We start from the raw sequence: 56,629 nt of genomic DNA, 5'->3' as shown, positions 1-56,629 counted from the left end.
CGCCGCCGACGTCATCGACGCCCTGCGCGCGGAGGCGGATCCGGATCAGGCGGAGAAGATCCGCCGGCGCGTGCGCGAGCCGGAGCCGGTCATCGGCGTGCGCATGGGCACGCTGTTCGGCATCGCGAAGCAGGCGACGGATCTGCCGCGGGCGGAGATCCTCGCGCTGATCGACGACGATGCCTACGAGCCGCGTTTGACCGCCTTCTGCATCCTCAACTTCCTCGCCCGCCGGCGGCTGTCGGACGAGGAGCGGACGGAGCTCGCGCAGCTCTACCTGGATCACCACGACGCGATCACGACGTGGGACATGGTCGATCGCGCGGCTCCGCGCGTGATCGGCTGGCCGCTGATGATCGGCGCGTTCGGCGGATGGGACGCGTCGCGCGGCGAGCTGGGGATCGTCGCCGAGCTCGCCGGATCCGCGGATCCGCTGCGCCGCCGCTCCGCGATCACGGCGCCGCTGTGGTTCATCCGGAAGGGCACCGACGCCGATGTGACGCAGGGGCTGCGCGTCGCGGAGATGCTGGGCGACGACGCGGATCCGTATGTGCGGTCGGCCGTGAAGACGTACCGGAAGCACGCCGCGCGGTGGGTGGGGTGAGGGCGGGGCGCCGGACGCTCGCTACGTCGTGCGCAGGTGCCGCGCGCATGCGTCGACGATCGCGGCAGCTGCTTCGATGGCCTCCGCGACGTCCTGTCTCGTCGCTGTCGGACGGTCGTCGTCGGGATATTCGGTGGCGTTGCGCACCTGGCGCATCCAGTCGAAATCCTGCAGCGATGCGTCCTCAACGAACGCCGCGGCGGCGATGCCCGTGTTGCGATGCGCTCCGCCGACCGGTCGGACACGCAGTCCTTCCCGGGCGAGGACGGCGGTGAGCGCCTTCCGTGCGCCGTCGTAGGCGGCGGTGAAGGCCATCGCGTGGTCGTCCGTCGTGGCGAGGACGCGCGCCGTGCGGACGTGCTGCTCGGCCAGTCTGATCACGCTCAACGCGTGTTCGCGGTTCGCGGCCACGCGCTCGAGCCTGCGGTTCTGGAGCATCTGGTCGATCGCGTCAGGCATCGACGTCGCCTGTCATCACGTCGACGAGGGGGCGCGATCGGATCGTCAGGACGAATGGCGAGGCATCCTCTGACTCCCAGTCTTCGACGGACAGCCGGGCGATGTTCACCGGCATGTCGAGCCGAGTGCCGGCTTCCGATGCGATTGTCGCCAGCTTTCGCCGTGGGGTGTCTCCGACGACGAGCACATCGATGTCATTCGGGAACGCTCCGCTTTCTCCCGCCCGTCGTGCGGCCCAGGAGCCGTAGATGAGCAGCCGGGCCACTCCTTCGACGCCCTCGAACAGCTCGCGCAGGACGGGAATCGGCCCATAGGTTGCGGCGATCAGATTCCTCATGAGCGCGAACAGCGGATGCTCGGTGTTGGCGCGGACGAGGCGATTGCGTCCCTCCGTGCGATCGCGAAGGATCTCGTTGTCGACGAGCCGACCGACCTCACGGTGCACGACTGGACCACTGATCCCGGTTCGTCGTCCGAGTTCGGCGAGCGCGACCTCCTGGTCAGGGTGGCCGAGCGTCTCCGCGAGGATCGCCCCGAGCGCATCGGAACGCACGAACGGCGTCAGCTGCGGTGGACGAGTCTTCACAGAACGAGAAGATATCTTCTCGATAAGGGAAGCGTCAAGGGGTGCCTGGCGGCGCATCGAAGCCGCGCGGCGGGCGGATGGGGCGCGGCGGTCGGTACGCCGGAGATACGCCCGATCGACGGATCCGATCGGCGGGGCCGGTCCGTCAGATCGGCTCATCTCCGTCGATGCGGCTCACGACTCGTCCCACACTCGCGCATACACGTCGCTGACCAGCGGCCACACGACCCGGATCCCCTCGGCGACGGTCGCGATGTCGCCGGGCGGGTCGAGGATGACGAACTCGTGGGGGATGACGCGCCCCGCATCGTCGCGGCGGCCCTCGGGATCGGGGAAGCGGAGGGCGATGGCGTCGCCCGCCCGGACGCATACCGCCTCGTCGTCCCCGGCGTCCGCGAACGCCCGCTCGTAGACCGGGAGGGGATCCGCGTGTCCGCCGTCGCGGAGGAATCGGAACCCCCAGCGCCTGCCGCGGGTGGCCCAGATGAGGTTCATCGCCGGCTCCGGAGCAGCACGCGCTCCTGCTCGCCGCGTTCGAGGTCGAGGCGGAATCCGGTGAGCATCGCCGCGAGGTAGTCGTGTTTGGCGCGGGCGGTCGCGTTCGCTTCGCGCAGCTTCGCGCCTGCGAGGTCGGCGGCCTGTTCGAGGGCGGGGCCGGCGAAGACGGCGCCGAGGATCCCCTGTGCGATGCGCAGCGGGCCGGGCAGCGGCACCTTGCCGAGGAGGGCGACGGCCGTGGCGGTCACGCCGAGGGCGCCGGCGCCGCTGTCGAGGAGCTGTTCGGCGACCTTCCCGGGGATCCGCTTGGCGCCGGCCCAGCGCACGTGGCGTTCGAGGGGGAGCGTCGCGGCGAGGGGGAGGACGAGGTCGACGCCGACGCGCTCTCTCACCTGGATCCGGTCGGGTTCGAAGCGCGCCGAGGAGAGGAGCACGAAGTCCTCGCCGACGGAGAGGGCGTCGCGCGCTTCGACGAATCCCTCGATCACCTTGCGGAGCTCGTCGATGTCCTCGCCCGCCTTGCCGATGAGGAGGTCGCGGAAGGCGAAGGCATCGAGGTCGGGCAGGAGGTCGGCTTTGGACAGCGCCATCACCCAGATGCGCGGGAAGCGCACGAGGGGCTTGCCGGCGTCGAGGAGGTCGTCGCGCAGGGAGAGGAGGCCGTTGCGGAAGTTGCCGAAGAGCGACTTGAGGTAACGCTCCTCCTCGCCGGCGTTGTCGAGCAGCCGCTGCCCGTCGACGAGGAACAGGGCGACGTCGGATCCGAGGAGCGCGCGGAACGTGTCGACGCGGCGGCGCTGTTCGACCTGCCCGCTGACGCCCTGCTCGAACCATTCGCCGGGATAGTCGTGCCACACGAGCCGCACGGCGTCGAACGGGCGGTTCTTCGCGCGGCGGGCGTTCGGCGGATCCTTCGGACGGATCGTGAAGGCATACGACGTGGAGTCGAATCGGGTGGCGTCGGGGAGCCGCGCCGAATCCTTCATCCCCAGGTAGTTGCGGTGCAGGCGCGAGCCCTGCCCCGTGTCGTCGGCGATGACATCGAAGAGGCTCGCGCGGAGGAACTCGGGCTCCTGCGTTGCGCCGAAGAACGACGACGCGAGCACGGTCTTCCCGCTGCCGCTCTCCCCGAAGACCGCGATGTGCTGTTCGACGGCTCGTCTGGTCGGCATCGCGGATCCTCTCGTCGTGGGGTGGCGGTTGAGGGTCACGGTAGCCGACGGGGCGGGGCGGATCCGCGGATCGCGTCAGCCTCGTCCGCGCTGTCCCGTGCGTTCCCCACCGAACATCGCTGATGTGACGCCCTCGAGCAGGTCCCCGGGTTCGACGTCGAGGGCCTCGGCGATCCGCACGAGCGAGTGCACGTTCATCATCGATCGCCCCGATTCGTAGCTGCGGATGTTCGACGAATCGATGTGGCTGGCGACCGCGAGCTGATCCTGCGTCATCGCCTGCCGGGTGCGGAACGACGCGATCCGCGCGCCGACATGAGCGGCGGCAGCAGAGGGAACGCGAGGCACCGGACAAGCGTCATCGACACCGGTCGAGCGCGCCAGGGCGCATATGCCCGGGTACTTGTACACTCGGCGGTATGCAGGTGGGGAATCGGAATCTCGGGCCGAGTCGGGGCGTCGCTCGATGAAGACGGAGGTCATGGGTCCGAGGGACGTGTTCTACCGTCCGACCCGCCTCGTGGTGCCGCTCTTTCAGCGCCCCTACGTCTGGTCGCAGGAGCTGCAATGGCAGCCGCTGTGGGAGGACATCGTCCGGCTCATCGAGGTGATCGAGAGCCATGACCCGCGCGCGACCCACTTTCTGGGCGCCATCGTCACGCAGCAGGGCCCGGCGTCGTTGGGTGGGCTCCCCACATGGAACGTCATCGACGGGCAGCAGCGCCTGACGACCCTGCAGCTGTTCCTCGACGCGATGCACTCGTCGTTCGACTATCGCGGGTTCACGAGTCTTGCTCAGCGGGTGTTGCCGCTGATTGAGAACGCGGAACACGAGCGGTCGAAGGACGAGGACCGCTACAAGGTCTGGCCGACGAACCGTGACCGCGAGGGGTTCGCGGCCGTGATGTCGCTGCCGGTCGGCGCGAACTACGGCGATATCCCCCGCACACGGATGCGCGACGCGCGCGAGTTCTTCTCAGCGGTCATCGGTGAGTGGCTCGGTCGCGGGGACGACGCCGAGGGGCGAGCTGCGACGCTGGCGAACACGGTCATGACCCGCCTGGAGATCGCGAGCATCACCCTCGACGCGAACGAAGACGCGCAGGCGATCTTCGAGACGCTCAACGCGCGTGGAACGCCGTTGTCGGCAGCCGACCTGACCAAGAACTTCGTGTTCCAGCAGCTTCCCGAGGAAGAGACGGAGGCGGCCTATCGACAGTACTGGGCTGACTTCGAGACCTCGTGGTGGGAGGAGTCGGTCACCTCCGGTCGAGTCAGGAACACCCGCTCATCGCTGTTTCTCTGGCAATGGCTCGTAGCGCGCACGCTCAACGACTTCCCGATTCGCGAGGTGTTCACGCAGTTCAAGCACTACGTGAGCACGACGGCGAAGGACATCGGATCCCTGCTGCCGCAGATCAAGCGGGCCGCGGACCGCTATCGCTCGGTGATCGAGGGATCCTCGAATCCCGTCGGCGAGCTGAGCAGAGTCGAGCTCTTCAGCTATCGCGTCGACGCGCTCGGCACTGACGTCGCGCGTCCACTGATCATCTGGCTCGACGAGCCGGAGCAGGCGGGTATCTCGGAAGTTGACCGCACCCGGATCCTTGAGACGCTCGAGAGCTGGTTCGTGCGGCGGGCGCTCGCGAAGGCGCCGTCGCAGGGATCCAACAGGACGATCGTCGACCTCACCCGGCACGCCAGCGCACAGGCACCGGAGCGCGTCGCGCAGGCGGTCATCGACTTTCTCGCGAGCAGTGGTGCGGCTACGGCGTACTGGCCGGATGACGCCGAGGTGCGTTCCGTCGTGAGTGAGGCACGCGCCTACCGGGTGTACCGCCAGTCGATCCAGCGGATGGTCTTCGAAGCGCTCGAGGACGTCAAGCGCGGATACCCCGACGGGCGACGCTTCGCGATGGGCCCGATCGTGCGCGGCAAGGCCACGATCGAGCACCTCATGCCGCAGAAGTGGCGCAAGAGCTGGTTCGCTGAATTGAGCGACGACGAGCAGGCCATGCGGGATCACCGGATCCAGCAACTCGGCAACCTCACGATCGTCACGCAATCGCTGAACACGCGCGTCTCGAACGGGCCGTGGGAGCAGAAGCGGGACCACTTCCTGCGCTCCGACGACGTGCTCATCACGAAAGACGCGATCGATCTCGCCGGGGAGACCGGCTGGGACGAGGGCGCCATCGAGCGGCGCACGGCGCAGCTGGTCGATCAGATCCTCGCGGTCTGGCCGGTGCCCGAAGGCCACATCGGGCGGACCGAGACGACGGCGCAGTCGTCTTCGTCGAACGCCGTCGGCTTGGCGCAGCTCGTCGACGCCGGATGGCTCGAGGCGGGAGCGCGCCTGGTGCCGGGCGGCAGTTACCTCACCGAAGGCGTCGAGGCGACGATCGTGCAGGACGGGCGGATCCACGTCGGCGGGATACCGCACGACACCCCCTCAGGAGCGGGCCGCGCGGTGCTCGGGCACGGCGTGAACGGCTGGTGGTACTGGGCGCTCGCCGGGACGGAACGACGGCTGTCGCACGTGCGCGATGAGTACCTCGCGAGCGTGGGGGATGCACCGGCCGATGCGGAGGACGAATTCGAAGGAGACGGCCGATGACCACTGTGAACGCGCCGGCGCTGAATATTGTCGGATCGAGCACGGTTGCGTGGGCGGATGCGCCCACGGGCACGTCCAGCGCTATCGTCGTCCTCGGCCGCGACGATGCCGGAGCAGGGGCAATCCAAGTCGGTGTCGCTCGACTTGCCTTGCGGCCGACGAAGGGGGTACTCGACGACCTCTGGAAGTCTCGAGGCAAGCGGGCTCCCATGGGATTCATCGTCGCAGCTGTCACCCCTGACGGCGTATGGATTCACTATCCATCCGCGGACGCGCCGCCCATCGGGCCGGTTACGGTCGGCCAGGCGGAGCGTCAGCTCCAGTCCGTGCTGGAGGAGGAGAACGGGCTCGCCGCGCACGGGCGAATCCGTGCCATCCAAGAGGCGATGTCCTCGGCAGGTACATACGGCTTCTCCAACCACTTCCTGTTCGCCACCTATCACTTGAACCGCGACGTACCTCGCCGCCCGGATTGGGAGTCGGCAGGTCAGAAGGCGACGCCGATCCTTCCTAAGCGCGGCATCGAGCTGGTCACCGCGCTCGGGTTCGACGCCCAGCCCGCCGGATCGGAGCGCCTGCTCGTCCTGCGCACCTCGAGCGGCCCGCGGCGTGGCATCGCGGTGCTGCTGCGTGACGACGAGCACTTCGATCAGAAGTCCGTGACGTACCAACTCACGCCCGTCGCGAAGGCGATGGAGATCGCTGGCCGTGAGGACGTGCCGTGGGTGATCGCGCTACGCAAGTCCACCCTGCGGCTCTACCCCGGACGTGACGGCGTGGGTGTCGGCCAGCGCGGCCAGTCCGAGACCTACTTCGAGCTGGCTCTCGACCTGCTCGCGCCCGAGCAGGCCGCGCTGCTCACGCTCATCTTCTCCGCCGATGCGCTCGACGCGGATGGATCCGCGCAGCAGATCCTCGACGGCTCGGGCAAGTACGCCGCGGACCTCGGCACGCGCCTGCGCGACCGTGTGTACGAAGGCGTCGTGCCTCGGGTCGCGCTCGCCATCGCCGATCAGCTTTCGCCGCTCGGGCTCGCGCTTGACGCTGCAGGCCTTCAGATCGCGTACCGGCTCACGATGCGCGTCCTGTTCCGGCTGCTATTCCAGGCATACGGGGAGGCGACCGAGCTGCTACCTGCGGGCCGCAACGTCAACTACGATGCGAACTCGCTCCAGGCGTTCATCATCCGCGAGATCGGCACCGGCCCCGACCAGTTCTCCACCGAGTCGGCCGCGATCTGGTCAGACCTCACGCAGGTGTGGGAGGTCATCTTCCACGGCAACTCCCGCTGGGAGGTGCCTGCCTACGGCGGTAGCCTGTTCGACCCGGCCACCGAGGAAGGCGCGCTGCTCGCCCGCGTCAAGCTCACCGACAGCGTGATCGGCCCGGCGCTCCAGGAACTACTCAGCGAGGAGACCGTCGACCAGACCTGGGGGCCGGTGGACTTCCGCAGCCTCCAGGTGCGCGAGTTCGGCACCATCTACGAGGGCCTGTTGGAATCCAGCCTCTCGCTCGCCGAGCAGGATCTCACCGTCGACAGGAACGGCGCATACGTCCCCGCAAAGGACGATGATGAGGTCGTCGCTCCGGCGGGACGCCCGTACTTCCACTCGGCATCGGGGGAGCGCAAGGCGACCGGCTCGTACTACACGCCGAAGATCGTCGTGGATCACCTCATCGAGCGGTCGGTCGAGCCCGCGCTGAAAGCGCATCTCGATCGGATCAAGGCCCTCATGGACGAGGGCAAGGAACGCCTGGCCGCCGACGCCTTCTTCGACTTCCGCGTCGCCGACCTGGCGATGGGCTCCGCGCACTTCCTCGTCGCGGCCGTGGACAAGATCGAGCGCGGCATGCGCGATTTCCTCACGGACACCGAGGTGCCCGGCGTTCGCGCTGAACTTGCCCGGCTCGCGGAGAAGGCACGCGAGGCGCTCGGGCAGGACACCGATGGCGCGAAGGCGATCACAGACGGCCAGCTCCTACGCCGTCAGGTGGCCCGGCGCTGCATCTACGGCCTCGACATCAACCCGCTCGCCGTCGAACTGTCGCAGCTCGCGCTCTGGATTCACACCTTCGTGCCCGGGTTGCCGATGTCGAGCCTCGACCACGGACTGGTCCTCGCCAACTCCCTCACCGGCATCGGCACGATCGACGAGGCGATGGACGCGCTGAAGGCCGACGGCCTATTCGAGCAGATCATCCGTGAACCGCTGGCAGCAGCACGGGAACTCCTCATCGACTACGCGAACGCTTCCGAAGCCGACAAATCCGAAGTCACCGCGGGTGCCGAAGTGCTGGCGAAAGCGCGAGCCGCCGCCGCCCCAGCCAAGGCGATCTTCGACGTGGCCGTCGCCAAGCGCCTCGGCGTGACGATTGACGAGGCATGGAATGCCGAGCAGTTCGCAGCACTCGCGGCGATGCGGGAGGTGCGCGAAGCCGTCGACCCGCTCCAGCCCGCGCACATGCCGTTCCTGTTTCCCGAGGTGTTCCTCCGAGAGCGGCCGGGTTTCGATGTGCTGGTCGGGAACCCGCCGTGGGAGGCGCCATACTTGAAGGAGGACCGCTGGTGGAACCTCAGATTCCCCGGCGTAATCCTGCTCGACGATTACGCTAAAGATCAGCGAATCAATGCGCTCCGCTCCGAACGCCCTGATCTTGCGGCAGCATTCGTCGCAGAAGCCGAGGTCCAGGATCGAATGCGAACTGCCCTCCTCAAGCGCCGGTGGCCGGGGCTTGGATCGGGGCATGTAGATCTGTACCAGGCGTTCGCTTGGAGTAACTGGGACACAGTTCGTGAGCGCGGACGCATTGGGCTTGTGCTCCCGCGCGGAGCGCAATCAGGGTCTGGCCTTGAGCAATGGCGTCGTCGCGTAGTCGAAGAAGGTACTTTCGCCTCCGTATGCCTCATCGAGAATGCTGGGCGATGGGCGTTCGACATGGAGCCTCGCTACACAATCGGGCTTACCGTCATTGAGCGATCGCCAGGAACCGAAGTGAGTTTCGGGGGCCCGTTCACGTCGGAGCTCTCCTTCCGTAGCGGTGTGTCTTCACTTGCGTCGGTTCCCGTTCCTGAGTTTCTTACCTGGACCGAAACCGCGGCTTTCCTGGCGATTCCCGATGGGCAGTCGGTTGACGTGTTTCGCGTGATGAAGCGACACCGCCCCTTTGGACAAGGAGGTGAGGGCTGGAGGCTCCGCCCGACCCGTGGCGACCTGTTGATGTGGAAGTCGATCGCCCGAGCGACAGAGGACCCCGTTCTGCTGAGAAGTGGGCGTTCCTTCAACATCTGGGATGCTGACGCCGACTCTCCGCGTGCTGGGCTGGACTCGCATGAGTTCCGGCGTGCCTACCTCGGATACCTCGCGTCCGCAGGGCGTAATCGGAGGTCAGCGCATTTCGGGCGCAGCTACGAGATGGATGACTTGCCCATCGACCGCCCCAGGATCGCTACGCGGTGGATCAGCCGTGCCACTGACAGTCGTACCTGTATCGTTGCGCTGCTTCCTCCGGGATGCGCGACGGATGACTCAGCGTCCGTGATGCACTTGCTTCAGGGCGGGCCAAGAGACGAGGCGTTCGCTCTCGGAGTGCTGGCGTCAATCCCGTTCGACTGGCAGGTACGCCTTCTCACGGAGATGAACTTCACGTTCGAGGTGCTCAACGCAATGGGCGTTCCAACCAGAGATGAATCCGGCGTCCTCGCAGATCGGATCATGAGGATTGCCGGTCGCCTCGCTGCGGTCGATGAGCGATATGCGACATGGGCTGCTGAGGTTGGCGTCGAAGTTGGCACTGCCAACTCCGAACCGACGAAGACGGAACTCATCGCTGAACTCGACGCGCTTGTGTCGCTCCTGTATGGGCTGACGCCGGAGCATACGGAGCACGTCTTTGCGACGTTCCATCGCGGATGGAATTACGTCGCACGGCTCGAGCGTGTCCTCGCGTACTACGAGCAGTGGAGGGGCGCGGAATGACCGACCAGCTTCCCGTGTTTGCGACGAACCGGATCGCACCGCCAATGACGGTGCGCGAGGAGGTGCGCCGCCTGTTCCGGGTGAATCGCGAGGCGCTTGCGGTGCCGCCGAGCGCCGCGATTGCGACGGCATACATCAATCCGGCGGGGTTCCTGCTACTGGCGGACGAGCTGGAGAAGCTGCCGCGCATCCGCGTTCTGCTCGGTGCCGATCCGGTGCCCGATCCGCTGTTGCCGGTGGATGCTGACGCGACCCTCCAGACGCAACTCATTGCGGCGCTGACCGATCATGTGCACTGGCTGAAGGCGGAGCGTGATGCGCTCGGCTTTGAGCTGAAGGCCACGCAGTCGGCGCAGCGGCTGGTGGCATGGCTGCGCGCAGCCGACGAGCGAGGTGAGCCGATAGTTGAGATCCGTCGCTTCACCGGCGGATTCCTGCATGGCAAGGCGTTCATCAGTCATCACCCGACGCATCCTGCGTATCTCGCGGGGTCGTCGAACTTGACCTATGCAGGGCTCACCCGCAACGCCGAGCTGAACGTGGGAGCGTCCGGGCAGCATGGGTCGACGCCGCAGGTCATCGACTGGTTCGAGGAATGCTGGGCGGACTCCGAAGCCTTCGACCTCGCTGGCCTGTACGAGCCGTTGTGGGCCGAGCACACCCCGTGGAGCGTCTTCCTCCGCATGCTGCTGGCCCGATACGGAGAGCACCTTGATGACGAGCATGCCGGTCCCACGCGCTTCGAGCTAACCCGGTTCCAGGCCGATGGTGTGAAGCGGATGCGGCGGCTACTGGATGAGATCGGCGGCGTGCTCGTCGCCGACGAGGTGGGTCTGGGCAAGACCTTCCTCGCTCTCGAAGTGATCGCCGCGGCCACCGAGAAGCAGCGGCAGCGCGTGCTCGTCGCGGCTCCCGCGGCGCTGAAGGCATCGGTGTGGGACCCGGTGCTGGAGCGGTACGACATCTCCCGACGGGTCTCGGTGCACTCCTACGAGGAGATCCGCAGCCGCATGGACCCGGAGCACCCGGAACATCTCGGGTTCTACGAGCGCGCCGAGGATGCCGCGCTGGTGATCGTGGACGAGGCGCACAACCTGCGGAACGCGGGTGCGGCGCGCTCGGAGGCGCTCGACCGAATTATCCTCGCCGGGCGGCACCCGAAGAAGGTCGTGCTGCTGACCGCAACGCCGGTGAACAACTCGCTCATCGACCTCGAGACGCTGGTCAAGTACTTCATCCGTGACGACGCGCGCTTCGCCTCCATCGGCATCCCGTCGATCCGGAAGTACATTCGCGATGCACAGGCGCTCGACCCGGAGGCGTTAACGCCCGCGCACCTGTTCGACCTGATGGATCAGGTCGCGGTGCGGCGCACCCGGAAGTTCGTCAAGGACAACTACCGCGGTGAGTCGATCGCCGGGCCCGGCGGCAAGAAGATCCCGGTGGAGTTCCCGGATGCGGACGTGCGGCGCGTCGACTACAAACTCGACGGCCCCGGCGAGGAGCTGGTCGACGCCGTGACGTATGCACTCGACATCCCGGAGAACGAGGCCCATGTCGCTTCGTTCGAGGTACGACGCAGCGATCCCGGGCGGCTTCTGCTCGCCCGGTACGTCCCCAGCAGGTACCTGAAGTCCGAGGATCTGGACAAAACCGAGGTCTCGAACATGGGGCTTCTGCGCTCCGCGCTACTCAAGCGTCTCGAATCCTCACCGACCGCACTGGCAGGAACGCTCGGCGTGCTCATCCAGACGCATGAGGCGTTCCTATCCGCACTCGGCAAGGGCACCGTCCTCGTCGGCGGGGCTCTGCGCGACTACGTCAACTCCGAGTCAGAAGACCTCGACGAGATCGTCGCCGGACTCGACGAGGACAGCGAGCACCAGGCCACACCGGCTCGACTGTACGACACTGAGCTACTGGCATCCGACGTCGAACTCGACCTCGTGCTGATCCGTCAACTTCAGTCGCTCGCCGAGGCCGCGGCGCATGACGCCGAGCCGAAGGTCGCGGCGCTGCTGGTCGAACTAGAGCGCGTCGCCGCCGAGGCCGAGAAGCCCGCCGTGACGAACGCGCCCAGCGGCGACCGACGGAAGGTCATCGTGTTCTCCACCTACGCCGACACGATCCGCGATCTGCACGAGCGCCTTGTCGCTGCGCTGGACGCCGTGCCCGACGGCTCGTCCCTCGCTGCCTACCGCAGTCGGGTCGCACCCGCGGTGATCGGCGAGTTCGCCTCGGGTAAGCGCGGCGGCATCGACCAGCCGACCCGCGCGAAAGCGGTCGCCAACTTCGCGCCCCGCACCGCCGGCCAGGTCCGCGACGATGGCAGTCCCATCGAAGCTGACCTCTATGATCTTCTGTTGACCACCGACGTGCTGGCTGAAGGCGTGAACCTCCAGCAGGCCGCACACATCGTCAACTATGACCTACCGTGGAATCCGATGCGCATCGTGCAGCGCCACGGCCGCGTCGACCGTATCGGAAGCCAGCACAAGTCGATCGAACTCGACGTGTTCTTCCCGGCTGAGCACCTCGACGAGTTCCTCGGGCTGGAGCAGACCCTGATCCGCAAGCTCCGACAGGCCGACGCCGCCATCGGCGCGGCCAAGGTGCTCCCAGGGGTCTCGCACTACCCGCCGCAAGAACACTACGACCCCGACGCCATCGTCGGAGAGATCGAAGACCTCATCGAGCAGAGCGGCGGGTCGGCTGCGGGCTCGGGCGAGGAGTACCGCCGTCGCCTCGCCAACGCGCTTGACGCCGACCCGAACCTCCGTGGACGTCTCGAGGATCTGCCCTTCGGCGTCGGCAGCGGGTTCGTGAACCCGACCGTCTCTGGTCGCGCCTTCGTGTTCTGCATGAAGATGGGAGAGACAGGCCACATCTGGTTCCGTAATGTCAACGCCGACGACGCCTGGCGGCCCGTCGCCGATGAAGGCGGCCGAGTCGTGGTCGACGACACCCTGATCTCGCTCGTCACCGCAGACCCTGGCAAGAGTGACAGGCCGCGCTCCCTACCCGACGAAGGGTTCCGCGCCGCCTACGAGGCGTGGGCGCTCGCGCGGGAGGACGCGCACGACGAGTGGATGCGCTCCACTGACCCGAACGCCCTCGCTGCCGAGATCCCGGCGTCTTTCCGAGATGCGCGAGAGGTTGTCCTGAACAAGGGCGGCCACCTCGGCGCGGCTCAGCTCCAGACAATCAAGCGTCTCAACACCGTCCCGACCGCCAAGGCAAGGAAGGCGATGCGAGCTGCGCTACGCACGCCGGGGAAGCCGGAGGTCGTCGTGACCGAGATTGTCCAGGTGCTCGACGAGTTCGGTATCCAGCCTGCAGAGAAGGTTGAACCGCTCCCGCCCATCGCGCTGGATGATGTGCGCCTCATCGCCTGGATGGCGGTCGAGGGAACGAAGGCGGAGCAGACCCTTGCTCCGGACGCTGCGGGGCAGTAGCCGGCGTCTCTAAAGCGATCACGATAATCAACGACTACGGCGACGAGGTCATGAAGGTGTGCGAGGTCTGATGATGAGGTTCGATGCGAACGAGTCGGTGTTCCGAGGATTCGAGTTGCTACGCAGGCGTCTCAACCCCTTGATCCAGGCGCGCATCGATGGCCTCGCATCAGGCAACGTCTGGACGAGCGTGCTGGAGCAGATGGATCGACTGAAGGGGCGCGCGCCTGGCATCTACGGGCGTGAAGATCCAAGTGCCCAGCTTCGGATGCTCACCGAACGGCTCGGGGGACTCGGGTTTCCCTTCGATGAGGGCGTGGTGCCGCCGCGCTACGTGAGCACGCTCGCAAGCGACCTTCGCATCGCCCGCAACAACGTGGCACACGGGAGCCCGATTGACATTCACGACGCGATCCGCGCGCACGACTCCGCGACCAAGCTGCTTGAGACCCTTGGCGACGCTGAGGGGGCCGAGCGTGCCGCGGCCTTGCGTGCCGAAGCGATCGTGGCCGCTGGCGTCACGTTGACGCGCGGTGATGACGTCGGTCCAACGGAGGCCACGGCAGATGTCGAGAGCGAATCGACGCCGACAGACGTCGCGCATCCGTCAGCGCATACATTCACAGATCGCACGGTCGGCGACGCGCGCCTTCCGTGGCAGTCGTGGAGGGTCACGGTCGTCGGCGGGAAGAACGAGCTTGAGAACTTCAGGCGTCGCGCCGTGAAAGAGAAGCTCGACTCGCTCGTCGAGGAGATCGTCGAGTTCGAAGGCCCACTTCACCTCGACCGTCTGATCGACCTCGTGCGCCGATCGTACGTCGTCGGCAAGTTGCATGCGAAGCGCCGCAACGCGGTGGAACGCCAGATTCGTGGATCCGGCCGCATCCACGTCGACGACGACGGGTTCGTCTGGCCAATCGACATCGACGTCGACTCGTGGGTGGTGTTTCGGCCCGCAGACGATCCCCAGAGCAGGCGGCTGCTCCACGAGGTGAGCCCGGTCGAGGTCGCAAACGCGATGCGAACGGTGGTGGAAGAGCACTCCAATCTCTCAGGCGATGCGCTGGACCGCGCAGTGATCGAGGTGTTCGGCGGGGGACGCAAGGTGAGTGCGGTGTCAAGCCGTCTCGCTGATGCACGTCGGCTCTGTGCACAGAAATCCGCGGCGGCGCGCACGTAGTGGCCCCGTCACCGTGACGAACCTTGTGCATCGTCGGAGAGGCCGGCCGTCGAGCGGTTGCACCTGTACGCGGGACTCGACTGAGACCCCGACTTGGCTCACGTTGAGTGGGTTTCCTGGGGTCGCGACCTCGTGACCTGGGATTTCTTCGCGTGGAGTGGTGATTTCAGGGCACTAGCCTGGCGATGTGGCCCCGTTCCTGCGCACTATGAAGACCTCATCGGGAGCGACCGCGGTGCAGATCGTGGAGAAGAAGCGAAGTGTTCGCCGAATCGTCGAGCACCTCGGTTCCGCGCACACGCCCGAGGACGTCGCAGCGCTGAAGGCCGCCGGGCGGCAGAAGATCGCGGGCTCCCAGGCAGAGCTCGACCTCGGCCTCGCGCCGGACCCCGTCAAGGGAGGTCCTCGACTACACCCACATCGGCGAAGAGCCGCTATTCGTACCGCCAAGACGAGCGGTGAAAGCGTGACGTCGATCGCGAAGAGGTTAGGGGTTCATCATGCGACCGCCTGGGAACACACTAGCTATTACGGCCGGTCCCGCCCAGATCAAAGTGCGAGTGCAGCGTCTGAAGGAAGCCGAACTCCTCTTCCGTGACAGCTTCGTTGTGTGCAACCTTGTTTCGAGTGCGATTGAGTTCGTTGAACCAGCCCGACCTGTTCCGCCAGGCTGCCTTCCTATCGCTTGGCAAAGTGTATGTCCGGTCGAAGAGCTCTAACCAGACAGCATTCCCTCCGTGTTGCATGACCTTCTGGTAGTCGATGAGGTAGAGGCAGTCCCACCAGTCAACGGTGACACCCGGACCTGCCTCGTACTGCTTCTCAGCTGCCCTCGTCGATCCGTCTCGAAAGATTGCCTGCGGAACGCCCGCGTGAATCCACTCCGACCCGTGCTTGTCCTGGAGTCGCCTCTTGATGTCCTGCCTCAAGAAGGTTTCTACCTCATTGAGCATCGTGTAGGAGTCAGCGTTGAACTGCTTCTCCTGGTTGAGCTTCCATTCTTCGTAACCTTCCGGTTCGAAGTTGGGAACTGTCTCGACGATGGCGCTTTGAAACTGTCGCAGGTACTTGGTCGGTCCCCCCGCCCCGAGCCATGTTCGGAAGGTGGCGATCTCATCAGGAGTCAGTCCATTTAGGTAGGTAACCAGGTGTGACAGGAGAGAGCGGACCTGAACGAATACATCATTCGGTGTCTGCTGGCGCGGGTCGGCCTTGCCCTCTTCTGAAAGGTGGTCGATGAAGTCACCCAGCAGACGCAGGATCGCTTCGACCCCAGCGTTGGTGAACACAAAACCGCCCTCGCCACGACCCTTGTTCCATTGACTTGGGAGCTCATCCCGCATGAAAGCGAAACACAACTCCAGGAACCCGATCAGGGGATCAATGGTGGTGTCGATGGAGCCACGGTAGAATGAACCCGGCTTCCTCATCTCGGTGCTGGTGAACTCGCCGATGAAGCGACCACGGTCCACTCCTCGACCAACTGCATCCAAACTGATGCAAAGGCGCTCGTTCGCCTTCTCTTCGCCAATGATAACGCGGCCACGCAGTGGAGAAGATTTTTGCTCGCCGAGCAGCTGGGCAACCTTGAGTTTGAGGGCTTGAGCCTGCCGCTTCTTGTCCGAGCTTTCCCATTCGAGATCAGCCTTCAAAGTCAGGCGCAGGTTCTTGGGTACTGCTTGTTGGTTCTCGTTTATGTCCATGAACATCTCAAGTTGCTTCGTGCCTGGCATGTCGACGAAAGCAACCACTGGAACTAGTTCGGAGTGCGCCCGGCTTGAGTGTGCATATCCGAAGAGTCGATGCTGCCCATCTACTATGTATACCGACCGGTACTTCGGCGGCAGATGCAGTAGGCCCAAAGTTGTCGAACCAGACTGCTTCTCCGACCTGTCGAAACGGAGAGGTCTACCGCCGTTGTCCACGTTGATGACCAGGGAGTTGGGAAAGAAGCCGCCGTCCTCAACGAACTCCGAGACCTTCTTGAGGCGCGACCGCTTGATGATCCGTTGGTAGGTCGGCATCCAGCGCATGTTGGCGTTGTTGCGATGGAGAACGTACGCGAGCTTGAGTAGTCGCTCCGGCTCAATGGCGAATGAGTAGTAAGTGTAGCCCCCCATCTTGCCTCGGATGGCGGGAACAGTTGCATCCATCGCCTCGATCTTCTGACCGTGGAATAGGTTCCCTAGCAGCTGGAACTTCGCTGCAGGCCCGAGATGGTCGGCAAGCTCGTGGTAGTAGTTCACGGCCTCTTCATCAAGGTACGCGATATCTGCCGCCCCCATTTTCGCCAGCGTGTCCTTGCTCACATAAATGTTGTTTGTGATGAACGCGAACTTGATCTTGTGTCCGGGAAACTGTTTGCGGAGCGCACCGATGAGGCCCGTCCGATATCCATTTATGGCTTCGATCTCTGGTTTGAATGTCTCTGTGCGCGGCTGCTCCCCGCCGGAGGACTTGCAATCGATGACGAGCACTACCTCGTCGTCGGCAGCCAACACGTTCACTTGTTTGCGCTCGTTGTCCCCCTTGCCGTAGGGGAGTTGGAGGGTACGTCCCAGGCTGAGCGAGTTGAACCCAAGGCGTGCGCACATCGCCCAGACGCGATCTTCGAAGGCCACGTCGTGCCTCTTCGGCTTGCGCATCCAGACGGAGTTCTTGAGTGTCTTGTCGAGAACCCAGCCATCTCCGCTGTTTTCATACTCCCCTTGACGGGCGTTTGGGATCTTCTCCCTCAGGTAGCCATCGAGTCTGCGGGTGATCTCGCGGCGCACCTGGCGGATTGGTAGAAGCTCGATTGGTTCGCTCATTTGGCGCCAATGTTGGTAAAGACGTACTCGTCCGCGCGACCTCGGCGGGCGTTGACACCGCCGATGACGTTCCGGCGCGCGACCGTTATCTTGCGCGCAAGCGGTGAGAAGAGTTCGTCGATGGACTTGTGTGCCGCGTTGGTCAGGATGAAGTTTGCGCCCCGTTCTGAAATTTCGTTGATGGACTTGGCGAGAAGTTTCTGATCTTCGAACGAGAATAGGTGTTGGTTGTACTTCACGAACCCGTTGTTATTGTGAGCGACAGTATACGGCGGATCGAGGAAGACGAGATCGCCTTCCTTCACGTCTCCGAGAGAGATCTCGAAGCTTCGTCCATTGAGTTCGACACCCTGCAAACGCTCGCTGACTTCTTTCAACCGCGCACGGTTAGGAATTCTCGTGTTCGTACGGTTGCCATAGGGAACATTATACTCTCCCTTTAGGTTCACTCGATAGATGCCGTTGTACGACGTGTGGTTCAGGTAGATGAATCGTGCAGCGAGATCGTCATTGGTCGTTGGTTTCGCGGCGCGGGCCGCGTAGTAGCAGTCCGACGTATTTTCGTACCGCATTAGGCGGTCGGCAACCCCCGAAGGGTTGTCACGCACGCGGCGATAGACAGTGATCAAGTCCATGTTGAGATCTGACAATCGGACCTGCCCGCCGGGCTTCAGTGCGAAGAAGACTGAACCGCCGCCGAGGAACGGCTCATGGTAGTCATCAAAGCGAATATTCTCGACCAGTTCCAAGATCTCCGGGACGAGCCAACGCTTACCTCCCGCCCACCGAAGAAAGGGGGTCTCGGCCTGCTTGCTCTTGACCTGGGCGATGGCTGTCTGAGCGTCGGTGCTCGTGGCGTCAGTCAAGTGATCTCCCAATGGTAGTCCTGTCCATCAAGACACTAGCGCCCACCGACGACCTTCCTGGGGATTGACCAGCCTCAGCGCCACGACCTTGTCGAATTTCTCTGTTGGCATCCTGCCGGGATCCCATCTCCCACCACGGAAGGTGCACGGATGGGTGGCGCCTGAGGTGTGTGGCCGGAGGACCGGGCTGGAAGGATGTCACCACGCCCAAACCGTTCCCCAAGGAGTTTCGTCAGGACGTGCTCCGCGTCACGCACTCGCGCGAGCCCGGCGTGACGATCGTTCAGATCGCGAAGGACTTCGGGATCCATGCCGGAACGCTCGAGAACTCGATGCGCCAGGAGCGCGTCGAGTCCGGCGAGCAGCCTGGGACGACCACGGCCGAGGCCGCCGAGCTGCGCGAGCTCCGCAAGCGCAATCGGCTCCTCGAGTAGGAGGTCGAGGTGCTGCGTCGGGCGACGGCGCATCTGTCGCAGGCGTATCGGCCGGGGAGATGATGTACCCGCTCGTTCGAGAGCTCGCTGCCGACGGGATCCCCGTGGTGGTGTCGTGCCGGGTGCTGAAGCTCGCTCGCCAGCCCTACTATCGCTGGTTGAAGAACCCGATCACGGACGCGGAGGTGACCGAGGCGTATCGCGCGAACGCGGCTCTTCGCGGATGAGGGTGTAGCGGGGGCGTGAGATCGCGGCGGCGTGGCGGCCGCCGGGACGAGGTCGAGGCCTTCCGAAGATGGAAGTTCTCACGCTCGCGACTCGAAAGACCTCGACGTGTCCCACGGTACCTTCGCCACCCCTGACCTGACTGCGTTCTGCCTCCTCGACGACCACGGCCTCACCGTCACCGGTCAGGAGATCTCCCCTGACAAGGCGGTGCTCGAGTGCCGCGTCGCCGACCGCGACCCGTTCTGTCGCAACTGCGGCACCGAGGGCGTCGCGCGCGGAACGCAGGCGCGCCGGCTAGCGCATGTCCCGCTCGGCTGGCGACCGACGACGCTCTTCGTCCGCGTCCGCCGGTTCGCCTGCTCCTCGTGCGAGACCATCTGGCGAGAGGACACCACGGCCGCGGCTGAGCCGCGCGGGAAGCTCACCCGCGCCGCGATCCGATGGACGCTGGAAGCGGTCGTCTGTCAGCATCTCCCGTCGCTCGCGTCGCGGAGTCGCTCGACGTGTCCTGGCATGCCGCCAACGACGCGATCCTCGCCGAAGGGCAGCGCATGCTGATCAATGATCCCAGCAGGTTCGACGGGGTGACCACCATCGGTGTCGACGAGCATGTCTGGCGCCACACACGCCTGGGCGACAAGTACGTGACCGTCATCATCGACCTCACGCCGACCCGGGAGAAGACCGGCCCCGCGCGACTGCTCGACATGGTGCCGGGCCGGTCGAAGCACGTGTTCAAGACCTGGCTCGCCGGTCGCCGCGCGGCCTGGCGTGACGGCATCGACGTGGTCGCGATGGACGGCTTCACCGGCTACAAGACCGCCGCTGGGGAAGAGGCCCCCGACGCGACAGCGGTGATGGACCCGTTCCATGTCGTCGCGCTGTTCGGTGACGCGCTCGACAAGACGAGGCAGCGTGTTCAACAGGAGACTCTCGGGCATCGCGGCCGGAAGGGCGACCTGCTCTACGGCTGCCGCCGCCTGCTCAGGACAGGGCTCGGGTTGCTGAAGCAGCATCAGCTCGCGAAGCTCGAGGCGGTGTTCGACCAGCACCCCGGTCATCTCGTCGTCGAGGTGACCTGGGACATCTACCAGCGCGCCGTCGCCGCCTATCGACACAGAGACCCCGCACGCGGCAAGAAGATCTTCGAGGCGGTGATCACGAAGCTCGCCAACGGCGTCCCGAAGGACTTGCCCGAGCTGATCACCCTCGGTCGGACCGTCAAACGGCGCTCGGCCGACATCCTCGCGTTCTTCGACCACCCCGGCACGTCCAACGGACCCTCGGAGGCCATCAACGGCCGACTTGAGCATCTCCGCGGCAACCGCCCTGGGGTTCCGGAATCTGACCCACTACATTGCCCGATCACTGCTCGAAGCCAGCGGCTTCAGGCCGCTACTACACCCTCAAACACGATGAGCCGCGAACGCGCTGTTCGACGCGCATCGGGACGACCCGGAGTTCGGGTATCGGCTCCTTGCCGACGAAGCCGCGTTCGAACACGACGAGACGATGGCGGACCGGACCGCGTGGCGGATCGCGTCGGCAAACGGCTGGTTCAGCGCGTTCGGGAAGGCGAAGGCCCGAGGGAAGGCCAAGAAGGCCGGCCCACCCGTGCATGACGACCTCGTCCAGCGCGCGTTCGTCGCGGACGCGCCGAACGGGCTCTGCCTCGCGGACATCACCGAGCACAAGACGGCTTGGATTCCAGCGATCGTCGCAACGGTGTGAACTACCCTGGACTCAGTAAAGCACTCATCCGCTCCGTCGGAGTATCTCAGTCGAGCGTCTTGCGCGGCCGGTCATTCAGCTCGTCGGCGATCGCGACGAGGGCCTCGGCGTCTTGAGTGCGGAGGTTTGTGCCTTTGGGGAGATACTGCCGGAGCAGCCCGTTGGTGTTCTCGTTCGTGCCGCGCTGCCAGGGTGAAGCCCGCTCGCAGAAGTAGACCGGCATGTCCATGGCGAGGGAGAAGGCTCGGTGCTCGCTCATCTCCGCGCCCTGATCCCAAGTGAGGGACTTCTTCAGAGCGGCCGGCATCCCCTGCAGGGCGGTGATGAGGCTGTCGCGAACAGCACCGGCAGTGCGCTCGATCGGAAGATGGCCGAGGACCACGTAGCATGTGGTCCTTTCAACGAGTGTCGCGACGGCTGAACCGCTGCCGGCGCCGACGATCAGGTCGCCCTCCCAATGCCCTGGGATCGTGCGGCCTTCGACGCCGGCGGGGCGCTGGGAGATCGGTGTCATCTCGTCGATGAACCTGCTCGTGCGCGTCTGCGGGTCACGACGCGGTTTGCGGCGCGAACGACCGCGACGCAGTGCGCCAGCCAACTCGCGTCTCAACTCTCCGTGCGCGTGGACGTAGACGGCCTGGTAGATCGTCTCGCAGCTCACGCGCATCCCCGGGTCATGGGGAAAGTCTCGCTGAAGCCGATGACGGATCTGCTCCGGCGACCATCGTTTCTTGAGCTTGGCGGCGACATAGTCCCGCAGAGGGCCGTCGACCGCGAGCTTCGCTGCCCGCGGGCGCTCACGCCGCTTCACGGAAACGCGGTGCGCCGTGTGAGGCAGATAGCCGCTCCTGCTGACGGTGTTGCGCCTCACTTCACGGCTAATCGTCGAAGGCGCCCGCCCCATCATCGCCGCGATCTTCCGGATCGACAGCCCCATCATCATCAGGTCCTTCAGCCGTTCTCGCTCGAGGAGGCTGAGGTAGCGGGCGTCGATGACCTGCCCGACGCGGGCAATGGGGACGCGTTCGCCTTGCACCCATTCGGTTCTCGGGTTCTTCACGTTCGCCAGTACCTCCTCGGGCCGGTAGAGCACCACTCTGCCGTCGGGATAGATCCGGCCCTTCGAGAACACGCGGATGCCCTTGTCCCAGTCCAGCGCCTGGTGGGATTCGACGCCCAGCCGTTGGGCGGCCTCGCGGCGCGATACGCCCTCACGTCGAAGCTTGAGGAACTCCTGCCGCTTCGCGTCCGCGTAAGCGCCCGTGAAGATCCCTGCCCTATGCGCCCAGGCGTAGCAGGTGACCCGGTTGAAGCCGAGTTCGCGTGCGACCGCCGAGACGTTGCCGCTCACAGCGAGCCGTCTGAAGAACTCTGCCTTGTCCTCCGGGGTGTGCTTGCGCTGCGTGCTCCGCGGCGTCGACAGCCCCGCCTGCTTCATCCATCGGTAGCCGCGATCCGGACTCACGCCGGCGGCCAGCGCAGCTGCCCGCACCGATCCGCCGCGATCGATTAACACCAGGAACGCCAACCTCTGCTGCTCCGTGTACTTCCTCGCCGGCATTTCTGCTCCTCGTCGCTGGTGTTGCGACGACTGCTGGAATCCAAGCGGACGAGGGCAAGCTCTACCTCTGCGCGATCAAGGACGTCTTCAGTGGCAAGATCGTCGGCTACTCGATCGACTCACGGATGAAGCCTCGTCTGGTCGTGAACGCGGTCAATAACGCCGCCGCGCTGCGCGGAGACGTCGCCGGTTGCGTGATCCACTCGGACCGCGGGAGCCAGTTCCGGTCACGGAAGGTGCGTCGAACGATCAGCCGCCACCGGATGGTGGGATCGATGGGCAGGGTGGGCGCGGCCGGCGACAACGCCGCCATGGAGAGCTTCTTCTCACTCCTGCAGAAGAACGTCCTCGACCGGCGCTCCTGGGCCACCCGAGACGAACTGCGGATCGCGATCGTGACGTGGATCAAGCGGACGTATCACCGTCGCCGTCGTCAGGCCGGGCTGGGGCGTGTGACGCCAGTCGAGTTCGAGTCCATGATGAACACGTCCCTGGCCCTCGCGGCCTAAAGATGAACTGTCACCCATTCGTGGATCAGACCCTCTCAGGATCTGACGGATTGCGTGCTTGCGGTCAGCCTCTGGGGCTGGCGATGAAACTTGGCACGGCGGACCCGACAGTATGCGATCGAGTAGATCACGCAGGAACGCCAAGGGGCGCCGACCGAAGTCGACGCCCCCTCCTGACCCTTAACTATCGAAGGTTGAACGAGCGCCCACAGCGGGAGCAGGACCGGACACCCAGTCCCACCTTCTGATAGGGGCCGTACTTCGTGCGGCAGTAGGGGCAGGTGACGTAGATCGGGCCACTGACCCGACGGGTGACCATCAGTGCTTCCAGTGCTTCGTCGCGTCCACGAGCTTGTATCTCATGTTCGGGCGAGGCGTCGGCGGCAAAGGCTCGCCCTTGGCCACCGTCCGCTCGGAATCCGTGCGACCTCCACGGGGGCCGACCAGCGCATACTGCCCCGACTTGTCGGCGATCTGACCGGGGCGCAGCCCGCCATTCTTGCTTGCCATGCTTCCTCCATAGGAGCTGTTGACGACACGCCCGCCATTTGGCGAACGCGACCGGTTGGCGTACCTTGGAGGAAGCATCCCCTCAACAAGGAGCTTCCGCCCCTTGAGTCAGTTGCCGCTGACTTGAGGGGCTTTTTCGTCGGTTACCCGCCGGTACGTCCTAGTCTACCGGCCGAGCGTGACATTTCACGGGGTCAGAGGCTCCGTAGTTACACCGGTGTAGTTCAAGGCCCGGTATTCAGACCTGTATCCACAGGCTCTCCACCGAAGCGTCCACAGTCAGCGGAGCAACATCGCAGGGCGCGATGCGTAGGAACTACTGGGAACCTCAAGCCTTCAAGGCGAGTTATCCACAGCTTCCGGCGCCGATACTCCCTTGAGAGTAGTCGCCGCAGAACGCCAGAATCGACAGTTCCATCGGCGTGTCGCAGGCAGTTTCGGCCGGAGCGCGTGCGCGCACTGGATTCCGTTCCGTTCTTCGAGCAGGGATGGAGTCGATGCGTCAGTGAAGCGCGCCCGAGATGCGATGCTGCCTTCATCTCGCTCCGCCAGCCTCCGCCGGATCCACCACCTTCACGAAATCGTCCAACCCCACGAAGTCATCGACATTGCGCGTCAGGAGCACCGCATCGACGCTGGCGGCCGTCGCGGCGATGAGCAGGTTCATCATCCTCGGGCAGGGCTTCCGGCCGATCGCCGCGACGGCCGCCGTCATCTGGCCGTGGATGCGCGCGACCGTCGCGTCGATGGCGACGGGGGAGAACTGAGCCTCCACGGCCTCGAGACGCTGCAGGCGCCTGCCGCGCTCGAAGTCGTCACGGGCGCATAGCACTCCGTAGTGCAACTCGGAAAGCGTCACCGCGCTGATGGCCACCTCCGAGCCGTGCGGCAGCGGAGGTATGCCGTCGATGAGGACATTGGTGTCGAGCAAATACCTCACGCCCCTGCGCCCTCCCACGGATCCCGCGGGGCACCGTCGGGCGGACGATCGCGCTCGCCCCAGGCGGGGAGGTGCGCGAGAGCGGCGGCGGCCTCCTTCGCGGGAATGAAGGTCTTCGGCTGTGGTGCGAGCGGGCTCAGCTGGGCGATGGGCTTGCCACGACGCGCCACCGTGAAGGATTCTCCAGCCTCGACGGCGCGCATCACCGCGGCGCTGTCGTTGCGCAGCTCTCGCTGGCTGATCGTCTTCATAGTTGCAAGGAGACGCTTGGTGCTACAGATGTGCTACAAGATCCCTGCCGCTCAATGCGCTGACGAGTGAGCAAGGCGTGGCCGTCCAAGAGAGTGCCTCGACCGACGGATCGACGACCTGGTGGCTGCACGGCGTGTACGGGCCGGTCACGGTGTGGTGGGAGCACTATCCAGGGGCGTGAAGCCGGCATGGAGGCGACCAGCGCCATTCGTCACGCCGTCGCGAGCTCCTTCACCCGCAGCCAGATGTTCGCCGAGGCGAACTCGTCCGGCGTCTGCGCGCGGATGATCTCCCGGACGTGATCGTCGAGTAGCTCGTCCGGCCAGAGAAACAGCGGTCGACCAAGTCGCTGCGTCTCCGTCCATGGCGGAGCGTCGTAGCCCAATTCGTGCAACTGCCACCGGTACGCAGTCCGCAGAAGGACGTCATACTCCCGAGGTCGGATTCGCGCCGGCTCGGCGGCGGCGAATACGAGGAGATCCTCGCCTGACTGATGAGCGCGGCGCAGGGCTTCCAGCGCTTGGGAGACCAGGCGCAGTGCGAAGTCGTGGTCGCCCGCGTCAAGTTCCTCTTGGATCCGTTCGGCGGCCGAGACAGGGCTCAGCTGCGTGATCATGCCGACGATGTTAGGGGAGCGAGGCGCGCATCGGGAGGGCGTCGAATCGCCACGTGGCGCCCGCCCTCGCGCGGTGGGAGGATCGCGGCATGTCTCCCGACCTCGTGCTGGACTTCGACGCGATCGCGCGCGTGTGCGAGCGGTTCGGCGTCGCGCGTCTGCGAGTGTTCGGGTCCGCTGTGACGGATCGGTTCGATCGCGAGCGAAGCGATGTCGATCTGCTCGTCGAGTTCGGCGAGGGCATCGAACGCACGTTCCGCGACTTCTTCGCGCTCAAGGATGCGCTCGAGGAGGTCATCGGGTATCCGGTGGATCTCATTCAGCCGCGCAACGTTCGGAACCCCTACATCGCCCAGAATTTACCGGCGCCCGCGAGCTCTACGCAGTGTGAGATTCACCCGCTCACACGGCATCCGACTGCAGGTGCCCTCGCCGAGACGGAACCGCGACGGTGTGATCCCCGTCGCGCGCGATGCGTCGCACGCGCTCGACCGCGCGGGCGCGCTCGGCCCCGATTCGCACCATCCACTCGCCGACGAGTAGGTTGCCGTCGTCGCCCTCCGTGGCGATGCCCGACACCGTGAACTCGCCGTAGGGGTGCACGAAGAAGTCGACCGAGATGAGATCGCCGTGTGCGAGCGAATCGTGCGCGGTCTCCTCGCCGCGAGGCGACGGGATCCCGTCCGCGATCAGACGCAGGTCGCTCGTCGGGGCGCGCGTCGGCTCGCCGGACTTCTTGTCCGCGACGAGCGGCCCGGCGATGATCCGCCCGGCGACGAGGAGGTCACCGGCGATGCCGATGTGCACCGTGCTCACGCACTCGACGTCGCCGTACCGGCTCGTGCGGAACAGGGCATGCACCGGCTCGCCTTCCTCCAGCGCTCCCAGATCGGTCTTCATGCCCTGCACATCGCGCCGGGCGGGGAACGAGAGGAAGTCAGCCATGGGGTGGAGCCTATCGGCCCGCGGGAAACGGGCGGGGAGGGCCTGGCGCTCACATCCATGTCCCCACCGCGCTGACTGGCTGCGTGCCGTGGGGCGACCCACGAACAACGCCGCAGTTACTCGTGTTTGTGAGTGCTAAACCTGAATAACGCGTGCAATCTACGATCACCCCGTCATGGCGGCGCGCGAGATCGAACGGCTCTCCGCATCGTCCGAGCAGCAGACGTACCGTGCCATCGACCGGCTGGTGGACGCCGGGTTCATCCGCGAGATCACGGGGCGCAAGCGCAACCGCGTGTGGGTCGCGGCCGAGCTTCTCGCTGAACTCGATGACCTCGATCGCCGGATCGCGCGCGAGATGGTCGTCTGAGGGGCTGCGGATCCGGTCAGCCTGTGGATAACCCGATTCCGGCGCCGCAACGCCGCAAGACTGGTCATCACCATGCGCGCCGCGTCAAGAAGCCCTTGACGCGTCAACCTGGAGTTGACACCGTTGCGAGTAGGAGATTCCGCCCGGAAGCACGGCGTCGCGGATGGCAACAGTTCTACGACTACCTATGAAGATCACCTCAGACGACACCGGCCTCGATGCTCTCGAACCGGCCGTGACGCCTGCCCGAGACGCCGTGCATTTCCGACGCATCATCGCGGCTCGCGAGCGCATCGACGAGGCCGAACGCGAGCTCGTCGGCGCCGTGCGCGACGCCCGTGCAGCGGGCGACTCCTGGACGATCATCGGCGCCGCGCTGAACGTCACACGCCAGGCGGCGCAGCAGCGATTCGGGCGCTGACGAGTTCACGGCCGAGCGATGCGGGGTCGGGGAGGCGGAACTCGACGCCCCGAGGGTTCAGCGAAGACGATCTCGACTTCGGACATCGCCGCGCGATCACCGTGCGTCGTTCGCGATCTGAGAGGATCCCCACATGCCCCACGCCACAGGCGCCGCTCTCGACGCCCTCGTCGCCCGCGTCTCGTCGGCGGCGATGGGATCCCGCTTCCTTCTCGGCATCGCGGGCAGCCCCGGGAGCGGCAAGACGAGCCTCGCGACGGCGCTCGTCGACCGCCTCAACGCTCGCGCGGAGGGGAGCGCCGTGCACCTGCCGATGGACGGGTTCCACCTCGCGAACTCGACTCTCGACCGGCTCGGCATCCGCGGGCGCAAGGGCGCGATCGACACCTTCGACGGCTGGGGCTTCGTCGCGCTGCTCGACCGGGTGCGCGGCGAGACGGATCACACCGTGTACGCGCCGAGCTTCCGCCGTACCGTCGACGAGGGCGTGGCGGGCGAGATCGCGATCGAGCCGTCCGCGCGCGTCGTCGTCGTGGAGGGCAACTACCTGCTCGCCGAGCAGGATCCGTGGATCCGCGTCGCCGACCGCCTCGACGTCGCATGGTTCTGCGCGACGCCCGTCGAGGAGCGCGAGCGCCGCCTCATCGAGCGGCACACGCGCCACGGTCGCAGCGTCGAGGCGGCGACGGCGTTCGCCCGCGACGTCGACGGCGCGAACGCCCGCCTCATCGAGCCGACGGCCCGCCGCGCCGAGCTCGTCGTCTCGGGCGTGACCTGAGAGGCATGACGGTTCACGGGTGCGGAGTGGTCGTTCTCGGCGCGTGAGGCGACCGTTCGGCACCCGCGAACTGCCGGGCGACGTACACCGGTCCGACGGTCGCGGCAGGAGCGTACGCATGTCGGACCTCCCTGGGATGCTCGTGCGATGGACGCCGGTGAGACGCGCAGCTTCCCGCCGCGGGCCTTCGTCGACGAGTCCTCCGCAGCGCGTCCGGGCGGGAAGCAGGTGTACCTCGTCTGCGCGGCGATCCTCGAGACCAGTCGGCTCTCCGCGGAACGCGAGGCACTCATGCCGCTGTTGCGCCCTGGGCAGCGAAAGCTCCACTGGCGCGACGAGAGCGCGGTGGGTCGCCGACGCGTCGCAGACCTTCTGGCCGAGAGGCAGCTGATGAGTGCTGTGGTGACGCACGTCGCCCTGGAAGCACGCTCCGCCGCGCAGAACGCTCGCGACCTCGCGCACATCATCGGCTTGCAGAACCAAGGCCTCGATCGGCGACTGAGAATCGAGCATGTCCGCGGCGCGGACGAACCTCTTCTGTGGATCCCCGATGCGGTTCTCGGAGCGGTGAACGCCTCCGCCCTGGGCGAGCCCGCCTATCTCGAGGCGTTGCGCGACACCATCGTCCTCGACGTACGCACGCCTGACTCCGATCTGCCCTGAACGGCGAAGGGCCCGAGTGCCAGTCGTCCGGCTGGCGTCCTCGGGCCTTCTTCCACTCCCGTCGTAACGGGCGGCGGGTCCATTCCAGCGGCGAAGACGACGAACGGCAGGGCAGTGATCGAGTCGTCTCCGCGTGACAGTTCGCGGGTGCGGAGTGGTCGTTCTCGGCGCGTGAGGAGACCGTTCGGCACCCGTGGGGAGCGAGCGCCATAATGGGGGACATGCACCACCAGGACGCCTTCCGAGGGCACCTACCGTAGCCCCGGTCCGTCCTTCGCCGAGGGGTTGCGGGCCGGGGCTGGTCACCCTCGGAGGTCCCCGTGTCCCGCACGGATGCTCACACCCCGCTCCACGTCCGCGTCGCCCGTGGCGACATCGGCCACGTCGAGCACCACGATCATGTTGATGGATCCTGCGACCTTCCGTCCGCGAAGGACGAGATCGCCTTCCGCGGATGGCTCCGCACCCGCTGCCGCCGCAAGTGGGTCTTCGACGGCACGCGCGTGTGCTCGTGCGAGATGTGCCACGTGGGATCCGCACGTCGCGCCGAGCGCCGCCGCTCGCGTCAGGCTGCGCGCCGTGACGCCCGCGCCGCCGTGCACGCGTGGAACTCCACGGGGTCCGCGCCCGGCGCATGATCGTTCCCGAGTGCGGATCCGCCCCTGATCACGCGTAGGACGGCGGATCCGCACTCGGGAAGTGCGGGGAGGGGCAGGACGGCACTCGAGGAGCGCGGCCCCTCACTCCACGACGCGCCGCACGAACCCCACGACCCCGCGGATCCACTCCGCCTCGACGTGCGGGGCGGCGACCGTGTGGGTCATCTCGGCGAGGTGCACCGCGGCGCTCCCGCCCGCCCGCTCGACCCCCGCGCAGAGCTCGAGCCCGCCGTCGGCGATCTCGTCGTGCCGCGCCACGACCGCATGCACGGGCGGCAGCGATCCGAGCGACGGGCTGAGGGCGGGGGAGACCAGCGGATCCTCCGGGGCGGCGTCGCCGAGGTAGCCGCGCAGCTGGCCCTGGCGCTCGTCCCATGCGCCTGGGTCGTCGCGCATCACGGCCGGGGCCGCGTCGAGGCGCAGCGACGGCACGATGAGGGCGAGGCCCGCCAGCGGATCGCGTGCGCCGAGTTCCGCGAGCGCGACGGCCGCCGCGATGTTCGCGCCCGACGAGGTCCCGACGAGCGCGATCCGCCGCGGATCCAGGTCGCCGCCGATGTGCCCGCCGCGCACGGCCGCGAGCACGCCCCGCACATCGTCGATCGACGCGGGGAAGGGGTGCTCGGGTGCGAGCCGGTAGTCCACGTTCAGCACCGTCGCGCCGCCCGCGGTGAGCTGATCGACGAGATCGCGGTCGATCAGGCGCGCAGCGCGCCCGCCGCCCATCCAGAACCCGCCCCCGTGCAGCCGCACGACGACGGCACCCGACGGATCCGCGGGCGCCGTGACCGACACATCCACGTCGACGCGCCCCGCGACCTTCACGTGGATCTCCGACCGCCGCAGATCCTCCGGCACCGGCGGCAGCAGCTCGTGCGCCGTCGTCCCGAACAGGCGCTTCGACGCGCGATCCACCAGCTCGCGGTGCGCGAGCGCGTGCGCATCGGCGTCTCGTCGCGCGGCCGCGATCCGCTCCCGCCACGCGTCCGGCGACTCGTCGGGACCCCGTTCGAAGCGCGGCAGCGCCGGCGCGGGGGACGCCCTGATCTCGGAGAGCAGCCGGCGCAGATCGGCGGTCGCGTCGCGCTTGGCCGTGGGATCCGCGGCGCTCGCGCGCGTTGCCCCGGATGTCGTGCCCGGCCTGGCTGCGCCCGCTGCCTGCGCGGCGTCCGCGGCGTCAACCGACTTCGCTGCCCGCGTCGCGCTCGCTGACTCTGTCGCGCCCGCAGTACGTGCGCCGCCGGCCGCGTCGCCCCCCTCCGCAGCCCCACCCCTCACGTCGTGATCCCCTCGACCAGATCCGGTGTGAGCAGCACCCGCTCCTGCGGGGCCGCGCGATCCTGGAGCAGCGCCAGCAGCTGCCGGGCGCCGATCCGGCCCGACTCCGCGAGCGGCTGCCGCACGGTCGTCAGCCCGAGGGCCTCGACGGTGTCGCCGCCGTCCCAGCCGATCACGCCGACGCGCTCCGGCACGGCGACCCGGCGCGCGCGCAGGCCGGCGAGGATCCCCGCCGCGAGCGTGTCGTGCCCCGCGAGCACGCCCACGCGCTCCTCCCGGGCGAACGTCGCGATCGCGTCGGCGGCGTGGCGCCCCGCCGTCACATCGCCCGAGCGTGCGGTGATGCGCGTGACGTGATCCTCGGGGATCCCGCGATCCGCGAGCGCGTGCAGGAAACCCGAGAGGCGCCGCGTGCCCTGCGCGATGTAGTCATGAGACACCTGCCCCTCCGTCACGTACACGAACCGCGTGAAGCCCCGCGCGAGCAGGTGCTCGCTCGCGATGCGCGTGCCGTGCGCCTCGTCGAGCACGACCGACGGGAACCGCGGATGCGTCGAGTCGACGAGCACGGTCGGCAGCTCGCGGTCGATGAGGCGCTCGCCGAGCCCGGTGTCGATCGGCACGCCCATCACGATGAGGCCGTCGAGCGACGCCGACAGCGGCAGCGTCGACAGGCGCGGCGAGGGGCTGCGGCTCGCGGACGGATGGTCGAATACGACGACGTCGATCCGCTCCGCCTCGCACGCGTCGAGCACGCCGCCCAGCCGCATCGCGTACGAGGGATACGCGCGGAACGGCGCGACGACGCCGATCTGCTTGCGCGCCGTCGGCGCCTTGCCGTTCGCCGTGCGGGCCGGCACATAGCCGAGCTTGTCGGCCGCCGCGAGCACCCGCGCGCGCGTCTCCGCCGACACGCGCGCGGGTCGGTTCATCGTGTGCGACACCGTCGCGATCGACACCCCCGCCTCGCCCGCGACATCGTGGATCGTGACCGAGCGCGTCATGCGACGTACCGCTCGGCCGCGAGCGAACGGCCGCGCTGCACGGCCGGATCCGGGATCGGCGCCGCCTCGAGCAGCGAACGCGTATACGCGTGCTGGGGGCGCAGGATCACGTCGCGGGCGCTGCCGCGCTCGACGATGGATCCGCGGTGCATCACCGCGACATCGTCGCAGAAGCTGCGCACGACCGACAGGTCATGCGAGATGAACAGGTAGGCGACGCCGAGCTCGTCCTGCAGCTCCGACAGCAGGCTCAGCACCTGCTCCTGGATCGTCAGATCGAGCGCGCTCACCGGCTCGTCGCACACGATCAGCTCGGGGCGCAGCACGATCGCGCGGGCGATCGCGACTCGCTGGCGCTGCCCGCCGGAGAACTGGGCCGGATGCCGATCGGCCGCGCTCGCCGGCAGGCCGACCCGCTCGAGGGCGTCCGCGACGTCGCGCCGCGCGTCGGCCGCCGAACGGCCGTGTGCGAGCGTGAGCGGCTCGGCGAGCGTCGATCCGATGGTGCGGACGGGGTTAAGCGATCCGTACGGATCCTGGAAGATCACCTGCACGCGGCGGCTCAGCTCGCGGCGGCGCCGGGCCGAGATGCCCACGAGCTCCTCGTCGCCGAGGCGGATGCTGCCCGACGTCGCCTCCACGAGGCCGACGATCGCGTTTCCGATGCTCGACTTGCCGGATCCGGATTCGCCGATGAGGCCGAGCGTGCGCCCGCGGCGGAGGTCGAGGTCGACGCCGTCGACCGCCGTCGACAGGATCGACCGGCCCCGCGCATCGCGACCGGGATACTCGATGCGCAGATCGCGCACCGCGAGCAGCGGATCCGTCGCGGGCCTCGCGGCGCGCACGTCGAGCCGCGCGGGATCCGCCTGGAGCATCGCGCGCGTGTGCGCATGGGCGGGGCGCGCGAAGATCTGCTCCGCGGGCGCCTCCTCGACGATCCGGCCGTCGCGCAGCACGATCACGCGGTCGGCGATGTCGGCGACGACGCCCCAATCGTGTGTCACGAGCAGCAGCGACATCGACTCGTCGGCGTCGCAGAGCCGGTGCAGCAGCGCGAGGATCTCGGCCTGCACCGTCACGTCGAGCGCCGTCGTCGGCTCGTCGGCGACGAGGATCCGCGGCTCGGCGCTGAGCGCCGCGGCGATCACGACGCGCTGCGCCATGCCGCCCGACAGCTGGTGCGGATACCGGCGCGCGACGGCCTGCGGATCCGGGATCTGCACGCGCTCGAGCAGCTCGATCACGCGCTCCCGCGCGGTGCGCTGGTCGACGCCCTGGTGCAGGCGCACGAGCTGGGCGAGCAGATCGCCGACGCGCATCGACGGATCCAGCGACGGCTGCGGATCCTGCGTGATGTAGCCGAAGAGCTCCATGCGCAGGCGGCGCATCTTCTCGGCATCTCCCGCGATGACCTCGCGGCCGTCGACGACGATCCGGCCCGACGCGACGCGGGTGCCGCGGCTGAGCCCGAGGAGCGCGAGGGATGTGACCGACTTGCCGGATCCCGATTCGCCCACGAGGCACAGGGTCTCGCCGGCGTCGAGCGCGAACGAGACGTCCTCGACGAGCGTGACGGGGCCGGTCGGCGAGTCGACGACGATCGTGAGGTTCGTCACCTCGAGCAGGGCACCGGATCCGCCCCGCGCGGACGGCGCCGCCGCCGGCTCGACGCGCGAGGCGCGGATCCGCTTCCGTGGGGATCCCGTCCACCGCTCGGCGACCGCATCGCGCACGCTGTCGCCCACGAGCATGAGCGCCATGATCGTGACGATGATCGCGCCGCCCGTCGGGACGAGCAGCCACGGCGAGCGGCTGATGTTCTCGCTCGCGGTCTGCACCATGTTGCCCCAGCTCGGGGCCGGCAGCTGCACGCCGAATCCGAGATAGCCGAGGCCCGTCTCGGAGATGATGACGGCGCCCGAGAAGATCGTCGCCTGCACGATGATCGGGCCGGCGAGGCGCGGCAGGATGTGGCGCACCGTGATCTGCGTCTCGGTCAGCCCCATCGTGCGCGCGCCCCGCACGAACAGCTCGTTCCGCACGGTCCTCGTCGTGCCGCGGACGACGCGGATCAGCAGGGGGCTCGTCAGGATGCCGAAGGCGATCATCGCGACGGACATGTTGCCGGGCACGATCGACAGCATCACGAGCAGGATGATGAACGCGGGAACGCTGAGGAGGATCTCGGCGGCGCGCACGATGATCGTGTCCACGACGCCGCGCGACATCCCCGCGACGAGGCCGAGGGTCGTGCCGAGCGCGAGGAACACCGCCAGCGCCTGCACGACGCCGAGCATCGTGACCCGACCCCCGTAGAGCAGCCGCGAGAGCACATCCCGCCCGAGGTCGTCCGTGCCGAGGGGATGCGCGAGGCTCGGGCCCGAGAACGTGTTCAGCAGATCCTGCGCGACGGGCGAGTACGGGGCGATCGCCGGCGCGAACGCGACCGCGAGGGCGAGGATCGCGAGGATCGCGGCGCACACGACGAACTGCGTGCGCGAGAGCAGGATCCGCCACAGCGGCGGGACGGCGCGGACGTCGCGCGGCATGCGCACCACCTCGGTGCGCTCCTCGACGGGCGTGGTCATGCGTTCTCCTTCACGTTCAGCCGCGCGTACACGAGCTCGACGACAAGGTTCGTCACGATGATGACGATCGTGAAGATGAGGGTGATCGCCTGCACGACGGGGATGTCGTGCAGGAGGGTCGCGCTGACGGAGTAGCCGGCGAAGCCGGGGATCACGAAGACGCTCTCGACGAGCACCGTCCCGCTCGTGAGCCCGACCATCTTCATCCCGAGGATCGTGACGATCGGCACGGCCGCCCCGCGCAGGGCGTGGCGCCACAGGATCCGCCGCTCGCTCACGCCGTGCGCGCGCAGCAGCACGATGTACGGCTGCGCGAGCTGCTCGGCGACGGCGTCGCGCGTCTGCTTCGCGAGCAGCGCCGTGCCGCCGATCGTGAGCGTGACGACGGGGAGCGCCATGTGGGCGAGCCACGGCCCGACGCCGTCGACGATCGGGGTGTAGCCGCTCGTCGGGAGGATCCGCAGCTGCACCGCGAACACCGTCGCGAGCACGAGCCCGATCCAGAAGCTCGGCACGGCGGATCCGACGACGCTGCCCACATCCGCCGCCTTCCCGACGACGCCGGGGCGCGCTGCGCCGATCACGCCGAGCGCGATGCCGAGGATCGACGCGCAGACGAACGTGCTGATCATCAGCGCGAGGGTCGGCTCCACCCGATCCGCGAGCACCTGCGCGACGGGCACGCCCGTGACGACCGAATCGCCGAGATCGCCGCGGAACAGGCCGCCGATCCAGCGGCCGTACTGCTGCCACAGCGGAAGGTCGAGGCCCAGGGTCGCGCGGACCTGCTCGTACCGCTCCTGCGACGCGGTCGGTCCGACGATCGCCCGCGCCGCGTCGCCCGGGGTGAGCGAGACGAGGACGAAGATCAGCGCCGAGATGACGAAGAACAGGATGACGCTCATGACGAGCCAGTTGACGAAGCGCCTCAGCGGCACGGTGACTCCCTCCTCGGGACGGGGGCGCGGCTCACTCGGCCGGCGCGATCTCCGACAGCGGGGCCTGCGGGCGGGCCTCCGACACCTCCACGGGGGCGACGGCGTCGCTCGCGTAGTAGAAGACCGGCGCGAACACGACGGGCGCGAACCACGCCTCCTCGACGAGGGTCGTCGTGATGTCCTCGTAGAGGGCCGTCGCCTCGTCCTCGGGCGAGACGATCGCCTCCGCGTAGGCCGTCTCGATGGCGTCGTCTCGGGAACCGAGCGGGTTGAAGATCGCGCCGGGGCCGAACAGCCCGTCGTACTCCATCGGCAGCGGCTGGGATCCATAGCCGATGCCCGCGGCCGGATACTCGCCGCTCGTCATCAGCTCGAAGTACTCGGGGCCCGGGCGCGACTCGAGCTGCACGTCGATGCCCACCTGCGCGAGCTGCTCGACGTACACCTGGGCGAGCGTTGCGGCGGTGTCGGATGTGCTCGCGACGACGGGCAGCTCGAAGCCATCGGCGTATCCGGCCTCCTCGAGCAGTTCGCGGGCGCGGTCGGGGTCGTATGCGTAGCGGCCTTCGAGGCCCTCGACGTAGCCGGGCTCGCTCGGCACCATCACCTGCTCGGTCGGGAAGCCGTACTCGCCGAGCAGCGACGTCGCGATCCCCTCGCGGTCGAGCGCGAAGTTGATCGCCTGGCGCACGCGCACGTCCTCGAGGGGCGAGCCGAGCTCGCCATCGCGGTCGAGCAGGCTCAGGCCGTACGCGATCGTCGGGGCGTAGAGCACGTCCACGCCCGCATCGGCCGCCGTCTGCGCCGTCGCGAGGTCGCCGACCGCGTAGTCGATCTCGCCCGTCCGCAGGGCATTGAGGCGCTGCTCGGGATTCTCCATCACCTGGATGACGATCTCGTCCCAGTGCTGGCGCTCCGGATCCCAGTAGTCGTCCCGCGCCTCGTAGACATAGCGCGAGCCGGCGACGGTCTGCGACGCGTCGAGCGCATACGGGCCGGCGCCGACGGTCTGCGTCGCGAGCGATGCGGGATCCTCCGCGAGCGCGTCGGGCGAGACCATCATCCCCGCGACCCACGTCTGGGTGAACGACTGGGCGGCGAGGGGATGCGGCGTCTCCCACGTGATCCGCACCGTGAGGTCGTCGACCTTCTCATAGGACCCGCCGTTGACGAGCGTCGCGACGTTGCTCTTGCCCTCGTCGAGGTGCTCGAGGTTCGCGATGACGGCGTCCGCGTCGAGCGCGGCGCCGTCCGAGAACGTCACGTCCTCGCGCAGCGTCAGCTCGAAGACGCGGTTCTCGTCATCGGTGAAGCCCCACGCGGTCGCGAGCCCGGGCTCGAGGGATCCGTCGGGGGCGACGCGGATCAGCGCGTCATAGGACGGCTGTGCGAACGGGCTCGTGGACTGCTCCATGTTCGCGGGATCGAGGCTCGACGGCGGCGCGGCGAGGCCGACGGTGAGCGTGGCGCCGGCGGATGAGCCCGCGTCCGCCTCGGATGAGGCGCAGCCGGCGGCGAGACCGATGACGGCCACGGTGGCGGCGAGCGCAGCGACCCTGCGCGTGCGGAGAACGGACATGAGACCTCCTCGTCTGACCGGCGGCGACGAGGCCGTCGGGTCCTGGATGACTGGGAGTCAAACAGCCGCGCGTTGCCGTGCAAATCACTTTATGTGAAATGTTTTGCACGGCCGGATCCACGGGAGCGCGTGATGATGGAGGGGGGCAGAGCGCCCTTCCCTTCGGTGACGTGGACTTCGTCACCTCCGACACGCACTTCGGGCACGCCCGCATCATCGAGCTCGCCGAGCGCCCGTTCGCCGATGCGCGCGAGATGGACGACGAGCTCGTGCACCGCTGGAACGACGTCGTCGGGCCGGACGATGTCGTCCTGCACCTCGGGGATGTCGCCCTCGGGCCCGTCGAGACGTCGCTGGAGGTGTCCGGGCGGCTCAACGGCCGCCGCCTCCTCGTGCCGGGCAACCACGACCGCGTCTCGCCCGCAACGCAGACGAAGACCGCGATCGCGCGCTTCCGGCCGCTGTACGAGGCCGCGGGGTGGGAGATCCTGCCCGAGATCGTCCGCGGCACGCGGCGGGGTCGTGCGCTCATCGCGAGCCACTACCCGTATCGCGGCGACTCGACCCAGGTCGAACGGCACGGCTCGCACCGCCCGGTCGACGTCGACGGAACCCCGCTGATCCACGGGCACACCCACGCGCGGGATCGCGGGTCCGATGGCGTGCAGTTCCACGTCGGCGTCGACGCCCACGACTACGCGCCGGTGCCGTTCGCGGCGATCGACGAGTGGATGGCGGGGGTCGCGGATCCGCCCCGTGCACAACGACGCCAATTCTGACCGTGGCTCGCCGAATGCCCGGCGTGTCGGCGTCGCGGTGACAGAACTGGCGTCGTTGTGTCGCGCGATCGGTCACGCCACGCGCCGCATCCAGCCCTCGACGGCCGCGCGGAACCCTTCGGGATCCGTGTTGGGCTCCCAGCCGTGTCGGCAGGCCGCGACCTCGTGCACGGTGACGAGGTCGGGGTTCGCGGCGGCGAAACGCTCGACGAGCGCGAACGGCGCGTTCGTGTCGCCGCGGGATCCGATCACGAGGGCCGGGTGGCCCAGACGGCCCGCCGGCGTGACCCAGTCGAGGGCGTCGAGGTCGACGGGAGCGGGCATTCCGGCGAGCCGCGCAGCGTGTGACTGCACGAGCGCCTCGACGGCCCGCGTGATCCATGCCGCCAGGTGCATACGGGCCGCGCCGGCGCGCATGATGTGGCGCCAGGACAGCGCGGGAGCGACGAGGACGAGCCCGGAGATGTGATCGCGGACGGCCGGTCGCTCCGCCGCGAGGAGGCATGCGCTCGCACCCATCGACCAGCCCACGAGCACGATCCGACGTGCACCGCGGCTCACCGCGTACTCGACGGCGGCCTCGACGTCGTCGGCCTCGACATAGCCCATCCCTGCCTGGCGTCCAGCGGGCGGACCGTCGGGCGCGCCGCGGTAGGCGATCACGAGCGAGCGGAACCCCGCGTTCGCCGCCGGAGGCACGCCCCACAGAGCGTTGCGTCGGCTCGAGCGCACGCCGTGCACGTGGATCGCCCAGGCCTCGCCCTCCAGCACGACGCAGTCAGAATCCGAGGTGAGACCAGGGGAGACGGGTTTCTGCGGTGCCCGGCCCGCCGATCGACTGCGTTGTGCTGCCGGCGCGAACTCCCAGGCGGGGATCGGGGCGGCGGATGGGATGACGACGTCCTTCGCCCCGGCGATCGGCGCCGGATCCGGAGACCAGGTGACGGCTCCGGCGGTGACCGCGCCCGAGGTGGTGAGGATCGGCCGGGTGACGGTGGCGGCGCCACCTGTCGAGTCGGCGCTGGTGTCGTCGTCCACGGGATCCCCGACACGGGCGCTGCCGCCGGGCAATGCGATCTCGAACTCGCCGGGCGCGGCGGTGAAGTCGCTGCGCACGAACGTGATGTCGCCTGGGCCGCGGCGGATCACGCGCGCGATGCGCCGGCGCGGGCGCCAGGCGACGAGCCGCCGTACGAACACGTGTGCGAGTCCCCACACTCCGGCGACGAGCAGGGCGAGGATCACGATCGCGGGCATCACGCGGATCCTCTCACAGCGCAGCACGACGCAGTCAGAACGACGCCGGGCGACCGTAGAACCGCTGAATCGGGACATCGGCGCGCAGATCGACTGCATTGTGTCGGCGGTACGGCGACGGCCTGCACCTACACGACGACGCCGATCGTCGTGGTGGGGTCTCGGATGCCCGGCCCTACGGCCGGGCGGCCTCGATCTCGGCACGCACCTTCCGCCACACGGTCGCGTCGCGTGCGACGATGCGGATGTCGCCGGCCCGGGTCTCGGCGGATCCGAGCGTGTCGACGGCCGCGGCGATCGCGTCGTCGAGCGGCCAGCCGTACGCGCCCGCGCTGATGAGCGGGAACGCCACCGAATGCGCGCCGAGCTCGTCGGCGACCTCGAGCGACCGGCGATAGCAGCTCGTCAGCAGGCCGCGATCCGTCTGGCCCGCATGCCGATTCGGACCCACGGTGTGGATCACCCAGCGCGCCCGCATCTCCCCCGCGGTCGTCCAGCCGGCGTCGCCCGCAGGGAGCCCGTCGGGGAATCGCTCGACGCACTCGGTGAGGATCGCCGGTCCGCCCGCGCGATGGATCGCACCATCGACGCCCCCGCCGCCCCGCATCTCCGGACTCGCCGCGTTCACGACCGCGTCGGCGCGCTGGGAAGCGATGTCGCCGAGGACCGCCGTGATCGTCGTCATGCGTACAGTGTCGCGCCGTCGCGCGAGGATATCGACGGGGTCGGCCGGATGTGTTGGGCGGCGCGGGAGATCGGTGCGTATGGTCGGAGGGCCCCGTGCACAACGACGCCGATTCTGGCCGCAGCCACCCGGAAACTCGGCGTGTCGGCCGAGTCCGCCCAGAACCGGCGTCGTCGTGCAGGCCGACCCGGCAGCGCGATCGGCGCGCACTCGCCTCATGCAGCGCGCAGGACGCGCCGCATGATGAGCCGCTCGGCGAACGTCCACGCGGTCGTCGTCAGCAGATAGATCCCCGCGGCGAACGGGACGAACACCGTGACGACGGCCGTCATGAACGGCAGGAAGCTCAGGGCGCGCGCGAGCCCGGATCCGCCCGCATCGCCGGCTCCGGACGACGTGAGCAGGCGGCGCGAGCCCTGCGCGACGAGCGCCACCGGCACGATGATGGCGGCGAACACGGCGGCCGACGCCCCGGTGACGTCGCTCGCGACGATCTGCGCGACCAGGGTCGCATCGAGCGGAACGCTCGCGACAGCATGCGCGAGCAGTTCGTTGTGTGCGCCGCCGACGCTCGGCAGGACGAACAGCCCGTACACGGCCATCAGCACCGGTGTCTGGGCGAGAACGGGAAGGCAGCCGGCGAACGGCGAGGCCTTCTCGCGTGCGTACAGCTCCATGGTCTTGCGCTGCAGCAGCTCGGGGCTCTTCCGGTATCGACGCTGCAGTTCGGCGAGCTGCGGCGCGAGCCGTTCGCGCGCGGCGCCTGCCTTCGCCTGCGACCAGCCGACGGGGATGAGCAGGATCCGTACGACGATCGTCAGGAGCACGATCGCGATGGCGGCGCTCTCGGCGCCGGCGAGGGGTTCGAGCAGGCCGCTCATCCACGTCACGACGTCGTAGGCGGCGCCGACGAGGATGTCGACGGGGAAGATCTCGTAGATGTTCATCGCCGCGCCTCCGGGCGGGCGGCGCGGGCGGGGGTGGGGAAGTGCATGCGGTTCTCGTCTCGTTCGGAGGGATCGATCGGCTGATCGCCTCGCGAGAACGACGAGTGGGCGCACGGGGATGCGTGAGCGCCGCCCGGTCAGGGGCGGCGGTTCGGGCGCGCGTCGTTCAGGCGGAGGCGCGAACGAGGCGCGACGGCGCGCGGACGCGCACGGTGCCGGGGGTGCCGGGTGCACCGGCGATGCGGAACGCGCGGATCGTGCGGAGGCGCGCGCGAGCGGGCGGTGCGTTCGGCGCGACGGTGAGGATCCGCGTGAGAGTCTCGAGGATCCGCGGCGCGACGAGCGACAGCACGAGCGCGCCGAGCGCGACGAGGACGAGAGCCTGCAGCGCGCCCGACGAGGAGGGGCCGAGGGTGACGGCGTAGGGCAGAAGGATGTACAGGAACGTCATCCCGAGCGACAGCATCACGCGGCTCACCCCTTCTTGCTCTCGTCGCTCCAGACTACGCGGATAGGGTGAGGGGCGACGAAGGGAAGCCGCGGTGATCACTCGGTTCGAGGAACTCGACTGGCAGGCCACCCCGATCGGCGAACTCACGCTGCGTCGGCGCACGGAGCCCGCGGTGGGGCGGGAGATCTACGAGGTCAAGCTCGGCGACGAATACCTCATGTCGAGCCTGTTCACCGTCGCGGAGGAGGAGCTCTCGCACCTCGGCCTCGCCGCGGTCGAGGGCGAGGATCTGACGGTGCTCGTCGGCGGCCTCGGCCTCGGCTACACCGCCGTCGCCGCCCTGCGCGACAAGCGGGTCGGTGCGCTGACGGTGATCGACCGCCTCGGCGCCGTCATCGGCTGGCACGAGCGCGAGCTCCTGCCGGTGTCGCCGGAGCTCGTCCGCGACGCGCGCACCTCGCTCGTCGAGGACGACTTCTTCGCCGTCATGCGCGCGGATCCCGTTGGCGCGCACGCCAGCTATGACGCGATCCTGCTCGACGTGGATCACTCACCGCGCCACCAGCTGGATCCGACGCATGCGCCGCTCTACACAGCCGACGGCCTGACCCGGCTCGCCCGTCACCTTGCGCTGCGAGGCGTCTTCGCGCTGTGGTCGGACGATCCGCCCGATGGCGAGTTCATGGCGACGTTCACGGCGGTGTTCGACGATGGCGCGGCCCACGTGGTCGACTTCGACAACCCCGTCACGGGCGGCGTCTCGTCGAACACGGTCTACGTCGGGCGCCGGCGCGGCTGAGGGCGGTGCCTTCCCGAGTGCGGTTCCGCCCGTGGTCGCGCGGGAAAGGGCGCGTCGGCACTCGGGAACCGCAGTACGGGAGCGCGCTACGCGAGCTGTGGATCCGCCCCTCACCGCGCCCGGACGAGCAGGTCGCCGACCTCGCAGTCGAGGGCGTCGCAGATCGCGACGAGCGTCGAGAAGCGGATCGCCTTGGCCCGGTCGTTCTTCAGCACGGAGAGGTTGACGATGCTCACGCCGACCTTGTCCGCGAGCGCCGTCAGCGTCATGCCCCGCTCGCCGAGCAGCTCGTCGAGGCGGCAGTGGATCCCCGACAGGTCCTCGGCGGCAGGAGTCACACGAGCCCCTCGGTGTCGCGCTGGAGGATCGCGGCGTGGCGCCAGAGGATCCCTACGAGGACGAGGGCGGCGGCGATCACCAGGAACGGCCAGTCGACATCCTGGATGTCGAATGCAGGCGAGGTGACCCACGGATCCGCGTCCGGCGACGGCACCTGCGTCCCGTCGGTCGGCATGCCGAGATCGCGGATCGCGGTCGCCGCCGCGATCGTGCGCAGCCACGGCACCGCGATCGCCTGCGCCGCGCAGCAGACCGCGAGGGCGAACAGCAGGATCCGCGCCGCGCCCGCGAACGGCCGACTCGTCATGAGGCGGCGCGCCAGCGCGATCGTGCCGCCCGCACCGACGATGACCGTGAGGTAGGGGATCGCCATCGCGATCGCCGTGAGCACCCGCGGTGCCACGAGCGGGTCGTGTGACTCGATGACGATCGTGCTGAAGAACTGCGCCGTCTGGCTGGTCGCGGCCACCTGCGGCCAGTCCGGCGGCACGTAGCCCGCCTCGAATCCGAAGGCGCGGCTGAAGACGTTGTCGATGGCCCAGGCTCCGAAGAACACGCCCCCGGCGAGGATCACCCCCGCCGCCGCGATGACGGCGACCAGCACCGTGTTCCGTGCGGTCGCGCTGTTCATACCAGCCCCTCCGTGTCGCGCTGGAGGCGGAGGTTCTCTGACGCGAGGCGTGCGCCACGGGCGAACACCTTCGCGAGACAGACGAGCGCGAGCCCAGCGAGGACCGGCCAGAACGGCACGGAGAGCGCGAAGCGCAGGGTGCTGGTTGCGGTGTCGAGCGCTTCTCCAGCGGCGATCGTCGAGCCGATCTGCGTCATCAGCGGCGAGAGGGTTCCAAAGACGACGATCGCGAGGGCGCTCGCCGCGATCCATCGCGTTGCGTGTCCGTCGAAGGGCCTCCCGGCGAGCGCGCGATTCGCGAGAGCGAGCAGTGCGGCGGCCGGCACCGCGGATCCAATCAGCTTGAGGATCAGGCCGCAGAACAGCGCAGCTCGCGCGCCCGGCGACGGACTCTCGACCTCGAACCAGCCGTCGGTCGCATGCACGGCGCATCCGGCCGCAGGATCATGCGCTGTCGCGCAGAGGTCCGCGCTGGCGACGAGCTCGGGTAGGGGAGCCTCGACGGCGATCGTCGACGCGAGGAACGTGTTGTAGACGGCGAAGCCGACGCCGACAACGCAGAGGAACAGCCATGCCGTCGCGAGCCCTCGCGTTGCGCGGAGCGCGATGTCGCCCGTTCCCGATCGTCGAGCGATAAGCACGACGACAGTGCAGGCGGCCGCGACGATGACGACCAGCAGCGCGAGCCAGCCGAGCGCCTCACTGAGCGTCTGTCCAGTTACGCTCATACCAGCCCCTCCGTGTCGCGCTGGAGGCGCTCGCCGACCCGGAACGCAGTGGCGAGGGCGCCGAGGACGAAGACGCCGAGCAGCGGGGTGAAGTTCACCTGCGCGAGCACGTTGTCGTAGTCACCGTCGCTGATCGAGGCGAAGGCCCCGTTGATCGCGAGCGTCTGCAGGATCATCGACAGTGCCCAGCCGATGCCGACCGTGAGCGCCGCGATCGTGAGGGCGCGCGTGTTCGTGCCCGTGAAGATCCGGCGGCGCGCGATGTTGAGGCACAGCACGCTGACGCACGCGAGCACGGCCAGCGTCGCGACCATCGTGACGACGACGGCGGCGATCAGAGACGCGGCGGAGATCGCGGGGATCCCCGGTGCCGTGATGTATGCGCTCTCGACCGCGACCTCGCGCAGCTCGCCGTTCGGCCCGATCGGCACCTGTGCGGCCTCGCCCGTGAACGGCGCGAGCATCGTCCACGGGTCGCCCGCGACGAAGCGCACGATCTCCGCGACGCCGACGGCGATGGTGGCGCAGCCGAACATCACCGCGATCGCGACCGTGCCGATGGCGTTCCAACGATCGTCCCTCGTGAGCACCGCATCTGCAGCTTCCTGTGTCGGTTCCATGACCCCTCCCCAGCGATCGGGTTCCGCGTATATCGAAAAACGATAACAACGAAAAACGATAAGTCAAGGGGGGTGGCGCGAGGTCTCCCCCAACACGATGCAGTCGATTTCGGCCGGACGTGCCCGAAACCGGTCCCACCGACCCGATCCGGCTCAGATCGACTGCATCGTGTTGGGGGAGGGGGCAGCGGGATCACCGCCGATAGGCGATCGGATCCTCCACATAAGGCGCCCAGGCGTCGCGGACGTGGGTGGGGAGGCGCGTCGGGCGGCCCGTCGCCGTGTCGACGAGCACGACCACGGTCGTCGCCCGCGCGTAGAGGGATCCGCCGTCGCCGAAGACCTCGTAGCAGATCTCGGCGCTCGATCCGCCGAGCTTCCCGATCCACAGCTGCACGTCGAGCGGCTCCCGCGCATACGGTATGGGCGTGAGGTACTCGACCTCCTGGCGCGCGATGAGCGTCGCGAGCTGACCGCCCGTCGAGACGGTGTCGGAGTCGAACACCGCGACGGGGGTGTCACCCGATCCATCGCGCCAGAACGCGCGGATCCGCGCCTCCTCCAGCAGCTTCAGGAGCGAGACGTTGTTGACGTGGCCGAGGGCGTCCTGGTCGCCCCAGCGGCGATGGACGGGAACGTGTACGCGCATCTGCCCATGCTCGCACCGGATATGCCCACGGCGAACACGGCGACGGGGGTCGATCCACGTGGCTACCGTGGAACCACGACGCGTTCCAGCGTGTCGTCGATCGGCCCCAGCGCCCGGAGGAGTGTCATGTTCGAGAGGTTCACGGATCGTGCCCGTCGTGTGGTTGTGCTCGCCCAAGAAGAGGCGAAGATGCTCAACCACAACTACATCGGCACCGAGCACATCCTGCTCGGGCTGATCCACGAGGGCGAGGGCGTCGCCGCGAAGGCGCTCGAGTCGCTCGACATCTCGCTCGACGCCGTGCGCGAGCAGGTGCAGGACATCATCGGCCAGGGGCAGCAGCAGCCCACGGGCCACATCCCCTTCACGCCGCGCGCGAAGAAGGTGCTCGAGCTGTCGCTGCGCGAGGCGCTGCAGCTCGGCCACAACTACATCGGCACCGAGCACATCCTGCTCGGCCTGATCCGGGAGGGCGAGGGCGTCGCCGCGCAGGTGCTCGTCAAGCTCGGCGCCGACCTCAACAAGGTGCGCCAGCAGGTCATCCAGCTGCTCAGCGGCTACCAGGGCAAGGAGCCCGTCGGCGTCGCGACGACCGGCCAGGAGCAGCAGGACACGAGCGGCAAGGGCGGATCCCAGGTCCTCGATCAGTTCGGCCGCAACCTCACGCAGGCTGCGCGCGACAGCCACCTCGACCCGGTCATCGGGCGCGAGAAGGAGATCGAGCGCGTCATGCAGATCCTGTCGCGCCGCTCCAAGAACAACCCCGTCCTCATCGGCGAGCCCGGCGTCGGCAAGACCGCCGTCGTCGAGGGCCTCGCGCAGGCGATCGTCAAGGGCGATGTGCCCGAGACGCTCAAGGACAAGCAGGTCTACTCGCTCGACCTCGGGTCGCTCATCGCCGGATCCCGCTACCGCGGCGACTTCGAGGAGCGCCTCAAGAAGGTGACGAAGGAGATCCGCACGCGCGGCGACATCATCGTCTTCATCGACGAGATCCACACGCTCGTCGGCGCCGGCGCGGCCGAGGGCGCGATCGACGCGGCCTCGATCCTGAAGCCGCTGCTCGCTCGCGGAGAGCTGCAGACGATCGGCGCGACGACGCTCGACGAGTACCGCAAGCACTTCGAGAAGGACGCGGCCCTCGAGCGCCGCTTCCAGCCGATCCAGGTCAACGAGCCGTCGCTGCCGCACGCGATCAACATTCTCAAGGGGCTGCGCGACCACTACGAGGCCTTCCACAAGGTGCAGATCACCGACGGCGCCATCGTCGCCGCGGCGAACCTCGCCGACCGCTACATCCAGGATCGCTTCCTGCCGGACAAGGCCATCGACCTGATCGACGAGGCCGGCGCCCGCCTGCGCCTGTCGATCCTCTCGAGCCCGCCCGAGCTGCGCGAGTTCGACGAGAAGATTGCCAAGGTGCGCGAGCAGAAGGAGACGGCCTCCGAGGAGCAGGACTTCGAGAAGGCCGCCGCCCTCCGCGACGAGGAGAAGCAGCTGCTCGGCGAGCGCCTGCGCCTCGAGAAGCAGTGGCGCGCCGGCGAGGTCGAGTCGAAGGAGGTCGTCGACGAGGGCCTCATCGCCGAGGTGCTGGCGCAGGCCACGGGGATCCCCGTGTTCAAGCTCACCGAGGAGGAGACGAGCCGCCTCGTCTTCATGGAGAAGGCGCTGCACCAGCGCGTCATCGGCCAGGAGGAGGCCATCTCGGCCCTCTCGAAGACGATCCGCCGCCAGCGCGCGGGCCTCAAGGATCCGAAGCGTCCGTCGGGATCGTTCATCTTCGCCGGCCCCACGGGCGTCGGCAAGACCGAACTCGCGAAGGCGCTCGCCGAGTTCCTCTTCGACGACGAGGACGCCCTGATCTCGCTCGACATGTCGGAGTTCGGCGAGAAGCACACCGTCTCGCGCCTCTTCGGCGCCCCTCCCGGATTCGTCGGCTTCGAAGAGGGCGGCCAGCTCACCGAGAAGGTGCGTCGCAAGCCGTTCTCGGTCGTGCTGTTCGATGAGATCGAGAAGGCGCATCCCGACATCTTCAACTCGCTGCTTCAGATCCTCGAGGAGGGTCGCCTGACCGACGGTCAGGGCCGCATCGTCGACTTCAAGAACACCGTGATCATCATGACGACGAACCTCGGCTCGTCGGCGATCGCCGGTGGCCCCGTCGGCTTCCAGGTCGAGGGCAACGAGAAGACGACGTACGAGCGGATGAAGGGCAAGGTCGACGAGGAGCTCAAGCGCCACTTCAAGCCCGAGTTCCTCAACCGCGTCGACGATGTCATCGTCTTCCCGCAGCTGAACAAGGCCGAGCTGCTGCAGATCGTCGACCTGTTCACGAAGCGCCTCGGTGAGCGCCTGCTCGACCGTGACATGTCGATCGAGCTGAGCCCCGCGGCCAAGGAGCGCCTCATCGAGATCGGGTTCGACCCGTCGCTCGGTGCCCGCCCCCTGCGCCGCGCCATGCAGCGCGAGATCGAGGATCGCCTCAGCGAGTCGATGCTCTCGGGCCAGCTCGAGTCCGGTCACCACATCAAGGTCGACATGGTCGACGGCGAGTTCACGTTCCACAACGAGCCGCGCGGCGAGCGGCTGTCGGTGGGCGTGAACACGGGCGGCGACAGCATCCCCGCGACGCCCGAGGTCACCGCCTTCGGCGAGTAGTCCATGCGATCAGAAGCCCCGCTGTCCTGACGGACGGCGGGGCTTCTGCGTGCACGGCTTCCTGCACAACGAATCGGATCTGAGACGATCGGCCCCCTCGCGACACTGTGCAGGGTGAGAGACGATTGCACCCGAGGACGGGCGGACCGATGATCGACCAAGACAGCACCGACGCCGAGCTGGTGGCGGCAGCCGCGGCGGGCAGCGAGACCGCCTTCCGTGTGCTCTTCCGCGCCTATGTGCGCCCCGTGTACTGGATCGCGCACGGCCTGCTCGGCGACCGCGGCGACGCCGAGGACGTCGCGCAGGAGACGTTCGCGACCGCGTGGCGCAAGCTGCGCGGCTTCGAGCTCGCCGGCACATCGGCGCTCCCGTGGCTCGCGACGATCTGCCGGAACGTCGCAGCGAACCGGATCCGAGTGCGGCGCCGCGAGCGCGAGCACACCGCCGGAACGGTCGACGAGCGCCAGCCCGACACGGTCGACGTCGAGCAGCAGGTGATCGACGCCGAGCTCGCCGACCGCATCGCCCGCGAAGTCGCCCGCATGAGTGAGACGGACCGGCGCATCTTCGCGCTCTGCGTCGCACAGGGATACGCCTATGCGGCGGCCGCCGACGAACTCGGCGTCGCCCACGGGGCCGTCCGCAATCGCCTCTCCCGAATACGAACGCGGCTGCGTTCCGTCGTCAGGGAGGAAGCGCGATGAACACCACAGACCAGGATCTGCCGGAGCTGTCGGACGACGCCATGCGGCGCATCGAGGCAGGCGTGTTCTCCGAGATCACACGCGAGAAGGTCGCGGATCACGAGCGGTCGAGGAAGCGCCGCCGCTGGGTCGGCGGCGGCCTCACGGCGGCGGCCGTCATCGCCGCGGCCGTCGTGATCACGCCGCTCGCGATGGATCAGTTGAGGAACGGGGGGATGGGCGACGCGAGCGACGCGGGAGGTGCCGCATCGGCGCCCGAGATGTCCGATGGCGCCGAGTCGGCCGGCGACGACGCGCTCGTGTCCGATGGATCCGCGCCCGTCGCCGCCGAGGAGGCCGAGAGCGGTGAGGCAGACGTGGCGGACGACGATCGTCGCGTCATCCGCAACGGCTACGTGACGGTCGTCGTCGGCGACGTCCTCGCCGCGACCGATCAGCTCACGGCGCTCGCGACCGAACACGGCGGGTTCGTCGAGTCGCTCGGATCCTCGACGGACGATTATCGCGAGTACAGCGAGGACGAGGTCGCGGCCAGCGAGATCCGGCACGGCTGGGCGACTCTGCGGATCCCCGCCGAGGACCTCGACGGCGTGCGCAGCGCCCTCGGCGAGATCGGCGAGGTGACGAGCACCGAGATCTCCGAGAACGATGTGACCTCGCAGGCGATCGACCTCGAGGCGCGCATCGACGCGACCCGTACGTCGGTCGAACGGCTGACCGACCTCATGGAGCAGGCCGGATCCGTCGGCGAGCTCCTCGATGCCGAGGCCGCCCTCTCGGAGCGGCAGGCGCAGCTCGAGTCGTACGAGCGCGAGCTCGACCATCTCGACGACCAGGTCGCGATGTCGACTCTGCACGTCGAGCTGACGCGCGATCGAGAGGTCGCGTCGACGGATCCGGCGGGCTTCGGCGACGGGCTGCTGACCGGCTGGAACGGGCTCATCGGCTTCGCCAATGCCCTCGTCATCGCTGTCGGATTCCTGCTGCCGTGGCTCGGCGTGCTGCTCGTCGCGGGTGTCGTCGTCTGGCTGATCGTGCGGGTCGCCCGCCGCAAGGCGTGACCGCACCAACACAACGCAGTCGATCCAGGGCGAGGGCCGGTGGGAGACCGGTACCTGCCCGCTCGCCCGCCGAATCGACTGCGTTGTGTTGTGCGGCGCGGCCCGCCGACCCCGCGCGCCTCCGAGGCGCTCACCAGGCGCGCGGAGTAGCCTGACCGCGATGTCCGACTTCTCCGTGCGCCCCGCCCGCGCCGCCGACATGGCGGCGGTGCACGAGATGCTCCAGCCGTATGTGATGCGCCGCATCCTCCTCGGCAAGGACCTCGTCGTGCTCTACGAGGCGACGCAGGAGTTCGTCGTCGCGGTCGACGCCGCCGACCGGGTCATCGGCTGCGGCGCCCTGCACGTCATGTGGGAGCACCTCGGCGAGGTGCGCACCCTGCTCGTCGCCGACGAGTGGCTGCACCGCGGCGTCGGCCGCGCGATCGTGGACGCGCTCGAGGCCAACGCGCGCGAGCTCGGCATCACCCGCCTCTTCTGCCTCACGTTCGAGACGGCGTTCTTCGAGCGCCGCGGATTCACCGAGATCGGCGAGCAGGTCGTCTCGCCCGACGTCTACTCGCAGCTCGTGCGCAGCCCCGACGAGGGCATCGCCGAGTTCCTCGACCTCGCCCACGTGAAGCCGAACACTCTCGGCAACACCCGCATGCTCAAGCAGCTCGCCTGACGGCGGGCGAATAGTCTGACGTCGTGGGAGCGAAGCGGAGGCCGTCGAAGGCCGTGTATCGGCGCCGGCGACTCGTCGTCACGCTGTTGACGCTGATCCTGCTCGCCGCCGCCGTCACGGGCATCGTCTTCGGGATCCGGTGGCTGATGCAGGAGCAGCCGTGGCAGAACCTGCCGTTCCTCAGCGACGACCCTGTCGCGGAGGAGTCGGCGGACCCGATCCCGACCCTTCTGCCGACCGATGGGCCGAACGATCCGGACGGGCCGACGCCGACCCCCACCGAGCAGGAGCCGGAGGCGTGCGCGAACGGCGCCCTCGAGGTCGTCGCCCTCACCGACAAGGGCGAGTACCAGCCCGACGAGCAGCCGCAGCTGACGATGCGACTGACGAACGTCGGCGGCGTCGACTGCATCGTGAACGTCGGCACGGCGCAGCAGCGGTTCGTCGTGTCGAGCGGCGCCGACGACTGGTGGCGGTCGGCCGACTGCCAGACGGATCCCGCGGATCAGTGGGTGACGCTCGAAGCGGGGCAGGAGGTGACGTCGTCGGAGCCGGTGACGTGGAACCGCACCCGCTCATACGACGACACGTGCGACGCCGACAACCGCCCCGGCGCCGTCGGCGGCGGCGCGACCTACACCCTCACGGTGCAGCTCGGCGAGGTCGTCTCCGAGCCCCGCTCGTTCATCCTGTACTGACGGCCGATAGCCTGGCGGGTATGTCCCGCGTCCTCGTCACGGGCGCCGCGCGCGCCGACAGCATCGCGGCGGGGGTCGTGCCCCGCCTCGTCGCCGATGGATGGGAGGTCGTCACGAGCGATCTCGACGCCGGCGACGTCCCGTGCGACCTGTCGACCCCGTCGGGCCCGGATGAGCTCATCGAGCGGGTCTCCGCGACGCACGGCACGATCGACGCGCTCGTCCTGAGCCACGCGCACGACGTCGAATCCGGGATCCTCGACACGACGGCGGACAGCTTCGACCGGCACGTCGCGGTGAACGCGCGCGCCTCCCTGCTGCTGGTCGCGGCGTTCGCACGGCAGGTTGGGGATGGCGGCGGAGCGATCGTCGCCTTCACGAGCGACCACACCACCGGCAATCTGCCGTACGGCGCGTCGAAGGGCGCGCTCGACCGCATCGTGATCTCGGCCGCGCGCGAACTGGGGCCGCGCGGGATCTCGGCGAACGTCGTGAACCCGGGGCCGATCGACACGGGCTGGATGGAGGAGGGGCTCGCCGCGACGCTCGAACCGCACCATCCCCTCGGTCGCCTGGGGACGCCCGCGGACATCGCCGGCGTCGTCTCCTTCCTGCTCTCCCCACAGGGGCGGTGGGTCTCGGGGCAGCTGCTGCACACGGACGGCGGCTTCTCCGCACGCTTCTGAGCGATCCGCGATTCGTGACCCGTTCCGTCCCGCACGTACGCTGGATCTATGGCCAAGAAGCGAGGCAAGAAGGCGGCGGATCCTGCGGAGTTCCGCTCTGAGGCGCTCGCGCAGGCGCTCGAGAAGCAGGACATGGCCGCCGTCGCGCTGGCGTTGCGCAACGGCAACACGATCGTTCCGCTCATCAAACCGGGCGCGCGCGACAACCCGCTCGATTCGGGCGAGGTGTGGACCTTCCGCGACCCGAAGACGGGCGATGTCGCGCTGCTGCTGTTCAGCGATGCGCGAAACAAGCCCGAGAACCTCCCGCCGGCTGTCGCGGCCTACTCGCCGGCGTGGCTCGAGGCGTTCCTGAAGCAGTACCGCGACACCATCACGACGGTGTTCCTCGACATCGCAGGGCCCCACCCGATGCAGGCGCCCCCGGGCGAGCTGCTGCGCGCGCTCGAGGCGTAGCGGGTCGGGCGGATCCGCGGCGAGAAGCCCGATCCGGCGCCCACGCCCGCGGGAGCGCCGATCCGTACGAGCGGATCACAAGACATCGCCGTCGACGTACACCCACCTCCCGGCGCGGCGCGCGAAGCGAGAATGCTCGCGGAGCTCGCCCGGACCTTCGCGGTCCTCGTAGCGCGCGATGAAGTCGACCGTGTCGTCGGCAGATCCCAGAATCTCGAGGCCCGTCCAGCGGATCGATGGATCCGCCGACACGTCGTCCGGCCGCGTGCGCGGATGCCAGGTACGCGCGAGATGGAACGGATCCCGCTTCGCGAAGGCCGAATAGCGCGAGCGCATGAGCTCCTCGGGCGTCGCGGCCGAGCGCTCGCCGCGGTGCAGGGGGCCGCAGCACGCGTCGTAGTCCGCCGATCCGCAGGGGCACGTCTCCATGCGTCCATTCTCTCGCGCCGGATCCGCGGAATGCGCCCGCCCGATACGCCGGGGATCCGTCGATTCCTCGGATCGGCGGGGCCGTGCGGATCCGGCGGTTCGGCGATTCTCCGGGGGATGGGCGCGGGCCCTACGCCGCCTCGCGGGCGGGGTCGCGGATCCCGAGCCACGACACGACGCCGCCCGCGGCGAGCAGCGCGGACACGACGAGGCACGCCCGGTGGAAGCCCTCGAGGTCGAGGGTGCCGCCGACGATCGTGCCGATCATGGCCACGGCGATGAGCCCCGCGACGCGCGAGATCGCGTTGTTGACGGCGCTCGCGATGCCGCTGCGCTCCGGGCCGATCGCCCCGAGGATCGTCGAGGTCAGCGGCGCGACCGTGATCGACAGTCCGAGCCCGAAGACGACCATCGACGGCAGGACCTGCCACCAGTAGTCGAAGTCGGGTGCGACGGTCAGCAGCAGGAGGGACCCGCCCGCCATCAGCAGCGGACCGACCGCCATGAACGCCCGCGCGCCCCACCGCCCCGCGAGGGCGCCGACGCGCGAGCTCAGCAGGATCATGAGGATCGTGATGGGCAGGCTCGCGAGCCCCGCGAGGGTGGCCGAGAGCCCGGCGCCCTCCTGCAGGTAGATCGCGACGACGAAGCCGTTGAGCGCGAGGGCGGCGTACACGAAGGTCGTCGCGACGTTGCCCGTCCAGAAGTTGCGCACCCGGAACAGCTCGAGGGGGAGGATCGGCGCCCGCGCCGTGCGCTGCCGCAGCAGGAACAGCGCGAACAGCACCGCGCCCCCGACGAGCGTCGTGCCGATCGCGGGGTGGCCCCAGCCGAGCCGCGGCTGCTCGATGAGGGCGAACACGAGCCCGCCGAGGCCGAGGGCGCACAGCGCCGCGCCGAGCACGTCGATCCGTGCATCGGGGTGTCGCTCAGGATCCCGGATACCCCGCACGAGCCACAGCGTGACGCCGATCGGTATGACGTTGATGAGGAACGCCAGGCGCCAGCTCGCGAGGTCGACGAGCGCGCCGCCGACGACAGGGCCGACGACCATGGCGCCCGTCGTGAACGACGTCCAGGTGCCGATCGCCTTCGCCTGCGCGGCGCCCGAGAACGTCGAGGTGATGAGCGCGAGCGAGCTCGGCACGAGGAAGGCGCCGGCCGCGCCCTGCACGAGCCGCGCGATCACGAGGAAGAGCGGATCCGGCGCCGCCGCGATCGCGAGCGACGCGATGCCGAATCCGACGAGCCCGATGCGCAGCACGAGCGCGCGGCCGAACGCGTCGCTGACGGATCCCGCGACGAGCATGAGCGCGCCGAGCGTGATGAGGTAGCCGTCGACGACCCACTGCTGCGTCGCGAGCCCGCCGCCGAGCTCGCGGTCGATCGCGGGCAGCGCGACGTTCACGACGGTGCCGTCGAGGAACGACACGAACGACGCGAGGATCGCGATCCAGAGGATCCGCGTGGGATGGGCCACGTGGTCAGCGTACGCGTGGATCCGACGCCCGCGCCGTCACGCGGGCACGATCACCGCCGTCACGATGTGGCCGCCGCCGACGGCCCAGCGTCCATCGAGCACCCGCAGCTCCGCCGGGGCGGGGCGGAGGACGTGCGCCCGGAACGTGCCGTCGGGGGAGAGGTCGATGCGGCACTCCTCGAACCCGAGCCACTCCCGGGTGAGGGGATGCCACGCCTTGTAGACGCTCTCCTTCGCGCTGAACAGCAGACGGTCGGCGTGCACATCGGGCCGCGCCGAGCGGATCCGCGCGAGCGCCTCGCGGTCGCCGTCCGCGAACACCAGCTCGGCCACGTCTCCCGGCAGGGGAGCGTGCACCTCCGCGTCGATGCCGATCGCGGCCACGAGGTCCGCCCGCGCGACGGCCGCGGCGCGGTATCCGTCGCAGTGCGTGAGGCTGCCGACGATGCCGCGCGGCCAGACGGGGGCGCGGTCGTGACCGGGCGGGATCGGCGCGGGCGGCTCGCCGAGATCGGCGAGCGCTCGCCGCGCGCAGGCCCGCGCGGCCTGGAACTCGGCGCGGCGGCGCGGGACGGCGCGGGCGATGAACGGGGCCTCCTCCGCGAGGATCCCGCTCATCTCGGCGTCGGGTCGCGATCCGGCGCCGCCGACCGTCGCAGCGCACGCGCGCCGCGCGGCCGTGCCGCCGTGCGGCGCAACGGCTTTCCTCGCGCCTCTGTCGGTCGTCTCATCGTCCCGTGTCCCGGCGAGCGGCGCGCCGACGTGCCTCGCGCCTCCGTCCCGCGTCTCTCTGTCCTGTGTCCCGGTGTGCGGCGCGCCGGTGTTCCTGGCGCCCGCGACCAGGGTCGTTCCGGCCCGCGTCCCGTCGTCGCGTGTCCCCCCGGCCCGTGCGCCGCCGCCCCGCGTCTCGCCGTTCCCCGCTCTGCGCACCGATCTCCGGTCGCCCACCGCGCCGCTCGTGTCGCTCGTGTTGACTCGCTCCGCGAGGATCCCGACCGCGTCTCCGGTCGTCCACGCGGATGCGATGCCGGGCGGAAGGATCCCGCCGATGTCCGGCGCGGTCATCGCAGCATCGCCGGGCGCGACGCACACCGCGAGGCCCAGGGCGTCAGGGGATCCCGCCCGCGCGTCGCGAGTGGTCCCGACGGCCCCACCGCTGCGTTCACCGCGCGAGCACGGCGATCCACGCGGCGACGTCCCGCTCGGCGGCGAGGTCGGCGAACTCGATGTCGATGCCGGCCGCTCGCCAGCGTTCGACGAGCTCCATGGTGCGGATCGAATCGAGTCCGAGGTCGTCGAGCCGGTCGTCGGGCGCGACCTCGGCGGCAGGTACCCCGAGGGTCTCGGCGATGTCGGCGGTGATCTGGGCGGGGTCGATCCGTGTCATGGCGGCGCTCCTCGGTCGGCGGTTGCGGCGATGGGTCTACTTAGGTAATGCTTACCTTACTCGCTCCGATGTGCGCGGCATCGCGCTTCCGGATCGCCCACCACACGCATGCGGACCCTCACGGGCCCGGAAGGGACGACTGTGACCGCGACCTCCCTCGACCTCCTCCCGCTGACGGCGGCACAGCGCGGCATCTGGAACGCGCAGCGCCTCGACCCCGAATCGGGCTACTACGTGGTCGGCGAGGTGCTCGAGATCGACGCGCCGGGAGAGATCGACGCGCCGGGAGAGATCGATGCGTCGGGAGAGATCGACGGCCCGGGAGAGATCGATGTCGACGCGCTTCAGGCGGCGATCCGCGGCATGATCGGCGACGCCGAGACGATGCGGCTGAGGTTCGTCGAGACGGCGGACGGCCCCGCGCAGTACGTGAGCGACGAGATCCCCGAGCTGCCGCCCATCGTCGACCTGCGCGGCGAGGCGGATCCCGAGCTCATCGCCCGCGCGATGGTCGACGCGGAGCGCGTACGGATGGCGGCCGACTGCCGCGGGATGACCGAGCGGCCCCTCTCGGTGCACCGCCTCGTCCGCCTCGCGCCCGGCCGCATCTGGTGCATCCAGCTCGCCCACCACCTCCTCATCGACGGCTACAGCACGGCCCTCATGACGCGCCGGGTCGCGGCGCGGTACACGGCGCTGCGGCGCGGCACGGCGCCGCCCGAGTCGGGCTTCTCGACGATGGCGGACATCGTCTCCGCCGATGCCGCCTACGCCGCGTCGGGGCGACGCGAAGAGGACCGCGCATGGTGGCGCGAGCGCCTCACGCCGCTCCCCGCGCCGATGATCGAGGCGCGGGAGCCGGCAGGGGGCGGCGCGCGGATCCGGACCGTCGCGGCGCGCGAGACGCTGGACGCCGCCGCCTTCGCGCGCCTGAAGGACGCCGCGCGCGCCCTCGGCACGAGCTGGGGCGATGTCGTATTCGCCGCCTACGCCGCCTTCCTGCACCGGACGACGGGCCGCACGGACATCGTCATCGCGACGCCCCTCATGGCCCGCGAGGGGCGGGCCGCACTGAAGACGCCCGCGATGGCGGTCAACGTGCTGCCGCTCGTGCTCGCCGTGCGCCCCGAGGACACGATCGCGGGCCTCTCACGCCGCACCGCCGACGCGCTGCGCGAACTGCGGAGCCATCAGATGTACCGCGGCGAGGATCTGCCGCGCGAGGTGGATCCCGCCGTCGCCGGGCTGCTGCACGGCGCCGGCATCAACCTCAAGGCGTTCGACGTCGCGCTCGACTTCGACGGCGCGCGCGGCATGCTGCGCAATGTGGCGGGCGGGCCGCCGGAGGACCTCGGCCTCGCCGTCACGCCGCAGCCGGACGGAGGCCTGCTGTTCGGCATCGAGGCCGACGCGCGCACCAATACGCGCGAGGAGGTCGAGGTGCGCCTCGCCGGCTTCCGCAGGATCCTCGACGCGTTCCTCGCGGACGCCGGCGCGCCGATCGGGAGCCTCAGTCTGCGCGCCGCGGGTGAGGACGCGCGGGTCATCGCCGCGCGCCGATCGCCGGGACCCGCCGCGGATCCGGTCGACCCGCTCGCGCTCCTCGCGGGGATCGACGACCGCGTGCTCGTCGTCGGCGACGACGGCGAGCTCACGGCGCCCGACCTGCGCCGCGCCGTCGCGGAGCGCGCGGCGGCGCTCGCCGCGCGCGGGGTCGGGCCGGAGACGCTCGTCGCGGTCGCAGGCCGGCGCTCGGCGGACCTCGTCGTGACGCTCCTCGCGGTGTGGGCGGCGGGTGCCGCCTTCGTCGTGCTCGATCCCGAGCACGGCGTCGAGCGGGCGCGCGCGATCCTCGCGCAGTCGGCGCCCGCGCTCGTCGTCGCGCGCCCTGAGGAGGCGGCACCGCTCGGCATCGACGCCGTCGCCCCCGACGAGCTCCGCGGCGCGGGCGAGCTCGAGGCGAGCGAACCGGATCCCGGCCAGCTCGCGTATGTCGTGTTCACCTCGGGATCCACGGGCCGCCCGAAGGGCGTGCAGGTCTCGCGGGGCGCGGTGGCGCACCTGCTCGCGCACCACCGCGACCGCACGCACCCCGCCGCCCTCCGGCGGGCGGGGCGCGACGCCCTGCGCGTCGCCCACACCGCCTCCTTCGCCTTCGACGCGTCGATCGACCAGCTGCTGTGGCTGTTCGGCGGCCACACGGTGCGGGTCTACGACGACGCCGCGTGCCGTGACGCCCTCGCCCTCGCCGATGCCGTGCGCGCCGACGGCATCGACGTGTTCG

The 56,629-nt window shown here is 68.7% G+C and carries 53 protein-coding genes and 5 pseudogenes (2 of these 58 running past the window's edge); 27 read left to right on the top strand and 31 right to left on the bottom strand.

Going from position 1 to position 56,629, the window contains the following annotated elements; genetic code table 11:
* Window positions 1-604 carry the 3' portion of a DNA alkylation repair protein gene (locus GB932_RS02655; RefSeq protein WP_156759168.1) on the top strand. 20 nt of this gene lie to the left of the window's left edge, so the window shows 604 of its 624 coding nt (coding positions 21-624); its start codon lies beyond the left edge, outside the window; it ends in the stop codon at window positions 602-604.
* Window positions 605-625: 21 nt separating this feature from the next.
* On the opposite strand, the gene GB932_RS02650 is transcribed toward GB932_RS02655, so the two are convergent.
* From GB932_RS02650 to GB932_RS02630, 5 genes are all read right to left on the bottom strand, one after another.
* Window positions 626-1,063, bottom strand: a complete 438-nt coding sequence (locus GB932_RS02650) for a HEPN domain-containing protein (RefSeq protein WP_156759167.1) — start codon at window positions 1,061-1,063, stop codon at window positions 626-628.
* A complete protein-coding gene (locus tag GB932_RS02645) occupies window positions 1,056-1,649 on the bottom strand; it encodes an ArsR family transcriptional regulator (RefSeq protein WP_156759166.1) in 594 nt (197 codons plus the stop codon). The genes GB932_RS02650 and GB932_RS02645 overlap by 8 nt, the downstream gene beginning before the upstream one ends.
* A gap of 174 nt (window positions 1,650-1,823) precedes the next feature.
* A complete protein-coding gene (locus tag GB932_RS02640) occupies window positions 1,824-2,144 on the bottom strand; it encodes a hypothetical protein (protein ID WP_156759165.1) in 321 nt (106 codons plus the stop codon).
* Complete coding sequence (locus GB932_RS02635; RefSeq protein ID WP_156759164.1) at window positions 2,141-3,319, bottom strand: ATP/GTP-binding protein; 1,179 nt, start codon at window positions 3,317-3,319, stop codon at window positions 2,141-2,143. The genes GB932_RS02640 and GB932_RS02635 overlap by 4 nt, the downstream gene beginning before the upstream one ends.
* A gap of 75 nt (window positions 3,320-3,394) precedes the next feature.
* Window positions 3,395-3,667, bottom strand: a complete 273-nt coding sequence (locus GB932_RS02630) for a helix-turn-helix domain-containing protein (RefSeq protein WP_197517263.1) — start codon at window positions 3,665-3,667, stop codon at window positions 3,395-3,397.
* A gap of 133 nt (window positions 3,668-3,800) precedes the next feature.
* On the opposite strand from GB932_RS02630, the gene GB932_RS02625 reads away from it, so the two are divergent.
* The 5 genes and pseudogenes from GB932_RS02625 to GB932_RS21495 form a co-directional block, all read left to right on the top strand.
* A complete protein-coding gene (locus GB932_RS02625; protein WP_231915966.1) occupies window positions 3,801-5,936 on the top strand; it encodes a GmrSD restriction endonuclease domain-containing protein in 2,136 nt (711 codons plus the stop codon).
* Complete coding sequence (locus GB932_RS02620) at window positions 5,933-9,913, top strand: Eco57I restriction-modification methylase domain-containing protein (RefSeq protein ID WP_231915965.1); 3,981 nt, start codon at window positions 5,933-5,935, stop codon at window positions 9,911-9,913. The genes GB932_RS02625 and GB932_RS02620 overlap by 4 nt, the downstream gene beginning before the upstream one ends.
* A complete protein-coding gene (locus tag GB932_RS02615; RefSeq protein WP_156759161.1) occupies window positions 9,910-13,368 on the top strand; it encodes an SNF2-related protein in 3,459 nt (1,152 codons plus the stop codon). The genes GB932_RS02620 and GB932_RS02615 overlap by 4 nt, the downstream gene beginning before the upstream one ends.
* A gap of 70 nt (window positions 13,369-13,438) precedes the next feature.
* Complete coding sequence (locus GB932_RS02610; protein WP_156759160.1) at window positions 13,439-14,548, top strand: DUF3320 domain-containing protein; 1,110 nt, start codon at window positions 13,439-13,441, stop codon at window positions 14,546-14,548.
* Between the two features lie 187 nt (window positions 14,549-14,735).
* Window positions 14,736-14,954 (top strand): annotated as a pseudogene (locus GB932_RS21495) (IS1634 family transposase); the annotation flags it as partial.
* A 115-nt stretch (window positions 14,955-15,069) separates the two neighbouring features.
* On the opposite strand, the gene GB932_RS02605 reads toward GB932_RS21495, so the two are convergent.
* Window positions 15,070-17,358, bottom strand: coding sequence for a DGQHR domain-containing protein (locus GB932_RS02605; RefSeq protein WP_156759159.1), 2,289 nt, complete (start codon window positions 17,356-17,358; stop codon window positions 15,070-15,072).
* A complete protein-coding gene (locus GB932_RS02600) occupies window positions 17,355-18,224 on the bottom strand; it encodes a DNA adenine methylase (RefSeq protein WP_197517262.1) in 870 nt (289 codons plus the stop codon). The genes GB932_RS02605 and GB932_RS02600 overlap by 4 nt, the downstream gene beginning before the upstream one ends.
* Before the next feature lie 170 nt (window positions 18,225-18,394).
* Between GB932_RS02600 and GB932_RS02595 the strand changes: the two genes are divergently transcribed.
* The 4 genes and pseudogenes from GB932_RS02595 to GB932_RS21490 form a co-directional block, all read left to right on the top strand.
* Window positions 18,395-18,658, top strand: a complete 264-nt coding sequence (locus tag GB932_RS02595) for a transposase (protein ID WP_156759158.1) — start codon at window positions 18,395-18,397, stop codon at window positions 18,656-18,658.
* A 59-nt stretch (window positions 18,659-18,717) separates the two neighbouring features.
* Window positions 18,718-18,885 carry a hypothetical protein gene (locus GB932_RS02590; RefSeq protein WP_156759157.1) on the top strand — a complete coding sequence of 56 codons (168 nt, stop codon included), beginning with the start codon at window positions 18,718-18,720 and terminating at the stop codon, window positions 18,883-18,885.
* 106 nt (window positions 18,886-18,991) lie between these two features.
* Window positions 18,992-20,305 (top strand): annotated as a pseudogene (locus tag GB932_RS02585) (ISL3 family transposase).
* Window positions 20,306-20,461: 156 nt separating this feature from the next.
* Window positions 20,462-20,584, top strand: a pseudogene (locus tag GB932_RS21490) (IS3 family transposase); the annotation flags it as partial.
* A gap of 79 nt (window positions 20,585-20,663) precedes the next feature.
* Here GB932_RS21490 and GB932_RS02575 read toward each other — a convergent pair.
* Window positions 20,664-22,055, bottom strand: coding sequence for an IS30 family transposase (locus GB932_RS02575; RefSeq protein ID WP_438616694.1), 1,392 nt, complete (start codon window positions 22,053-22,055; stop codon window positions 20,664-20,666).
* A gap of 170 nt (window positions 22,056-22,225) precedes the next feature.
* Between GB932_RS02575 and GB932_RS02570 the strand changes: the two are divergent.
* A pseudogene (locus GB932_RS02570) lies at window positions 22,226-22,687 on the top strand (transposase); the annotation flags it as partial.
* A gap of 318 nt (window positions 22,688-23,005) precedes the next feature.
* On the opposite strand, the gene GB932_RS02565 reads toward GB932_RS02570, so the two are convergent.
* From GB932_RS02565 to GB932_RS02550, 4 genes are all read right to left on the bottom strand, one after another.
* The gene (locus tag GB932_RS02565; protein ID WP_156759155.1) at window positions 23,006-23,197 is read right to left on the bottom strand and encodes a hypothetical protein; all 192 of its coding nucleotides are present in this window, start codon (window positions 23,195-23,197) and stop codon (window positions 23,006-23,008) included.
* A 535-nt stretch (window positions 23,198-23,732) separates the two neighbouring features.
* Window positions 23,733-24,128, bottom strand: a complete 396-nt coding sequence (locus GB932_RS02560) for a type II toxin-antitoxin system VapC family toxin (RefSeq protein WP_438616692.1) — start codon at window positions 24,126-24,128, stop codon at window positions 23,733-23,735.
* 5 nt (window positions 24,129-24,133) lie between these two features.
* Window positions 24,134-24,388 carry a type II toxin-antitoxin system Phd/YefM family antitoxin gene (locus tag GB932_RS02555; protein WP_156759153.1) on the bottom strand — a complete coding sequence of 85 codons (255 nt, stop codon included), beginning with the start codon at window positions 24,386-24,388 and terminating at the stop codon, window positions 24,134-24,136.
* 212 nt (window positions 24,389-24,600) lie between these two features.
* A complete protein-coding gene (locus GB932_RS02550) occupies window positions 24,601-25,005 on the bottom strand; it encodes a hypothetical protein (RefSeq protein WP_156759152.1) in 405 nt (134 codons plus the stop codon).
* A gap of 89 nt (window positions 25,006-25,094) precedes the next feature.
* Here GB932_RS02550 and GB932_RS20490 point away from each other — a divergent pair.
* Window positions 25,095-25,349: pseudogene (locus tag GB932_RS20490) on the top strand (nucleotidyltransferase family protein); the annotation flags it as partial.
* 58 nt (window positions 25,350-25,407) lie between these two features.
* Here the strand turns inward: GB932_RS20490 and GB932_RS19345 are convergent.
* Window positions 25,408-25,950 (bottom strand): hypothetical protein, encoded by a 543-nt coding sequence (locus GB932_RS19345; protein ID WP_156759151.1) that lies wholly within the window; start codon window positions 25,948-25,950, stop codon window positions 25,408-25,410.
* A gap of 175 nt (window positions 25,951-26,125) precedes the next feature.
* On the opposite strand from GB932_RS19345, the gene GB932_RS02535 reads away from it, so the two are divergent.
* From GB932_RS02535 to GB932_RS02515, 5 genes are all read left to right on the top strand, one after another.
* A complete protein-coding gene (locus GB932_RS02535) occupies window positions 26,126-26,320 on the top strand; it encodes a hypothetical protein (protein ID WP_197517258.1) in 195 nt (64 codons plus the stop codon).
* A gap of 187 nt (window positions 26,321-26,507) precedes the next feature.
* Entirely contained in the window at window positions 26,508-26,741 is a 234-nt protein-coding gene (locus GB932_RS02530) for a hypothetical protein (RefSeq protein ID WP_156759150.1), read from the top strand.
* Between the two features lie 133 nt (window positions 26,742-26,874).
* Window positions 26,875-27,519: a nucleoside/nucleotide kinase family protein gene (locus GB932_RS02525; RefSeq protein ID WP_156759149.1), complete on the top strand. Its 645-nt coding sequence runs from the start codon at window positions 26,875-26,877 to the stop codon at window positions 27,517-27,519.
* A 147-nt stretch (window positions 27,520-27,666) separates the two neighbouring features.
* Window positions 27,667-28,182, top strand: a complete 516-nt coding sequence (locus tag GB932_RS02520; protein ID WP_156759148.1) for a hypothetical protein — start codon at window positions 27,667-27,669, stop codon at window positions 28,180-28,182.
* Between the two features lie 320 nt (window positions 28,183-28,502).
* A complete protein-coding gene (locus GB932_RS02515) occupies window positions 28,503-28,820 on the top strand; it encodes a hypothetical protein (RefSeq protein ID WP_156759147.1) in 318 nt (105 codons plus the stop codon).
* Between the two features lie 102 nt (window positions 28,821-28,922).
* Here GB932_RS02515 and GB932_RS02510 read toward each other — a convergent pair whose 3' ends face one another.
* From GB932_RS02510 to GB932_RS02490, 5 genes are read right to left on the bottom strand one after another with little or no spacing between them, the layout of a single operon-like run.
* Window positions 28,923-30,119: an alpha/beta hydrolase fold domain-containing protein gene (locus GB932_RS02510; RefSeq protein ID WP_156759146.1), complete on the bottom strand. Its 1,197-nt coding sequence runs from the start codon at window positions 30,117-30,119 to the stop codon at window positions 28,923-28,925.
* A complete protein-coding gene (locus GB932_RS02505; RefSeq protein ID WP_156759145.1) occupies window positions 30,116-31,123 on the bottom strand; it encodes a LacI family DNA-binding transcriptional regulator in 1,008 nt (335 codons plus the stop codon). The genes GB932_RS02510 and GB932_RS02505 overlap by 4 nt, the downstream gene beginning before the upstream one ends.
* On the bottom strand, window positions 31,120-33,714 hold the full coding sequence (locus GB932_RS02500) for an ABC transporter ATP-binding protein/permease (RefSeq protein ID WP_156759144.1): 2,595 nt from the start codon (window positions 33,712-33,714) through the stop codon (window positions 31,120-31,122). The genes GB932_RS02505 and GB932_RS02500 overlap by 4 nt, the downstream gene beginning before the upstream one ends.
* Entirely contained in the window at window positions 33,711-34,652 is a 942-nt protein-coding gene (locus GB932_RS02495; protein WP_156759143.1) for an ABC transporter permease, read from the bottom strand. The genes GB932_RS02500 and GB932_RS02495 overlap by 4 nt, the downstream gene beginning before the upstream one ends.
* 31 nt (window positions 34,653-34,683) lie before the next feature.
* Window positions 34,684-36,231: an ABC transporter substrate-binding protein gene (locus tag GB932_RS02490; protein WP_156759142.1), complete on the bottom strand. Its 1,548-nt coding sequence runs from the start codon at window positions 36,229-36,231 to the stop codon at window positions 34,684-34,686.
* A 170-nt stretch (window positions 36,232-36,401) separates the two neighbouring features.
* Between GB932_RS02490 and GB932_RS02485 the strand changes: the two genes are divergently transcribed.
* On the top strand, window positions 36,402-37,010 hold the full coding sequence (locus tag GB932_RS02485; RefSeq protein WP_197517257.1) for a metallophosphoesterase family protein: 609 nt from the start codon (window positions 36,402-36,404) through the stop codon (window positions 37,008-37,010).
* A 72-nt stretch (window positions 37,011-37,082) separates the two neighbouring features.
* Here the strand turns inward: GB932_RS02485 and GB932_RS02480 are convergent, their stop codons facing one another.
* The 4 genes from GB932_RS02480 to GB932_RS02465 form a co-directional block, all read right to left on the bottom strand.
* The gene (locus tag GB932_RS02480; RefSeq protein WP_156759140.1) at window positions 37,083-38,267 is read right to left on the bottom strand and encodes an alpha/beta hydrolase family protein; all 1,185 of its coding nucleotides are present in this window, start codon (window positions 38,265-38,267) and stop codon (window positions 37,083-37,085) included.
* A 175-nt stretch (window positions 38,268-38,442) separates the two neighbouring features.
* Window positions 38,443-38,952: a macro domain-containing protein gene (locus GB932_RS02475; RefSeq protein WP_156759139.1), complete on the bottom strand. Its 510-nt coding sequence runs from the start codon at window positions 38,950-38,952 to the stop codon at window positions 38,443-38,445.
* Window positions 38,953-39,167: 215 nt separating this feature from the next.
* Window positions 39,168-39,899 carry a YidC/Oxa1 family membrane protein insertase gene (locus GB932_RS02470; protein WP_156759138.1) on the bottom strand — a complete coding sequence of 244 codons (732 nt, stop codon included), beginning with the start codon at window positions 39,897-39,899 and terminating at the stop codon, window positions 39,168-39,170.
* 166 nt (window positions 39,900-40,065) lie between these two features.
* On the bottom strand, window positions 40,066-40,377 hold the full coding sequence (locus tag GB932_RS02465; protein ID WP_156759137.1) for a hypothetical protein: 312 nt from the start codon (window positions 40,375-40,377) through the stop codon (window positions 40,066-40,068).
* 64 nt (window positions 40,378-40,441) lie between these two features.
* Between GB932_RS02465 and GB932_RS02460 the strand changes: the two genes are divergently transcribed.
* Entirely contained in the window at window positions 40,442-41,149 is a 708-nt protein-coding gene (locus GB932_RS02460) for a polyamine aminopropyltransferase (RefSeq protein ID WP_156759136.1), read from the top strand.
* A 110-nt stretch (window positions 41,150-41,259) separates the two neighbouring features.
* Here the strand turns inward: GB932_RS02460 and GB932_RS02455 are convergent, their stop codons facing one another.
* The 5 genes from GB932_RS02455 to GB932_RS02435 all read right to left on the bottom strand — a co-directional run bounded on the left by GB932_RS02455 (window position 41,260) and on the right by GB932_RS02435 (window position 44,116).
* On the bottom strand, window positions 41,260-41,487 hold the full coding sequence (locus GB932_RS02455; RefSeq protein ID WP_156759135.1) for a helix-turn-helix domain-containing protein: 228 nt from the start codon (window positions 41,485-41,487) through the stop codon (window positions 41,260-41,262).
* Window positions 41,484-42,119: a hypothetical protein gene (locus GB932_RS02450; RefSeq protein ID WP_156759134.1), complete on the bottom strand. Its 636-nt coding sequence runs from the start codon at window positions 42,117-42,119 to the stop codon at window positions 41,484-41,486. The genes GB932_RS02455 and GB932_RS02450 overlap by 4 nt, the downstream gene beginning before the upstream one ends.
* Window positions 42,116-42,847 carry a hypothetical protein gene (locus tag GB932_RS02445; RefSeq protein ID WP_156759133.1) on the bottom strand — a complete coding sequence of 244 codons (732 nt, stop codon included), beginning with the start codon at window positions 42,845-42,847 and terminating at the stop codon, window positions 42,116-42,118. The genes GB932_RS02450 and GB932_RS02445 overlap by 4 nt, the downstream gene beginning before the upstream one ends.
* On the bottom strand, window positions 42,844-43,467 hold the full coding sequence (locus GB932_RS02440) for a DUF2975 domain-containing protein (protein WP_156759132.1): 624 nt from the start codon (window positions 43,465-43,467) through the stop codon (window positions 42,844-42,846). Before GB932_RS02440 ends, GB932_RS02445 begins: the two co-directional genes overlap by 4 nt.
* 193 nt (window positions 43,468-43,660) lie before the next feature.
* Window positions 43,661-44,116: an acyl-CoA thioesterase gene (locus GB932_RS02435; protein WP_156759131.1), complete on the bottom strand. Its 456-nt coding sequence runs from the start codon at window positions 44,114-44,116 to the stop codon at window positions 43,661-43,663.
* Window positions 44,117-44,242: 126 nt separating this feature from the next.
* On the opposite strand from GB932_RS02435, the gene GB932_RS02430 reads away from it, so the two are divergent.
* The 7 genes from GB932_RS02430 (at window position 44,243) to GB932_RS02400 (ending at window position 51,049) form a co-directional block, all read left to right on the top strand.
* Window positions 44,243-46,774: an ATP-dependent Clp protease ATP-binding subunit gene (locus tag GB932_RS02430; RefSeq protein WP_156759130.1), complete on the top strand. Its 2,532-nt coding sequence runs from the start codon at window positions 44,243-44,245 to the stop codon at window positions 46,772-46,774.
* A 149-nt stretch (window positions 46,775-46,923) separates the two neighbouring features.
* On the top strand, window positions 46,924-47,481 hold the full coding sequence (locus GB932_RS02425; RefSeq protein ID WP_156759129.1) for an RNA polymerase sigma factor: 558 nt from the start codon (window positions 46,924-46,926) through the stop codon (window positions 47,479-47,481).
* Window positions 47,478-48,542, top strand: a complete 1,065-nt coding sequence (locus GB932_RS02420) for a DUF4349 domain-containing protein (RefSeq protein ID WP_156759128.1) — start codon at window positions 47,478-47,480, stop codon at window positions 48,540-48,542. Before GB932_RS02425 ends, GB932_RS02420 begins: the two co-directional genes overlap by 4 nt.
* 160 nt (window positions 48,543-48,702) lie before the next feature.
* Window positions 48,703-49,209 carry an amino-acid N-acetyltransferase gene (locus tag GB932_RS02415; RefSeq protein ID WP_156759127.1) on the top strand — a complete coding sequence of 169 codons (507 nt, stop codon included), beginning with the start codon at window positions 48,703-48,705 and terminating at the stop codon, window positions 49,207-49,209.
* A gap of 23 nt (window positions 49,210-49,232) precedes the next feature.
* Window positions 49,233-49,907 (top strand): hypothetical protein, encoded by a 675-nt coding sequence (locus GB932_RS02410; RefSeq protein WP_156759126.1) that lies wholly within the window; start codon window positions 49,233-49,235, stop codon window positions 49,905-49,907.
* A 20-nt stretch (window positions 49,908-49,927) separates the two neighbouring features.
* Window positions 49,928-50,593, top strand: a complete 666-nt coding sequence (locus GB932_RS02405; protein WP_156759125.1) for an SDR family oxidoreductase — start codon at window positions 49,928-49,930, stop codon at window positions 50,591-50,593.
* A 48-nt stretch (window positions 50,594-50,641) separates the two neighbouring features.
* A complete protein-coding gene (locus GB932_RS02400; RefSeq protein ID WP_156759124.1) occupies window positions 50,642-51,049 on the top strand; it encodes a dehydrogenase in 408 nt (135 codons plus the stop codon).
* Window positions 51,050-51,124: 75 nt separating this feature from the next.
* Here the strand turns inward: GB932_RS02400 and GB932_RS02395 are convergent, their stop codons facing one another.
* From GB932_RS02395 to GB932_RS02380, 4 genes are all read right to left on the bottom strand, one after another.
* Entirely contained in the window at window positions 51,125-51,478 is a 354-nt protein-coding gene (locus tag GB932_RS02395) for a YchJ family protein (RefSeq protein WP_156759123.1), read from the bottom strand.
* A 130-nt stretch (window positions 51,479-51,608) separates the two neighbouring features.
* Window positions 51,609-52,958, bottom strand: a complete 1,350-nt coding sequence (locus GB932_RS02390) for an MFS transporter (protein ID WP_156759122.1) — start codon at window positions 52,956-52,958, stop codon at window positions 51,609-51,611.
* A gap of 36 nt (window positions 52,959-52,994) precedes the next feature.
* Window positions 52,995-54,023: a 4'-phosphopantetheinyl transferase family protein gene (locus GB932_RS19120; RefSeq protein ID WP_197517256.1), complete on the bottom strand. Its 1,029-nt coding sequence runs from the start codon at window positions 54,021-54,023 to the stop codon at window positions 52,995-52,997.
* 97 nt (window positions 54,024-54,120) lie between these two features.
* Entirely contained in the window at window positions 54,121-54,345 is a 225-nt protein-coding gene (locus tag GB932_RS02380; RefSeq protein WP_156759121.1) for a phosphopantetheine-binding protein, read from the bottom strand.
* Window positions 54,346-54,486: 141 nt separating this feature from the next.
* Here GB932_RS02380 and GB932_RS02375 point away from each other — a divergent pair, with 141 nt between their 5' ends.
* Window positions 54,487-56,629, top strand: partial view of a non-ribosomal peptide synthetase gene (locus GB932_RS02375; protein ID WP_197517255.1) — the start only. 10,637 nt of this gene lie beyond the right edge of the window; only the first 2,143 of its 12,780 coding nucleotides appear in the window; its start codon is at window positions 54,487-54,489; the stop codon falls past the right edge of the window.

Origin of the sequence: Microbacterium karelineae, from assembly GCF_009745985.1 — a bacterium.
Taxonomy (GTDB): domain Bacteria; phylum Actinomycetota; class Actinomycetes; order Actinomycetales; family Microbacteriaceae; genus Microbacterium; species Microbacterium karelineae.
The sequence above is the reverse complement of the archived record's forward strand: the minus strand, read 5'-3'. Positions and strand labels throughout refer to the sequence as shown.

Bases quoted from the DNA above. Each gene is read 5' to 3' on its own strand.
- GB932_RS19120 (WP_197517256.1), bottom strand. From the start codon at position 54,023: ATGACCGCGCCGGACATCGGCGGGATCCTTCCGCCCGGCATCGCATCC.
- GB932_RS02400 (WP_156759124.1), top strand. From the start codon at position 50,642: ATGGCCAAGAAGCGAGGCAAGAAGGCGGCGGATCCTGCGGAGTTCCGC.
- GB932_RS02615 (WP_156759161.1), top strand. From the start codon at position 9,910: ATGACCGACCAGCTTCCCGTGTTTGCGACGAACCGGATCGCACCGCCA.
- GB932_RS02525 (WP_156759149.1), top strand. From the start codon at position 26,875: ATGCCCCACGCCACAGGCGCCGCTCTCGACGCCCTCGTCGCCCGCGTC.
- GB932_RS02550 (WP_156759152.1), bottom strand. From the start codon at position 25,005: ATGATCACGCAGCTGAGCCCTGTCTCGGCCGCCGAACGGATCCAAGAG.
- GB932_RS02380 (WP_156759121.1), bottom strand. From the start codon at position 54,345: ATGACACGGATCGACCCCGCCCAGATCACCGCCGACATCGCCGAGACC.
- GB932_RS02500 (WP_156759144.1), bottom strand. From the start codon at position 33,714: ATGACCACGCCCGTCGAGGAGCGCACCGAGGTGGTGCGCATGCCGCGC.
- GB932_RS02475 (WP_156759139.1), bottom strand. From the start codon at position 38,952: ATGACGACGATCACGGCGGTCCTCGGCGACATCGCTTCCCAGCGCGCC.
- GB932_RS02575 (WP_438616694.1), bottom strand. From the start codon at position 22,055: ATGAAGCAGGCGGGGCTGTCGACGCCGCGGAGCACGCAGCGCAAGCAC.
- GB932_RS02420 (WP_156759128.1), top strand. From the start codon at position 47,478: ATGAACACCACAGACCAGGATCTGCCGGAGCTGTCGGACGACGCCATG.
- GB932_RS02620 (WP_231915965.1), top strand. From the start codon at position 5,933: ATGACCACTGTGAACGCGCCGGCGCTGAATATTGTCGGATCGAGCACG.
- GB932_RS02395 (WP_156759123.1), bottom strand. From the start codon at position 51,478: ATGGAGACGTGCCCCTGCGGATCGGCGGACTACGACGCGTGCTGCGGC.
- GB932_RS02650 (WP_156759167.1), bottom strand. From the start codon at position 1,063: ATGCCTGACGCGATCGACCAGATGCTCCAGAACCGCAGGCTCGAGCGC.
- GB932_RS02640 (WP_156759165.1), bottom strand. From the start codon at position 2,144: ATGAACCTCATCTGGGCCACCCGCGGCAGGCGCTGGGGGTTCCGATTC.
- GB932_RS02415 (WP_156759127.1), top strand. From the start codon at position 48,703: ATGTCCGACTTCTCCGTGCGCCCCGCCCGCGCCGCCGACATGGCGGCG.
- GB932_RS19345 (WP_156759151.1), bottom strand. From the start codon at position 25,950: ATGGCTGACTTCCTCTCGTTCCCCGCCCGGCGCGATGTGCAGGGCATG.
- GB932_RS02530 (WP_156759150.1), top strand. From the start codon at position 26,508: ATGAAGATCACCTCAGACGACACCGGCCTCGATGCTCTCGAACCGGCC.
- GB932_RS02520 (WP_156759148.1), top strand. From the start codon at position 27,667: ATGGACGCCGGTGAGACGCGCAGCTTCCCGCCGCGGGCCTTCGTCGAC.
- GB932_RS02625 (WP_231915966.1), top strand. From the start codon at position 3,801: ATGGGTCCGAGGGACGTGTTCTACCGTCCGACCCGCCTCGTGGTGCCG.
- GB932_RS02445 (WP_156759133.1), bottom strand. From the start codon at position 42,847: ATGAGCGTAACTGGACAGACGCTCAGTGAGGCGCTCGGCTGGCTCGCG.
- GB932_RS02505 (WP_156759145.1), bottom strand. From the start codon at position 31,123: ATGACGCGCTCGGTCACGATCCACGATGTCGCGGGCGAGGCGGGGGTG.
- GB932_RS02405 (WP_156759125.1), top strand. From the start codon at position 49,928: ATGTCCCGCGTCCTCGTCACGGGCGCCGCGCGCGCCGACAGCATCGCG.
- GB932_RS02535 (WP_197517258.1), top strand. From the start codon at position 26,126: ATGGCGGCGCGCGAGATCGAACGGCTCTCCGCATCGTCCGAGCAGCAG.
- GB932_RS02635 (WP_156759164.1), bottom strand. From the start codon at position 3,319: ATGCCGACCAGACGAGCCGTCGAACAGCACATCGCGGTCTTCGGGGAG.
- GB932_RS02590 (WP_156759157.1), top strand. From the start codon at position 18,718: ATGATGTACCCGCTCGTTCGAGAGCTCGCTGCCGACGGGATCCCCGTG.
- GB932_RS02480 (WP_156759140.1), bottom strand. From the start codon at position 38,267: ATGCCCGCGATCGTGATCCTCGCCCTGCTCGTCGCCGGAGTGTGGGGA.
- GB932_RS02470 (WP_156759138.1), bottom strand. From the start codon at position 39,899: ATGAACATCTACGAGATCTTCCCCGTCGACATCCTCGTCGGCGCCGCC.
- GB932_RS02450 (WP_156759134.1), bottom strand. From the start codon at position 42,119: ATGAACAGCGCGACCGCACGGAACACGGTGCTGGTCGCCGTCATCGCG.
- GB932_RS02425 (WP_156759129.1), top strand. From the start codon at position 46,924: ATGATCGACCAAGACAGCACCGACGCCGAGCTGGTGGCGGCAGCCGCG.
- GB932_RS02610 (WP_156759160.1), top strand. From the start codon at position 13,439: ATGATGAGGTTCGATGCGAACGAGTCGGTGTTCCGAGGATTCGAGTTG.
- GB932_RS02565 (WP_156759155.1), bottom strand. From the start codon at position 23,197: ATGGCAAGCAAGAATGGCGGGCTGCGCCCCGGTCAGATCGCCGACAAG.
- GB932_RS02605 (WP_156759159.1), bottom strand. From the start codon at position 17,358: ATGAGCGAACCAATCGAGCTTCTACCAATCCGCCAGGTGCGCCGCGAG.
- GB932_RS02430 (WP_156759130.1), top strand. From the start codon at position 44,243: ATGTTCGAGAGGTTCACGGATCGTGCCCGTCGTGTGGTTGTGCTCGCC.
- GB932_RS02440 (WP_156759132.1), bottom strand. From the start codon at position 43,467: ATGGAACCGACACAGGAAGCTGCAGATGCGGTGCTCACGAGGGACGAT.
- GB932_RS02490 (WP_156759142.1), bottom strand. From the start codon at position 36,231: ATGTCCGTTCTCCGCACGCGCAGGGTCGCTGCGCTCGCCGCCACCGTG.
- GB932_RS02435 (WP_156759131.1), bottom strand. From the start codon at position 44,116: ATGCGCGTACACGTTCCCGTCCATCGCCGCTGGGGCGACCAGGACGCC.
- GB932_RS02555 (WP_156759153.1), bottom strand. From the start codon at position 24,388: ATGAAGACGATCAGCCAGCGAGAGCTGCGCAACGACAGCGCCGCGGTG.